The sequence below is a fragment of the Pseudomonas sp. B22(2017) genome, assembly GCF_002113105.1.
In the GTDB taxonomy this organism is placed as follows: Bacteria; Pseudomonadota; Gammaproteobacteria; order Pseudomonadales; family Pseudomonadaceae; genus Aquipseudomonas; species Aquipseudomonas asiatica.
In genome coordinates, this window is sequence record NZ_NEJN01000006.1 from 171,568 (window position 1) to 228,642 (window position 57,075).

The window sequence follows — 57,075 nt, forward strand, 5'->3', positions numbered from 1 at the left end:
ATAGAGCAGATACCCAGGTCAGCGACTCCGTCGATGATCCCCTGCACCACTCCGTCACTCGGACGCTCCTCCAAATCCACCTTTACCTGGGAATGGCTAAGTACGAAATCATGCAGATCCTCCGGCAGGAACTGGATGATTGCCGACAGGTTCGCGAGCATCCGCACATAGCCTCTGAGCCCCTGCAGGTGCTCACCTACCTCAATGCCGACTTTCTCCACTTCAGTCAGGATGCGTCGAGCGTGGTGTAAGAGTGTCTCACCAGCAGCTGTAAGATCCATACCTTTGGCTGTGCGGGAGTAAAGCGGAACACCCAATGCCTCTTCCAGTTCCATCAACCGCTTACTGGCGGCCGATACCGCAATCGCCTCCCTGGCAGACGCACGCGTCAGTGTGCCTTCCTCGTGTACAGCTACGAAGAGCTGCAAGGTGATCAAGTCCAAACGCCGGATCAGCTGCTTATGAAGCATTAGGTTCCCCACACTGGATTGCCAACACACCGTCCTTAATCTCACCAAATTGGCACATAAGGTGGCGGCCTATTTCGCTATGGTAGCGTTTCCAAACCGCCGGTGCGGACAACAAGGCGAAGTACGCTTCCTCAACCCGCCTCCTTTTCTGGAATCACGCACGCTCATAGACGTCGTCGACGACCATGACAAAACCTCTTGCTGCATCACCCGAACGTACAGCTTCAATCGTGGCAGCGGCGTGGGTCGCGCATCCACTTCAGGCCTTTTGACTTGTGGTGAAGGGCAGCTATGGGTCGTTAGCTGCCCTCGCCAAAGGCAGGTCCGGGTTGATCGTCGACGATGTCGCCGGCCACCGGCGCCTTGCCAGGCGAGGTGCAATCTCCCGGTTAGCCGGCCCGAAACGTCTTGTTTAATTGCGCACATTCCTTCAGGGCAGCCTCCCGCTGTTGATCTAAGTATTGCGCCAGATCGGCAATATGAATGCCTCGTGCGCTCTTCTGGCTTGTCTCGATCCTAGTGATAGGAAGCTTGATCTGTCCGGCAAGAACCTTCCGCTGAAACATGTCAGGGGTGAGGTGGGTGAAGTAGTCGGTGCACACCTGGTCGATTGGGATGATGGCTAGCCCGTTGTATTGCGCCATTAGCATGAATGCAGTGTTCATGGCTTGCGCCCTCGCATGATGATGAAGCCAGCTGCCTGGCGGGTCTTGGAGCACTGGTCGTGGTTGCCTTTAACGCGAGCTTTCCCGCAGATATCGCAGATGAACGACATGGCGGGACGAAACATCGGCTGTACGCCCTGCGTCGTCCGGGTGGTCGGGGTGTAGCTCTGTGTGGTACTGGCAGCGGGCGGGGCTTAATACCCTGGCTGACAAGGTGCTGCAGGCCGATGACTCGGTGTTCGAGCTGATCACCCGCCGTATCAATGGCGGCCTGAATGGACTGAAGGATCGCCAGACCCTCTACAAGCGTGCGCTTGAGGTGCTGCAGTAATGCCGCTCAATTGGCGTATCGCACTTCTCGCCGCTGCTGTTGGGCTCTATGTGGGCGGGCGAGGGGCCTGGATATGGCAGGCCAGCGAATACGGAAAGCAACTGGCTGAACAGGCTTCAGGTTATGTCCTGCAGTTGGCAGACAAGGATCGAGCTCATGGTCGTGAACGTGAGGAGGCAGCAGCTGCAGCCTTGCAGCAGTTGGCAGCGCAGAAAAGTCAGCGACAAGCCCTGGAAGATCGCCTGCAGGAGCTGGGCAAAACACATTGGAAGGAGATGAACGATGCACAACAGATTCAAGCTCGCCTGCGTGACAGGCTGGCTACTGCTGATTTGCGGCTGTCAGTCCTTGTCGACGCCGGAACCTTTGCCGCCCCGGGTAGTGACCGTGGGGTGCGAGAAGCCGCCGGCACCGGAGGCGTGGTTCATGGAGCCGTTCGCGCCCAACTTGACCCTGCGCATGCTCAACGAATTGTCGGCATCACCGACGACGGTGACCGAGGACTGATCGCACTGAAGGCCTGCCAGGCCTACGTCCGCGAAGTCATCAAATGAAAAGAGGCGAGCCGGGTAGATGCGCCAACATCCAGCCCGGCCCGCCGAACTCGCAGACCATTCCTGCAAGTCCAGCCGTGGCCTCTGCCTTGTGCACAAAGCGCGGCGAGCCTAACACCTGTTTATTCATACAGTAAAGACTTGCATATCTATGACCTCTCCAATCATTCCTTGGATGGGTGGCAAACGCCGCCTGGCCGACCGCTTGATCCCTCTATTCCCCCCTCATGAATGCTATGTCGAAGTCTTCGCCGGCGGAGCCGCGTTGTACTTCATGCGTCCCCAGCCCGCCCCGGTGGAGGTGCTGAACGATCTCAATGGTGACCTGGTCACCCTTTACCGTGTTGTGCAGAACCACCTAGAGGAGTTCGTGCGCCAGTTCAAATGGGCGCTTAGTTCCCGTCAGGTCTTCGAGTGGCAAAAGATGACGCGCCCCGAGACCCTGACCGACATCCAGCGTGCTGCCCGGTTCTTCTATCTCCAGCAGCACGCTTTCGGTGGCAAAGTCACCGGGCAGACGTTCGGTACCGCAACCACCGGGCCGGCCATCAATCTGTTGCGTATCGAGGAGAACCTATCCGCCGCGTGGCAGCGACTCGCCGGCACCTACGTCGAGAACCTGTCATGGCTCGCCTGCGCCGAGCGCTACGATCGAGCATACACGTTCTTCTACATGGACCCGCCTTATTGGCAGACCGCCGGCTACGGCGTGGATTTCCCCTTCGAGGAATACGAGCGCATGGCGGAATTCATGCGGCGCTGCAAGGGCAGGGTGATGGTCAGCATCAACGACCATCCAGACATTCGGCGTGCATTTCAAGGCTTCCACTTCGAGTGTCTGGATATCCGCTACAGCAATACGAACCAGCGTCAGGGCAAGGCCGAGGTGACGGGGGAACTGGTTATCATGAATTGGGACCCAGCCCCGCTAGGGCAACTGTTCTGATACCTGCACAGGCTCGATGAGCTCTGCTCCCTGATTGCGCACATTGCCAACGAGCTTGCTCACTGGATGCCACATGAAGTCGCCGGCTGGGCGGCAGCCCAGTTGTGCGATCTCTTCGGCGCGCGCTGCTGTTGTAGTTGGATCTATCCATTCCCTGGCCAGCTCGGGCCTTAGGACAAGTGGCTTGCGGTCATGGATATCGACCATGCCTTGGTCGGCTGCGGCGGTGATAATCACAAACCCGTCGCGGTCGTCGGGCTCGATCCCTTCATGCACTTCAGCCAGTGCTGCGAAGAACAGCGGCTCATCGTCCGCAGCCGTTATGTAATAGGGCTGTTTCCGCTTCGGATCTGCTGGGTCGGGTATCCACTCGAACCAGCCGTTAGCCGGTGCGAGAGCCCGGCCTACTGGCCATAGCGCCTTGAAGAATTTCCCCGTCATCACCGTCTCGGCCCTCGCATTAATCGGGTCGGGACGCTTCCCCTTCGCCCAGAAGGGCGCCCATCCCCATTTGACTCGATCCACTCGCAGCCCTGCAGCGCTCTGCCGGATCAGCTCGACCCGTGTTGATGGCGCGACGTTATAGCGGTTGATCCGCTCATGGTCATAGCCATTGATCACCACCAGGTCGAGTGCCAGCTGCCTGAGGTAAACATCCATTGCCTCGTAGATCGAGTACCTTCCGCACATACCTACCTCTAACGTTTATCGGGATCCTCTCGCTCAGACATTGACCGGAGCGCGATCTATCAGTTAACTGTATGTTTATACAGTTTTTCGAGTCCGTCCATCATGTCCATCACATTTTGGGGAACGCCAATTGGTGGCCCCACGCAGTTGCCGGTGTATTCGTTCCGCGTGCCTGCAGGCTTCCCGTCGCCGGCGGCGGATCACCTCGAGCGGCACATTTCTCTGGACGAGCTCTTCGATCTTCGGGCGCCGCATATGTACCTGGTGCAGGTTGAGGGCGACAGCATGCAGGGTGCCGGCATTTACTCCGGGGATTTGCTGATCGTAGATCGTAGTCGTGATGCCGAGCACGGTGACATCGTGATAGCGGCCATCAACACGGAGCCGGTCTGTAAGCGGCTATACCGGCGTAACGGTGTGGTGATCCTGCAATCTGAAAACCCAGCCTATCCACCGAGGTATGTGATGGAAGGTGATGACCTGGTGATCTGGGGTGTGGTCCGCTACAGCGTGCGTGACCATGCGCAGTGACCAGGTGTTTGCGCTGATTGACTGCAATTCGTTCTATGCGAGCTGTGAGCGTGTGTTCCGGCCGGATCTGGCCAAGACACCCATCGTGGTGCTGAGCAACAACGACGGTTGCGTGATCGCCAGGTCATATGACGCAAAGCCGTTCGTCAAAATGGGTGAGCCTTACTTTCAATGCAAGGACACGCTGCAGCGGCACGGAATTGTGGCCTTTTCATCAAACTATGCGCTCTACGGCGATATGAGCGAGCGTGTAATGTCGCTGATTGAATCAATGGTGCCGGCGGCAGAGGTGTATTCGATCGATGAGTGCTTTGCCGATTTGACCGGGGTTCAGGGCAACCTTACCGAATTCGGTCGCCAGGTGCGGGCCAAGGTGCTTAAGTGCACCGGCATCCCGGTAGGGATAGGTATCGCCCGTACCAAGACGCTTGCGAAGCTGGCCAACCACACTGCGAAGCGGCTGCAGGCGCAGACCGGAGGCGTGGTCGACATCTGCGATCCGTTCAAGCGGGACTGGGTCTTGCGCAACACCGAGGTCAAGGAAGTCTGGGGGATCGGCCGGCGGATGACGGCGCACCTTGAGTCGATGGGAATTCGCACGGCGATGGACTTGGCCAAGACGGACCCGTGGACGCTGCGCCAGAAGTTCAGCGTGGTCGTTGAGAAGACCGCCCGGGAACTCGCCGGCACACCGTGCCTTGAGCTCGAGGAAGCAGCCCCGCCCAAGCAAGAGATTTGCTGCAGCCGTATGTTCGGCAAGCGCCTGACTGAATTGGCGCCGATCAAGCAGGCGGTGGCCAGCTATGCCGGCCGAGCGGCCGAGAAACTCCGGGAGCAGGGATCTGTATGCAGGCGTATGCGAGTCAGCATCCGCACGGGCATGTTCAACCCGGACGAAGCCAAGTGCGCGAAGGGGGTGCTGGTGGCGCTGCCGTATCCCACCAACGATACGTTGCTGCTCACCAAGGCGGCCACCGAAGCGGTGGAGCAGGTCTACCGGCCAGGGTATCGTTACAGCAAAGCCGAGGTGCTGCTGATGGACTTACGGCAGCCAGGCGAGTTCACCGATGATTTGTTTACGGTGACGCAGCCGACGGCTTGCGATCGTCTTATGTCAGTGCTGGACGAGATCAATGGCAAGTACGGACGTGGGATGATGCGCACGGCAAGCATCCCCCGCACCCCCGATTGGGGGATGCGCCGGGAGTTTATGAGCCGGTCATATACGACCCGGATCGACCAGCTCTGGAGGGTGCGGTGAACGGAGACTACCCATGCAGGTATAGTCTTCACGCGTCCTGGGATCGGGTGAGGCGCCTCGGCAATTGTGGGCTCTCATAGGCGGATGACTAGGAAAGAAAACTAGGCCCTCAAGTGCCATAGCATATGCCAGGGCCTGCATCGTTACCCGCCGCAGTTCGGCCCTTTCCTCCTCGCGGCGTATCGCTGAAGGCGAAACCCGCAAGCGAAACGCTAAGGCATTAACGCTCCACCCAAGCAGCACCCGTGCAGGCTTGCAGTGGTCATGAGTGAACGGTAAGGGCTGGCTGTTAGGAATAGCTTTAGCTCTCCCGAAAGGTCGGATTTTGATTTGGGAAATGCGATCACATCTGTAGACATAGTGACGACTGCTTTTTCTGTATGGATTACAGTGCAGGCTGGATTTAAGGCCTGTAAGGTGGTGACGCAGCCATGCCTGCGTGATGCACACGGAGACGCTGATCGGAGACACTTGTTATTCGCTATGCTTCTTGCAGGTCCGCTGGGAGCCTAATGCTCATGCTGTCGAAAATGCTATTGATAACAGCGGAATATTGTGCATTGGCGGATAGTTCTTTGGTCTTAAAATCATTCAAAATAGCTTTTCTGGCGACAAGTGGTAAGTCTCGACGAAGTAGCATATCGAATATGGACATTACGCGAGATATAGTCTCATTTCTCATGATGACCAACTCAGGGCGGTTAAGGTCAAGTATCTGAATGCTTGAGATACCGTCCGGTGTGCCGGCAGGGTACGCTAATGCACCTATAAAGCAGATATGCTCTTTTGGATTTTTAACATATGGGTCGATGATCATCTCTACAAGCGGATCCAGATTAGATTTGTTTTGGTTGCAAACTTCGCATGATAACGTGAGGTTTTCCCACTCAAACTGTTTGGCTGGGTCTAGTGATTTTGGGTATATGTGCTCAACGTCTCCATGATGAATGTGCTTTAATTTGCTTTCGCAATAAGCGCATTTGCCATGGGTTTCTTGTTCGAGGGTGGATTTTATATCTTTGTGACGGAAGCGAGAATTCTCATGTGGGGTTGGCTTTTCGCCCGCTGCAAGCTTTGCCAGTAAAGTGGCTGTCCATGCTGCTCCATTGTTGACCAAAACGTCTGGGGTTGGAAGTTTCGTCAATTTAATCATGGTTGGCGATCCACGGCTATTTTCAAGGCCTCGGGGTAATACTCGCTGAGTCCGGCTATCTCGAGATCATTTCGGAGTTTTGTGAGTCCATCCGGGGTGATGCTATCTGCGGTTAACTGCGAGGTAATCCTTCGTAAGTCTTCCTCTGCCCAAAGCGGCAGTGACACCGGAACTCCTAGTACATCGCGAAGAATTTCATTGGCTGTAGCTGCCTTCGAATCCAGATTTAGTTCGACAGAGGCAACAGAAGCTTTAGAGATGTTTTGGATGAAGCTATTTGAGTCAGAAACATATTTGAGTGCGTGTACCCTGCTTTCTCTAACGGAGGAGACCATGAAAGGACTATGCGTAGCTACGATAAATTGTGCAGCTGGAAATGCTTTTGTGAGACTAAGTAACAGCGAGCGCTGCATGGACGGGTGCAGATGGTTCTCAGGCTCATCAAGCAGGACGGTAAACTCATTACGATCTATCGAGTAAAGGAAAATTTGCCAAGCCAAGTCTATGAGGGACATTAGACCGCCAGATGCCGCGTCGATCATGAATTCGCCTGTTCGCGTAACGAGTACCACGTCCGGTACCCGTACACTGATATCTTGGAATCCGATAGACGCAGGGAGTAGTTCAGTGAGCACTCTCTTGAAATCTAGGAAAATTCGTTCCAGAGATTCATTTTTCTGTACGTATTCGTTGCCAGCACCGAACATCGCCATAGATATCAGAGTTTCTTTCATTCGATATACTGGTGAAAACTGGGTGTAACCTTGGTTGTAGCGTTGAATTACTTCGCCATGATAGGTCTGATAGGCTTGTCGCGCACTTATTGCGTGTGTGGGGATGGAGCCAATTACCTGATAGCTTTGAATAGGGCGGTGTGAGTTGATACTCAAGCCGTCTAGAGGATGCTGCCCGCGGATTTGAACATTGTAAGAGGGGATGTCACTGTCGGGAACCCATAAGCTTGCGACGGAATCGTTGCTGTAAGTCAACTCACCAATCTGGGTTTGACTGTCATGGGGGATTGCAGGGGTAATCGGTGTTTTGACAGGCCTAAAAACGCCAGTACTGTATCCGAAGGATGATGATCCAGGTTTCTTAAATGGAGTGGCCAAAAGCGGGAAGGACCATCCAAAGTGTTGGCCTAGAAGTTTAAGAATTGTAGTTTTGCCAGCGCCGTTAGCACCGGTGATAATGGTCATCTTAGGATGAAATTCAAGCTCGATGCTTGCAAATTGACGCCAGTGATCGATAGTTAATTTTGAGAGTTTCATAGTGGGTTTAAGTCCATCCTATAGCGAGTGGCTAAATAGTGGCATGGACATTAGCAGTGATTATAGAAACCATCAATCGTATCTTGCGTGTTCCGCCTGGGCAGGAGAGGTGACAGGCACCCAGTGGGGCAAACGAGAAACGGCGTAGGGCAGCGCTGGTTTGAGCCCTAGCAAAACTCCTTTGCCAGATCGAGGATTATAGCCGTGCAGCCCCCTGCCTTTGAATCACGACCAGTGGCTAGCTCGGTACCCGTAGGGGGAGGAAGATCCGTGGGGCAAAAATGGGCCAAGCCGTGCGCCATTCCATGCCAAATCATGCACATTTAACTGCTGACGCGCAGATACAAAAAAGGCGCTTAAGTCCCTATTTGTTGGGGCTTGGGTGCCTTTTTTATTCCTACTTGAGCACAATCAAGATAAGTATTGCGTAGCTTGGGCAGCGTGTTGAATTAAATAGAGTTAACGAATTCGACTATGTGAGTAAAGTCTTCAGAGGATGTATGGTTGCTTAATCGTTCGCAAGCTTCATCAATAAGTCGGATAAACTCACGTGCGTCCGAGAAGTAGTTTCTGAATGCAAGGCGAACTTCTTCGCTGGAATCCGCACGGACGAGTACAATATCCTTGTCAGGCATTTGTTTTTCTAAATCAAATAATGCTCGCAGAGCGTCAGGAGCATCTCGATAGCTTTTTACCTCCAATTCTCCGGTTTCAGAAAATATCAAGATTGTATTGCGTTTATCTGATATTTGACTTTTAACTTGATTAAGGCCCCTGAGGGTTTGCAGGAGTGAGAGTTCATGATCAACTTTAAGAAACTCTTCCAGAATTTCTCTGTCGGTGAGGTCTGGAAATGGACCTTTTAGCCCTTCATGCGCGCGCGCCAGCATTTCGCTAGCGAGGGCCATGGCATGCTCGTAACGCTTATCGCCTTCTTGAAATTTGGGCTGGCTCTCTGTAATAAAACCAATTACCTCGACAGCGGTAGCCCAAGCATGCTGCACCAAGGTTCTATACTGGATTTCAATATAAAGCCCAGCAAGATTCTGGCCGGCTATTGAGTTGACATCATATTCATAAACGTCATGAATGCCTCGGTAGCCTGTTTTTTTGGGGAAGAGAAGGTAGTTATATTTTTCTTCGTTGTTTCTACGTTTGTGCTTGAATCGAGCTTTGTGAAATCCTTCTCTAAAAGAATTAAGTTCTTCGACGCTCTTGAAGATTAAACGGCAGCCCGCAACATCATCCATTCTGGCGAGATTCATGCTCGGGAAGCGTCTCAGCTTATTGAAGATGGTGTTTTTTCGCTTGTGCCTTTGCGCCACGGTTATATCCGTGTGTTTAGTTCTGGTACGCAAAATTGCCTGAAATGTGTTCAAGACACCACGATGAGCTGCTCGCCAAGTTTCGATGATATCGAGGTCTTCCTTGGTAGCACTTTTGTCCCGAACACAATTCCCAGCCTTATTGACTCGAGACTTGGAGCCTCCAGGGTAAACCGCCTCTTTTGTCATGCTGATATCCTCGTGTCCGATCAGCCTGACGTTATCAGCATGACGCCGCTTCGGCAACGAGCATGGAGTTGGGTATTTGGTGAGTTAGTCCCGCCATTTCCAAGGGGGTGGTACAAATTTGGTACGGATCGTTAGGTTATTTCTTGGATGCCCCGAAATTCAGGCCCTGAAAGTAGAGTGTGCCCAATCCATCATGGGTGCAACGCTGAAGCGACGGGAAGGCTCAGGGCGCGTGGTTGCTGGGTTAGAGCCTGGGTTTGTGGTCATATCGTTCAACGTGTCTTGTACCAAATTCAGCAATTTCGAGGGTGTTTGTAGCAAACCGAGGGCGCGACGTAGCAAAAGTCGGCGGCAGGAGATCGGTGATTGCCAGGGCAGGCGGCTAGTTTACCAAGAGAGCAGGGCATGCGTCTGGAAACAGATCGGATGGTCCTGCCGAGCGAGCGGGCATCTCAGTTGGCTGCTGGGAGCCTTGTAGGAGCGGCCTTGTGTCGCGAAAGGGCTGCGTAGCAGCCCCAGGGATTCAGCGCAGAGGCTCAAATTGCTGGGGCTGCTGCGCAGCCCTTTCGCGACACAAGGCCGCTCCTACAGGGTGCCGCGCTGGCAGCCCCGGTCAGTGGTGCGTGCTATCCACTGCGATGCTTTCGCCGGAAACCTCAAGGTATCTGGCGCTGCGGTTGGCGAGGGCATAGTGGATCAGCCCGCCCAGGCCCGCGCCGAAGAACCAGGAGAACTGCGACAGCGTATCGAACGCCGGCACCAGCGCCAGCACGATGGCGATCAGCGACGCCGGGATGAATGCCGCTACGGCACGCAGGTTGACCCCGCCACGATAGTGATAGGTCGCCTCGCTGCTTTCGCTATACAGCTCCGGCAGGTTCACCCGGCTGCGGCGAACCAGGTAATAGTCGGTGACGATGATCCCGTACAGTGGGCCGAGCAGGGCGCCCAGGCCGCCGAGGAAATACACGATCACGGACGGGCTGTTGTACAGGTGCCAGGGCAGGATCAGCACGGCGATGCCGGCACTGAGCAAGCCGGCGCGGCGGAAGTTCAGCAGGTTCGGGGCCAGGTTGGTGAGTACGTAGGCCGGGGCGACGAAGTTGGCCATGATGTTCACCGCCACGGTAACGATCAGGAAGGCCAGGCAGGCCAGCACCAGGCCGGCGGTGTTCGGGATGGCTGCAACGATCTCGGTCGGGCCCTGCACCAGCTTGCCGTCGATGCTGAACTGCGCACCGGCGAGCACCACGGCGATCAGTGCGAAACCGAGCATGTTCACCGGCAGGCCCCAGAAGTTGCCCACGCTGATGGTGCGTTTGTCCGGGCAGTTGCGGGTAAAGTCGCAGAAGTTGAGGATCATGGTGCCGTACAGCGAGACCCACAGCGCGGCGGCACCCAGCACTTTCAGCCACATCGTGGAGCCGGTCGGCGCGTTGCCGCTGGACCAGGAAATCGACAGGCCGCTGCGCCAGTACATCCAGCCCGCCAGGCCTGCGAAGGCGACCAGGATGATCGGCCCGGCGAAGGATTCGTAGCGGCGCACCATCTCCATGCCATAGGCGAAGATCGCCACCTGCACGCACCAGATGCCGAGGAAGGTGATCCAGCCCAAGGTCGACAGGCCGAGGATCGAGTTCTGGTCGTAGGGCTTGAGGTCGGGAGCGATGGCGGTAAGCAGCACGCGCAGCACTACCGAGGCGAGGTATGTCTGGATGCCGAACCAGGCGATGGCGATTACCGCGCGGATCAGTGCCGGGATCTGCGCACCATGGATGCCGAAGCTGATCCGGCACATGACGGGGTAGGGCAGGCCGGTCTTCTGCCCCATGTAGCCGGACAGGTTCATGAGGCCGTAGATCACCAGTGCGCCGAGCGCGAAGGCTGCGAGGATCTGGGCGCCGCTCATGCCCAGGGCGAAGAGGCCGATGGCGAAGGAATAGTTGGCGATGTTGTGCACATCGTTGGTCCACAGTGCAAACAGGCTGTAGCGCCCCCAGGTGCGATTTGCCGCGCGGGTCGGTGCAAGGTCGGCACTGTAAAGGCGCGGGCTCAACTCCAACTGAGTGGGCCCAGCCGTTTCGGCAGGGAGAACATCAAGCTGGCTGACACCGGAACGTGAAATTGACGCCATCGGGACTCCGTAACTCTTGTGTACTTTTATTTTTGGTTTTGTATACAAACAAGATTCGTACCAACCCGCCGAGCAGTTGGAGTTGGCGGTTCTCGGGCTTTTGTATCCTCTTTATTGGTCGCCGTTACCTCTGATGCGAGCCTGGAGATGGGAAATTTGTACACACATATTGTGCGCATGTGTTACTGGCTGCGCCAAATATGGATACTTGTTCGGCGCCGCTGCCGGGCATCGGCAGCGAGCGCCGGCTGGGTCAGAACGCGTACACCAACGTGGCCGTGGCGCTACGTGGGCTGCCGTACCAGCCACGTGAGCCGATCGCCGTGTAGTAGGTCTTGTCAAACACGTTATCGAGGTTCAGCGAGACGCTGGTTTGCGGCGTGAAGGCATATTGCGCCATCAGGTTGACCACGCTGTAGGCGCCTTGGGTGAAGGTCTCGTGGTTGGGGCCTGCGTTTTTCTTGTATTCCGTGCCTTGCCAACGCACACCGCCGCCCACTTTCAGCTGTGGCAATGACTGCAGGCGGTAGCTGGTGAACAGTTTGAGGGTGTCGCGGGGCACTTCGGTAAGCAGGCGGTCGCCATCCGAGTTCTTGCTCACGGCATAGGTGTAGCTGGCCGATACTTGCCAGTCAGGCAGGATCTCGCCCGCCATTTCCATTTCGAAACCGCGGGTCTTGGTGCCGGACTCGGCCCGGTAGGCCTGGTTGCCGTCCGGCGCCTGGACGTCGCCGTCCGCCACGGCCAGGTTGTCCTGGTGCACTTCGAACACGCTGAGTGCAGCAGTCAGGCGCTTGTCCCAGAACTCGCTCTTCAGGCCCAGCTCGTAGTTCACGCCCTCCAACGGGTCGATGTAGCTGCCCGATGCAGTCTGTTTGTCTTGCGGGTTGAAGATGGTGGTGTAGCTGGCATAGGCCGACCAGTTGTCGTTGATGTCGTAAACCAGCCCGATGTAAGGGGTGACGACCCCGGTTTCGCTGCGCGAGGTGTGTTTGGTTTCACCGCTCGCCAACTGCTCCTCGGTTTCCTCACGTCGCCAGTCGATCACCCGCGTGCCGGTAATCAGCGACAGGTCATCGGCCAGGCTCCAGCGCACCGAAGCCACCAGGCCGTCCTGGGTTTCGTCCAGCGCATTTTCGGTCGTCTTGTTGTGGATGGCGTCAGGTATTGGTAACGAGCCATCCCAGTCATGGATGTTGTCGATGTCCTGCCAGGTCCACAGATGGTAGCCGTCGTTGCGGTAGTAGGCCCGGTAGTGGCTGAGCCCGACGTACGCCTGGTGCTCGCGCGACAGCACTTCGAACGGGCCCGTAGCCGACAGGTCGAACGAGGTCTGCCGAGGTTCGCCTGCCCAACGACCAGTCCAGGTCTGGATGCCGCTGCCATCAGGGTTGACGGTGCCGCTGGCGGCGGTGGCAAATACGTCGTCATAGCTTCGGCGGCTGTGCTCAGCATTGAATTTCAGGTGCCATCCGTTGGCCAGGTCGTGATCCAGGGTGGTGAACAGGGTCTTGGTGCGACGCTTGTGGTAGCTCCAGTCCGAGGCCGAGTTGAACGAGCGGGAAGGGCTGAAGTGACTGCCATCGGAGTTGAACATCGGGAAGCCGTGGTTACCGGCGCCGTCGTTGTCCATTTCCTGATATTCCGCCCCCACGGTCAGCATCGTGCTGTCGGTGATGTCCCATTCCAGCACCCCATAGCCCACCTGCCGTTCCAGGGACTGGCGGTCGACGTAGCTCTGGCTGTCGGTGTTCGAGGCCACGAGGCGCCCGCGTACATTGCCGCTTTCCGACAGCTTGCCGGACACGTCCAGCTCGGTGCGGTAGGTGTCCCACGAGCCTGCTTTCAGGGTCAGCTTGCGTTGCGTTTCAAAGGTCGGCTTCTTGCGAATCAGGTTGACGGTCGCACCGGGGTCACCAGTGCCGGACATCAGCCCCGTGGCCCCGCGTACCACCTCGACCCGGTCATACGACACCATGTCGGCAAGGTCATCGCGAAAGCCAAAGCTGTCAGGCCGGTTGAGGCCGTCGACCTGGATGGTGCCGACCTCGAAACCACGTACGTAGATATGATTGGCGTCGCTGCCGGCCGGCCCCATGCTGTCGACGACCACGCCTGGGGTTTGTTCCAGTACCTGGGCAACATCGTTCAGGTTCTGGTCTTCGATCTGCTGGCGGGTCACCACGCTGATCGACTGTGGTGTTTCGCGTGCCGAGAGGCGCAGCCCGGTTGCCGTATTGGCCGAACCTGTGGTGTAGCTGCCGGTGCCTTCGGTGGTGGCACCCAGCCCCACGCTGGAGACCGTCGTTGCAGCGAGTTCCATCGTGCCATCCTGGCTCGGGCAGGCCAGCATGTAGTGCTTGTCTCCCGCTTGCATCACCTGCAGGCCACTGCCTTGCAGCAGTTGCGCGAGGCCTTGCTCCAGCTCGTAACTGCCCTGCAGTCCCTCACTGCGCAGGCCAGCGATTTCTTCGTTGCTGACGCTGACAGTCACCCCGCTTGCCGTCGCGAACTGATTGATCGCGGCCCCAGCGGCCCGGCCGGGATGCTGTAGCTGACAGGCACGGCCCAGGCATTGGCACTGGCCAGCAGCGAGCCCGAAAGGCTTGCTACCAGTGCGGCTTGGCGAATGCTGAAAGCGGGGGGAGAAAAGCAGGCGGACATCCATTGGCTCCTTTCGATGGACTATGCAGGCGCAATTATGAGAAGCGTATTGATAATGATAAAGCTTCGCATAAAGGCGGCCGGATAGTTGTCCTTCCTCCTGCAGTTGTCAATCGGTGTGTTGTGTTTTTGCGGGCGGGGGCAAGCGATTACCGGTGCTTGAAGCACCACTTCATGCAGAAAGCCACTCGAGTAAATCAATCTGATTTACAATTGCGTCCCTTTTGCCGAGGCTGACGTTTCGTGGATGCCCTGTCGCTTGCCTATGAGCACCTGACCGATTGGGTGATCACGCCCGTTACCGACCAGTTTCTCGGCATTTTCAATTTGAACGGCCGTTTCGGGGCCTTGTTCCTTTGCATCTCCTATGGCGCAGCCTATGGTCTGTTCCGCTTCAGGAAGCGGCGCGGCCTGAGCGACGCCCAGTCGTTCTGGCAATTCATCGGTGGCGCCCGGGTACATCTGCATCCCTCGGCGCTGCTGGACTACCGCTACTACTTCGTGCGGGCCATCCTCAAGGTTGCGCTGGTGCTGCCCGTCGTCCATCTGGTCGACCCCTACATCCTGCGCTCCGGCGATTACCTGGCCTTTTTCAGCAACCTCTGGGGCGCGCGCCCGCGCCTGGGCGAGAACCTTGCACTGGCCCTGCTCTACGGGTTGGGGGTGTTCCTGCTAAAGGACTTCATCCATTACTGGGCGCACCGGGCTTTTCACTCCCGCTGGCTCTGGGCCTTTCACAAAGTCCATCATTCGGCGCCCGTGCTGGTGCCGGCGACAGCGAGCCGGGTGCATTTCGTGGAAAAGATCGTCGAGAAACTGAGCACCGGCATTGGCATCGGCTTCTACGCCGGATGCTTCTGGTACCTTTGCGGCGGTGAAGTCAGCCGCTACACCCTGTTCGGCGTGACCTACCTGGTGTTCATCTTCAACAGCCTGGCGGCCAACCTGCGGCATAGCCATGTCTGGCTGTCGTTCGGCCCGCAGCTGGAACATGTGTTGAACAGCCCGGCCCAGCACCAGATCCATCACAGTGATGCCCCGCGCCATTTCAACCGGAACTTCGGCACCAACCTGTCCCTCTGGGACTGGATGTTCGGCACGCTCTATGTCACTACATCAACGCCCGAAAACATCCGCTTCGGCACCGGTGAGCAGGACCACCAGCGTTACCTGACGGTCTATAGCCTGATCGTCACGCCCTTTGTCGAAACCGGCCGTAAGGTCCTGATGAAATGCCAGCGCATGGCTGTGCTCGGCGCGTCTGGCAGGGCAGGCCGTTAGCTGATCCCGTGTTTGTTGCGAACGACTGACCGCTCAGGCGGGGAACTGGGCTATCCAGTGCCTGGCAATCTCTTCGCGCCGGCAGACCCACACCCCGTCGTGGCCCTGCACGTAATCGAGAAAGCGCGCCAGCGCCATCGCCCGACCAGGATGGCCGCTGATCCGTCCATGCAGGCCAACGCTCATCATCTTCGGGTGGTGCGCGCCCTCCTGCCACAACAGGCCGAAAGCATCCTTCAACAGCCGGAAGAAGTCTTCACCGCAGGCGAAACCATTGGGCAGCAGATAGCGGGCGTCGTTGTTGACCAGTGTGTACGGAACCACCAGGTGGGCGGGCGAGCCTGGGAGCGGCCATCCGCGAGGCGCGCAAGCAGCAGCTCAAGTCGATCGAGGCGCGTTTGCCGGCGGTCTATCTGGATGTGCTCGATGCGGCCATGCATGCGGTCAGTAATGAGGCGGGGGCAAATTTGCGCAAGGTGTTTCTTGCCCACTATTTCCAACAGTTGGTGCAGGCGCAGCAGTGTGGGCAGTTGCATGCGGCGCATCAAACGTTCCTTCAGGCGCTGGATGAACAGCGAGAGCAGCGCGGGCTTGCGCGTTCCAATGTTACTCGGCGGTTGTCGATGAAGGTCAATCCGTACATGGCGGAGGACATGCTTGCGCTTCAGCAGCATACAGAGATGAACCAGACCGAATTGCTGAAGGCTGTGATCGCGCGCATTCAGGCGGATGTGCTGGAGAACCGGGATCAGGAGGTGATTCGAGCTTTGCAGCGACTGGCGCGGCTGGCGTTGTAGTGAGCATTTGAAAGAAGCACAGCGTACCGCCAAGCGCTGTGTTTCACACTCGGTTCTTCGAGTCTTTTAGAGAAACTCATATCAGTTCCTACAAGAACTAATCAGATTTTTCCCCTTCCTCGTAGTCCATTTCTGAATCATCCTTTTCAAGCCGTTTCACCATTGCGATGGAAACCTGAGCCCCCTAGTCTCGCCCTGTCGTTGCAAATTCAACGACCGGGTCTGCAAGCCTGGGGAAGTATCGAAAGCGTGCTCATCATCGAGCCGTTGGTTTGTGCCAATGGTTGTGCTTAATGGTGGCTGCGTACGGGTGACCTTCGGGTCAGCCGGGTTTTTCTCGATCTTCCCCGGTCTTGCAGGCCCGTACGCAGCCGCCACCCATTCTCTGCAAGGGATGGGGTGTGGTTTTCTCTCACGAAATCGAGATGTGACCATGCTCAAAATAGTCCCGGATCCCCCCATTTCCGACTCACCCCATCACTTGGAAGACACCCTGATCCAGGCCACGGAATACGTGCTGTGCGCCTTGTCCGTAGGCCATCACGCGATAGCCTCGCTCCCCAGATCTCCCGCCACGATCATGACCCTGGCGGTCATGCATGAAATGGAGGCTGTGCGCACGCTGCTGGAGTCGGCGATTGCGCAGGTGCAGCTCCGGGGCGGGCAGCCGGTGCATACATTGCATTGATGGGCTGATTTTCAAATTTTGCCAGCCTGGGCGGTGCGGTTTTCTTGCCGGGGACTGCAACCGGGAAATCGCACTGGCCGGCAGATTCAAAAGAGGGTTTCAGATGGACAAGGAATTGGATGACGACACCGGCACACTGGGCCTGACCGTAGGCGCGGCCACGTTCCTGGACGGTGTGCTGGACGGCAAGAAACTGTTCCGCGTAGAACCGGGAAACTGCTGCGACCATGCCATCGAACAAGCGTCGGTATTGATGGACTGCTCACGGCGAGCGTCGTTCATCGGGGTGATGGACAACGAACCGGTGCTGGTCTGGGCTTCGCACTTTCTCTGCGACATGGCCAAGGCGCTGATGGATGACGCGCATATGGGCATGCGCAAGAACCGCTGACCCAGCCAGGCGTCGCGAAGCCGAGGCAGTGTGGGCTTGGCACCCTGCCAGTATTGTCTGATTGTCATGCAGGGGTTAGGTTGCTGGGCTCTTTTCAAGGAAGATGACCGATGAAACGGACCCTGCCGCTGGTATTCGCCTGCGCGCTTTTCCCCCTGCAAGCCTGTTCGGCGCTGGAAGTCGGCCAGTTCACCCTGGGCATGCCCAAGCCCCAGGCCATGGCCATTCTGCAGCAGCAGTTCGGCGAAGTTGAGCATTTCACCGGCTATCACTACCAGGTGCCCACCGAGTTCTTTCAGGGGAGCAACCCGAAGGGCGATTTCAACCTGGGCGGTATTGCCATCACGCAAGTGAAGGCATCGTTCAACGAGGCCGACCAGCTTCGCCAGGTGGAGGTGCGGCTGGCCAGCACCGACGAGGCGCGGGTCCAGCAACTGCTGCCGATGACCAGGCAGGCCAAGCCTGTGCCGAATAGCGGTGGCCGACTCGAGGCGTTTTCCGCAGACGGTGAGCTGGTGTACTGGGTGGCCAAGGACCGGGACTGGACGGTGGTGACCATCGCCGACAAGGCCAGCTCGGACCAGAACGTCAAAGCGCGGGCCAAGAGCGATGAGCGCTTTGCCCAGCTGAACCGCAAGTTCGACAAGCTGATCGAGACGGCCAAGGCGGTGGAAGGCAAGCACTGATCGACAAAGCCGTGCAGCTGTGAAGCTTGCTCATACCATGCATTCATGGGACTGCACATAACTCATTGAATTAGCAGGGACCCTGTGGGAGCGGCTTTAGCCGCGAACACCGGCGCAGCCGGTGCCATGCACCGCGTTGGATTCTTCGCGGCTAAAGCCGCTCCCACAGGGTACGCGTACCGCTTGCGAATTCAGTTCTCCAAGCGACAGCGCAGCAGACTGTATAAGGCCAGAAACAACCCGCGTCGGTTTCAGGATGCGCCTGGTCGTTCGCACGCAACCCCCTGGCGCCACAAGTGCCATGCTTGCAGGATGCCTCGGACCAGTGCGCGCAGACGTACGGCCGCAGGCAAGGAGGCCGCTGGCTCCACGCAACCGTGACGTGGCCGGCGCGCCGCAGCAGAACACGCCGGATACCTGCCCTCACAACAATTCAGGCAGGGTCCGTGATGCCGAGGTCCGCTGTATGCCTGATGAATTGCTCCACCTGCCTGTGATCCAACGCATTCTGGCCCGTGACAAGGATACCCCCGGCGCGCTGTTGCCGATCCTGCATGCCATCCAGCACGACATCGGCTACATCCCCGATGCCGCTGTCGCCGAAATTGCCCATGCCCTGAACCTCAGCCTGGCCGAGGTGCGTGGGGTTATCAGCTTCTACCACGATTTCCGCACCACGCCACCGGCGCGCCACACCCTGCGCCTGTGCCGCGCCGAGTCGTGCCAGAGCCGGGGCGCCGAGGCGCTGGCCGCGCAACTGCGCGAACAGCTGGCGCTGGACGACCACGGCACCAGCGCCGACGGCGCCATCAGCCTGCGCCCGGTGTACTGCCTGGGCGCCTGTGCCTGCTCGCCAGCGCTGGAACTGGACGGCCAGGTGCATGCGCGCCTTACCCCGGAGCGCCTGCGCGCGCTGGTCAACGCTTGCCAGGAGGACGCAGCATGCTGAAGCTGTATATCCCCTGCGATTCGGTAGCCCGTGCCGTGGGCGCCGACCAGGTTGCCGATGCATTGCAGCGTGAGGCCGAGCGCCGCCAGCTGCCGTTGGATATCCAGCGCACCAGCTCCCGCGGGCTGTATTGGCTGGAGCCGCTGCTGGAGTGCGACAGCGCGCAAGGGCGCCTGGGTTTCGGCCCGGTCACCCCGGAAGACGTGCCGTCCTTGCTCGACGCCTTTACCGGTGAGCCCGGTGAACCTGGTGGCCACTCGCTGGCCCTGGGGCCGGTCGAGGACATCCCTTACCTCAAGACCCAGCAGCGCCTGTTGTTCGCCCGCGCCGGCATCACCCGCCCGTTGTCGCTGGACGACTACCGTGCCCATGGCGGTTTCGCCGGCCTTGAAGCGGCCGTGGCCCTGGACGGTGCCGAGGTGGTCGCCGCCGTGCTCGATTCCGGCCTGCGCGGCCGCGGCGGTGCGGCGTTCCCGGCCGGCATCAAATGGCGCACCGTGCGTGACGCCGGGGCAGGGCAGAAGTACGTGGTGTGCAACGCCGACGAGGGTGACTCCGGTACCTTCGCCGACCGCATGCTGATGGAAGGCGACCCGTTCCTGCTGATCGAAGGCATGATCATTGCCGGCCTCGCCGTGGGTGCCGACAAGGGCTACATCTATGTGCGCTCGGAATACCCCGACGCCATCCGCGTGCTTGACCAGGCCTTCGCCATCGCCCGTGACGCCGGCTATCTCGGCAGCGACGTGGCCGGCAGCGGCCAGGCCTTCGACCTGGAAGTGCGGGTCGGCGCCGGCGCCTATATCTGCGGCGAAGAAACCGCGCTGCTCGAATCCATCGAAGGCAAGCGCGGCATCGTTCGCGCCAAGCCTCCGCTACCCGCGCTGCAGGGCCTGTTCGGCCTGCCGACGCTGGTGCACAACGTACTCACCCTGGCCTCGGTACCCGTCATCATGGCCAAGGGCGCGGCGTTCTATCGCGACTTCGGCATGGGCCGCTCGCTGGGCACCATGCCGTTCCAGCTGGCCGGCAACATCCGTCAGGGCGGCCTGGTGGAACGCGCCTTTGGCCTGACCTTGCGCGAGCTGGTGGAAGGCTATGGCGGCGGCACGGCCAGCGGCCGGCCGTTGAAGGCCGCGCAGGTTGGTGGCCCGCTCGGTGCCTGGGTACCGCCCAGCCACTTCGATACGCCGCTGGACTACGAAGCCTTTGCCGCCATGGGCGCGATGCTCGGCCATGGTGGTGTGGTAGTGGCCGACGACACCCTGAACATGGCCAGCATGGCGCGCTTCGCCTTGCAGTTCTGCGCCGAGGAGTCCTGTGGCAAATGCACCCCGTGCCGCATCGGCTCGACCCGGGGCATGGAAGTGGTCGACCGGCTGATCGCCACCAGCGACATGACCGAACGGCATGACCAGGCCCTGTTGCTGCGCGACCTGTGCGACACCATGCAATACGGCTCGCTGTGCGCCATGGGCGGCATGACCGCCTATCCGGTGGCCAGCGCGCTGAAGTACTTCCCCGCCGATTTCGGGCTGACCCACACGGAGGCCGCGCAGTGATCAATTTCTTCGACCCCGCTTCTGATAAAAGCAGCGACCTCGGCACCCCGGCCCGTGACAGCGAGGTACAGGTCAGCCTGAGCATCGATGGCCGCGCCATCACTGTGCCCGCCGGTACTTCGGTGATGCGTGCCGCGGCCATGCTCGGCACCAGCATCCCCAAACTGTGTGCCACCGACAGCCTCGAAGCCTTTGGCTCGTGCCGCATGTGCATGGTGGAAATCGAAGGCATGCGCGGTTACCCGGCCTCCTGCACCACCCCGGTCAGCGAAGGCATGGTGGTGCACACCGAAACCCCGCGCCTGGCCGGCCTGCGCCGCAATGTGATGGAGCTGTACATCTCCGACCACCCGCTGGACTGCCTGACCTGTTCGGCCAACGGCAACTGCGAGCTGCAGACCGTGGCCGGCCAGGTGGGCCTGCGCGAGGTGCGCTATGGCTACGACGGCGCCAACCACCTGGCCGAGAAAAAGGATGTATCCAACCCGTATTTCGACTACGAGCCGAGCAAGTGCATCGTCTGCAGCCGCTGCGTGCGTGCCTGCGAGGACATCCAGGGCACCTTCGCCCTGACCATCACCGGGCGCGGTTTCGAATCGCGGGTGGCGGCGGCGGGTGGTGAAAACTTCCTCGCCTCCGAGTGCGTGTCTTGCGGCGCCTGCGTGCAGGCCTGCCCGACCGCGACCCTGACCGAAAAGAGCCTGGTACAGTTGGGCCAGCCCGAGCGTGCGGTCATCACCACCTGCGCCTATTGCGGCGTCGGCTGCTCGTTCCGCGCCGAAATGAAGGGCGACCAGCTGGTGCGCATGGTCCCGGACAAGAACGGCGGCGCCAACCACGGCCACGCCTGCGTCAAGGGCCGCTTCGCCTGGGGTTACGCCACCCACCCGGACCGCATCACCAAGCCAATGATCCGCAAGCGCCTGGAAGACCCATGGCAGGAAGTCAGCTGGGACGAGGCGGTGACCTACGCCGCCAGCGAGTTCCGCCGCATCCAGCTGAAGTACGGTCGCGATTCCATCGGCGGTATCACCTCCAGCCGCTGCACCAACGAAGAAGCCTATCTGGTGCAGAAACTGGTGCGCACGGCGTTCGGCAACAACAACGTCGACACCTGCGCGCGGGTATGCCATTCGCCCACCGGCTATGGCCTGAAGCAGACCCTGGGTGAGTCGGCCGGTACACAAAGCTTCGACTCGGTGATGCAGGCCGACGTGGTGCTGGTGATCGGCGCCAACCCCACCGACGCCCACCCGGTATTCGGCTCGCAGCTCAAGCGCCGCCTGCGCCAGGGCGCGCGGCTGATCGTGATCGACCCACGGCGCATCGACCTGGTCGACTCGCCGCACGCCCGCGCCGAGCTGCACCTGCAACTGCGCCCCGGTACCAACGTGGCCATGCTCAACGCCCTGGCCCACGTGATCGTCACCGAAGGCCTGCTGGCCCAGCGCTTCATCGATGCCCGCTGCGAAACCGAAGATTTCGCCCGCTGGCGCGACTTCGTCAGCCTGGCGGAAAACGCCCCCGAAGTGCTTGGCCCGGTCTGCGGCGTGCCTGCCGAGCAGATCCGCGCCGCCGCCCGGCTGTACGCCACCGGCGGCAACGCGGCGATCTACTACGGCCTGGGTGTGACCGAGCACAGCCAGGGCAGCACCGCGGTGATGGGCATCGCCAACCTGGCCATGGCCACCGGCAACATCGGCCGTGAAGGGGTAGGGGTGAACCCGCTGCGCGGGCAGAACAACGTGCAAGGCTCGTGCGACATGGGCTCGTTCCCCCACGAACTGCCCGGCTACCGGCACATTTCCAACGAAGTTGTGCGCGCCGAGTTCGAGCAGGCCTGGGGCGTGACCCTGCAGCCTGACCCGGGCCTGCGCATCCCCAACATGTTCGAGGCTGCGCTGGACGGCAGTTTCAAGGCCCTTTACTGCCAGGGCGAGGACATTGCCCAGAGCGACCCCAACACCCAGCACGTCACTGCGGCCCTGCTGGCCATGGAGTGCGTGGTGGTGCAGGACATCTTCCTCAACGAAACAGCCAAGTTCGCCCATGTGTTCCTGCCGGGCAGCTCGTTCCTGGAGAAGGACGGTACCTTCACCAATGCCGAGCGGCGTATTTCGCGGGTGCGCAAGGTCATGGAGCCGCTGGCCGGGAAGGCCGACTGGGAGGCGACCATAGCCCTGGCCAATGCCTTGGGCTACCCGATGAGCTACCGTCACCCGTCCGAGATCATGGACGAGATCGCCCGCCTTACGCCTACCTTCCACCGCGTCAGCTACGCCGAGATCGACCGCCACGGCAGCCTGCAGTGGCCGTGCAACGACGCAGCGCCGGATGGCACGCCGACCATGCACATCGACCAGTTCGTACGTGGTAAGGGGCGCTTCATGCTCACCGGCTACGTGCCCACCGAGGAGAAGGTCAACAACCGCTACCCGCTGCTGCTGACCACCGGGCGCATTCTCAGCCAGTACAACGTCGGCGCCCAGACCCGGCGTACCGGCAACGTCGCCTGGCATGACGCCGACCGCCTGGAAATCCACCCGACCGACGCCGAAAGCCGTGGCATCCAGGATGGCGACTGGGTCGGCATCGGCAGCCGCGCCGGGCAGACGGTGCTGCGGGCCAAGGTCAGCACGCGGGTGGCGCCGGGTGTGGTGTACACCACCTTCCACTTCCCAGAGTCGGGGGCCAACGTGATTACCACCGACAACTCCGACTGGGCCACCAACTGCCCTGAGTACAAGGTGACGGCGGTGGAGGTGGTGAAAGTGTTCCAGCCGTCGCAGTGGCAGAAGCGCTACCAGGACTTCAGTGACGAGCAGCGGCGGTTGTTGAAGGAGCGTCGTATTGCCGAGAAAACCGAGGTGCGCCGATGAGCAGTGAGAATCTGGTCAAGATGGCCAACCAGATTGCCCATTACTTCGACAGCGAGCCAGACCGGGCGCTGGCGGTGCAAGGGATACGGCAGCATCTGCAGAGCTTCTGGACGCCTGCGATGCGCCGGCAACTGGCGGAATGGGCCGAGGCCAATGCAGGGGAGGGGCTGGACCCGAAGGTGCAGGAAGCGTTGGCCTAGCGTTTGGTGTCGAATGGGGCTGCTGCGCAGCCCATCGCCGGCAAGCCAGCTCCCACAGGTACTGCACATGACTCATTGGTTCAGCGAGGCTCTGTAGGAGCAGCCTTGTGCTGCGAAGAGGCCGGTACAAGCCATAGACAGGCTTTGTCAGTACCGGCCTCTTCGCAGCACAAGGCTGCTCCTACAAAGGACGCTTCAAACGAGCGATATTTGTTTTCTGCCCTACAGCGCAGATCAAAAGGGCTGGGCAATCTCCCACAGGTACTGTCGATGTGGGAGCTGGCTTGCCGGCGATGGGGCCCTGACAGATTAACCTCAGCCGCGGGCCAGTTCCGCCAGATGGGCAATTGCCTCCTCGCTCTTGAGCACCAGCACATCCCCCTCCAGCGAATCCAGCACCACCTCCGCGGTATTACCAATCAACGCCCCGGAAATCCCCGTGCGGCACACCGTGCCGATCACCGTTACCACGGCATCGAGCTTCTTCTCGGTATGCGGAATCAGCACATCCGCCGGCCCTTCGGCCACATGCAAGCGGTCTTCGCTGATGTCGTACTCTGCCTGGAACGCCTTGCACGCCTCGCGGTAGCGCTTTTCGATGGTATCGCTCAGCTGGTACACCGGGTCCGACGCTGACAGCATCGGCGAGGGATGGGCGCTGATGACGTGAAGCTCGCCTTTGGCCAGCCCGGCAATGGCATAGCCATGGTCGATGATGCTGGCGTGCAGGCGGCGGTGGTCCTCGTCCTGGTTGCCCACGTCCACCGCGGCCAGGATCTTGCCGCCGGTCCACGGCCGCTCGCTCTTGACCATCAGCACGGCACACGGGCATTGGCGCAGCAGCTTCCAGTCGCTGGGGGTGAGCAGGGCCTTTTTCAGCGGGTTGTCCGGGCGGTGTTCCTTGATCACCAGCTCGCAGCCCTCGGCCTGCTGCACGTAGATGATGGTGTCGTGCAGGTTGTCGCGCCAGGCCTCCTCATGGGTGACGCTGTCGTACCCGTCATCATGCAGCTGGCTGCTCAGCAGGCTCAGCAGCGCGCTGTGGTCATGCCTTTTGTCGCACATCAGCAGGTGCAGGCGGGCGCCGGTGACGCCGGCGATCAGCTTGGCCCGGGTCAGTGCCCGGCTGTGGGCGTGCTCGGGGTCGAGGACGACGAGGATGCTGCGGACGGCTTGCATGGGCGTTAACTCCCTTCAAAGGTGGCGACCAATGCCTGACTATAGTCGGCGCTTCCCCCGCTGGCGCTTGATGTACATCAAGCATAGTCACTGGCGCCGCCCGCCGCCGCCGGTATAATCGCCGGCCCTGCCAGTTCTTTGTGGTTGCACGCTCATGTCCCTGATCCCCGAAATCGACGCCTTTCTTGGTTGCCCGACACCAGACGCCTGGATCGAAGCGGCGCTCGCCGACCAGGAAACCCTGCTGATCGACCACAAGAACTGCGAATTCAAGGCTGCCAGCACCGCCCTGAGCCTGATCGCCAAGTACAACACCCACCTCGACCTGATCAACATGATGTCGCGCCTGGCCCGCGAGGAGCTGGTGCACCACGAGCAGGTGCTGCGCCTGATGAAGCGTCGTGGCGTGCCGCTGCGCCCTGTGTCGGCGGGGCGATATGCGTCGGGGCTGCGGCGGCTGGTGCGCGCCCACGAGCCGGTCAAGCTGGTGGATACGCTGGTGGTGGGGGCGTTCATCGAGGCGCGCAGCTGCGAGCGCTTTGCCGCGCTGGTACCGCATCTGGACGAGGAACTGGGCCGCTTCTACCACGGCCTGCTGAAGAGCGAAGCGCGCCATTACCAGGGTTATCTGAAACTGGCGCACAACTATGGCGAAGAGGCAGACATTGCCCGCCGGGTGGAACTGGTGCGCGCAGCAGAGGTGGAGCTGATCCAGTCACCGGACCAGGAGCTGCGCTTCCACAGCGGTATACCGATGGCGCAGGCCGCCTGATTCGCACCAGGCGGCCCAGGCGTCAGTGACGGCGGCCCAGCAGCAGGCCGACTACCAGCCCGAGGCCAGCGGAAATGGCCACGGTCTGCCACGGGTGGCCACCGATATAGTCCTGGGTAGCGTCCATCACCGGTTGCGCCTTGCTGCGTACCTTGTCGGCGGCATTGCGCGCCTGGCGTAGCTTGAGGCTTACCTGCGCGCGCAGGGTTTCCGCCTCGTCACCCACCAGGGCGGCGCTGTCGTTCAGCAGTTTTTCCGACTCTTCAATCAGCGCCTGCAGTTCGCTGAATACCTGGTCCTTGATCTGATCGCTGTCGGTCAGCGGGGCGTTTTTCCTGGCCATGAACTCGTCCTCGTCGATGGTGTGGCTTGAACAATGGATGCCGGCGCGTCGGGAAAGTTGCGGCGGCTTTGGGCTGTTGCAGTACCTGGGTGTAAGATAGCGGCCATTTTCAAACCTGCAGGTACCTTCATGAGTTTCAATCTGGCCAACATGAGCTTCGAGGAACGGGCGCAGATCGAGGCAGAGAAGGCCCGGCTGTTCGAGCTGTGGCAGAACAACCTGGGCAAGGCCAAGGGCGAAGCGGCACGGTTGATCGCCGAGAAACCACGGCGCAAAGGCAAATGGGCCGAGTGGGTGCGCGCCGAGCTGGATGGCATGTCGCCGCCCGAATACGCCAACATGGTGCGCAGCGAAGTCAACAAGCTGATGGCCGCAGCCAGCGCCAGCCGCTGATCATACCCCGCCAGGCGCCTACCAGTAGGCGCCCTTGGGCAGGTCCAGCTTGCCCTCGTCGGTAAAGCGCACGGTCCCCAGCAGCCCGCCGGCCAGCTTGCCGCGCAGCACATAGGGCAGGCCCTGCAACGAGTCCACCCGGCCCAGCCCATAGGCCTGGCGCAGGAAGGAAAACGCCGTGATGCTCACCGGTACCACTATCACCGCTTCGCCATAACGGCCGATGTGCCCCTGCTGGTCGCTGACCCCGGCAGCCAGCGGCTGGCCGTTCACTTCCAGGTTCAGGGCGATGCCGTTGTAGTCGATCGGCGCCTCGTTGGGGTTCTGTACCCGCATCTTCACCGCCATGCGCAGTTCCAGCTCCTGCCCGGGCAGCGGCTCGATACCGATCACGCTGATATTGACCGGGTCGCGTGCCTGGAACAGCGCACAGGCCCCCAGGCCGCAGGCCAGCAGCAGGACCAGGAACAGGCGGGCGTAGCGGTGCAGACGGGCAGCCATAGGGTGCGACCTTGCCAGAGTGGGCGAATGGGCAGTGTGGCAAATACGCGTCGGCGTTGAAAGTCTCCGCCCAGATGAAAGATACTGTTTCTCATTAACGCCCGATAACTTCTCCTACTGGCCGTTCCCGAACCCATGCTGACTTCTCCCGCGCCGGGCCTGCTGGCAAGCTTCCAGGAGCACTACGACGACCTGCTTCAGTTCCTGACACGGCGCATGAGCGACCGTCAGCGCGCTGCCGATGTCGCGCAGGAAACCTACCTTAAGCTGGTGAACATCGACCAGCAGGCGGTGCCGGTGCTGCACGCGCGCAGTTTCATCTTCCGCGTGGCCGGCAACCTGGCGATCGATGCCTTGCGCCGCGAGCAGCGCATTGCCGCCAGCCACGACGACAGCGAGCGGGCAGGTGAGGTCGCCTGCCCGGCGCCGGCCCCGGAAGCGGCCTTGCTGGCCCGGGAGCGCTTGCAGATCCTCGACCAGGCGCTGCTGCAGCTGTCCGACAATGCCCGCCAGGCGCTGTTGCTCAACCGCGTGGACGGCCTGACCCAGGCACAGATCGCGCAGCGCCTGGGGGTTTCCGAAAGCATGGTGGCGAAATACATCGGCCAGGCCCTGCGCCATTGCCGCAACTGGCTCAAACAGGCGGGGGTGGCTGCTGCACTGGTGTTGGCCGTTGGTGTGGCGGGTTGGCAGAAGGCGCCAATGCTGCTGGCGGATTACCACACCGGGGTAGGTGAGCGACAGGTGATTACTTTGGCAGATGGCACGCGGGTGACGCTGAACAGTGCCACAGCCGTGAGCGTGGTGTTCAGCGACCGTGAGCGGCGGGTGGTGCTGGAATCTGGTGAGGCCTTGTTCGAGACCACCGATGATTCACGGCCCTTTGTGGTCGATGCGGCCGGTGAGCGGGTGCAGGGGAGTGCGGCCACCTTCAGCGTGCGTCGCGATGGCCGCGTGGTATTGGCCCATGGCGAAGCCAAGGTTGGCGAACATGAACTGGCAGTAGCGGCCGATGCCGGCACGCAGATGGCCTGGCAGCGCGGCAAGCTGATCTTCAACGGCAAGCCGCTGGGGCAGGTGCTGGCGGAGCTTGAGCGTTATCGGCATGGGCGGATCGTGTTGTCCGATAGCAAGCTGGCGGCGATGCAGGTCAGCGGGGTGTTCGACCTCGATGAGCCGGAGGCCCTGTTGCGGACCCTTGAGCAGCGTTATGGGCTGAAGGTGACCTACCTGCCGTGGTTGGCCGTGGTTCATTGATTCGCCTGTGCCGGCCTCTTCGCAGCACAAGGCTGCTCCTACAGCGAACTGCGATCCCTGTAGGAGCAGCCTTGTGCTGCGAAGAGGCCGGCACAGAAATAAAAATATTTTCCATTTGGCACTGCAAGTTCCTGCAAGCCAGATCGTCGTAGTGGGACTGATCAGCAACCAATTCTCATTTACGACTTGTCAGGAAGCTCATTCGTGCCTCTGATGCTCAAGCCCTTGCACCGCCGCCGCGGTCCGCTTCACCATGCCCTGATGTCCTGCAGTGCCCTGGCCATGCTGGTCGGCCCGCTGCAGGCGTTTGCCTCGACCGCCACCGAACAGGCCCAGACTCAGGCCCGCCAGGTCCAGCTCGACCTGCCGGCCCAGCCGCTGGACCACGCCCTGACGACGTTCGCCGACCAGGCCGGCCTGCACCTGCTGTACACCACCGGCGACGTCGCCGGCCAGGCCAGCCCGGCCTTGCAGGGCAGCTACAGCATCGAGCAGGCGCTGCAGCAGTTGCTGGCCGGAAGTGGTATGGATTGGCACTTCAGCGATGCCCGCACGGTGACCCTGCGCAAGGCCGACGCTGCGCCGCAGACGGTCAATCTCAAGCCGATCGAGGTCAGCGTGGCCTCGCGCACCAGCACCGCGATCAGTGAAATCCCCGGCACCGTGTGGGTGGTCGACCAGCAGCAGTTGCGCGAGCAGATCGACAGCGGCGTCAGCCTGAAGGAAGCCATCGGCAAGCTGGTGCCAGGCCTCGACCTGGCGCCGGAAGGCCGTACCAACTACGGCCAGAACATGCGCGGGCGCAATGTGCTGGTGATGATCGACGGGGTCAGCCAGAACAGCTCGCGCGGCCTGTCACGCCAGTTCGACAGCATTTCGCCGTTCAACGTCGAGCGCGTCGAAGTGCTGTCTGGCGCCAGTGCCATCTACGGTGGTGGCGCCACCGGCGGCATCATCAACATCGTGACCAAGAAGGGCGAACCCGGCCCGGCGCGTTTCGAGACCCAGCTCGGTGCCAGCAGCGGCTTCAACAACAGCGACGACCTGGCCACCCGCTTCGCCCAGTCGATCAGTGGCGGCAACGAACGGTTCAACGCCCGCCTGGGGGTTTCCGGAGAGCAGAACGAAGCCTTTTACGACGGCGCCGGCGACCAGATCTTCATCGACAACACCCAGACCGACCTGCAATACAACCGCACCATCGACGTGCTCGGCACCTTGGGGATGCAACTGAACGACCAGCAGAGCCTCGACCTGCTGGCCCAGTACTATGACTCGGGCAACCACGGCAGCACCGGCATCTACTTCCCTAACCTGAACTACAACGCCCCATCCGACCTGGAAGACGCCGAGCTGCGCAGTGGCTACTCGTCGGACCTGGAGCCGCGCACCCGGCGCCTGCTGCTGAACGCCAACTACCACCACACCGACGTGCTGGGGCAGGACTTCTACCTGCAGGCCTCGTACCGCAAGGAAGACGACAACTTCTACCCGTTCCCGTACTACAACCGCGCCACGCCCACCGGCTCGCGCGGGGTGTACTTCGCCGCCTCGCAGCAAAACTTCGAAGTCACCAGCCTCAAGGGCCTGTTCGCCAAGCAGTGGGACGCGCTGAAGCTGACCTACGGCGTGGACCTGGACCGCGAGCGCTTCAACGCCGAGCAGACCACCTTCAACGCCCAGACGTCGTCCGAGTCGGGTGGCCTGGAGCTGGAAAAGGAAAGCAAGGCCGCACGCTACCCCAGCTACCGGGTCGATGGCGTGTCGGTGTATGCGCAGCTGGACTGGCATGCCACCGAGAACCTGACCTTGTCCGGCGGCGCCCGGCGCCAGCAGATGGATGTGGACGTCAGCGACTTCAAGGGTGTGCCGGGTGGCAGCAACGATTACCAGGTCAACCTGTTCAACGTCGGTGCCATCTACGACTTCAAGAATGGCCACCAGGTATGGACCAACTACGGCGAAGGCTTCGACCTGCCCGACCCGGCCAAGTACTACGGCAAGCCCGGGTTGAGCGTGGCCGACAACCCGCTGGCCGGCATCAAGAGCCGCCAGGTGGAGCTGGGCTGGCGCTATGCCGACCTGGACTGGGATGCCCAGGCGGCGCTGTACTACATCTGGTCGGACAAGATCATCAACGTCGATTCGCAGACGCTGACCATCAATGTGGAAGACCAGAAAAGCCGTGACTTCGGTTTTGAGGGCGCTCTGACCCGACACTTCCAGACAGGCTGGGAAGCCGGTGGCACCCTGCACCTGACCCGCTCCGAGGAGGAGGATGTCGATGGCGGCTGGATCAAGCGCGATGCCCGCTATGCCTCGTTGTCCAAGGCTACCGCGTTCGTCGGCTGGAAGGGCGATGGCCGCAGTGCGCGGCTACAGGCCAACCATGCCTTCAGCCTGAAGGACGATGCCGACCACGAGATCGACGGCTACACCACCTTCGACCTGCTGGGCAGCCAGGATACCGGCTTCGGCACCTTCAGCGCCGGCATCCAGAACCTGCTGGACAAGCAATACAGCACGGTCTGGGGGCAGCGTGCGACGCTGTTCTACTCGCCGACCTACGGGCCGGCGTACCTGTATGACTACCAGGGGCGCGGACGTACCTACACCCTGACCTGGAGCATGGCTTACTGATGGGTGTTGTCTGTCCCGGCCTCTTCGCGGGTAAACCCGCTCCCACAGGCACGGCGCCGCCCTCAGGCATTGTGAGGCCCCTGTGGGAGCGGGCAAGCCCGCGAAGAGGCCAGGTCAGGCAAACGCCGCCAGCAAATCCTGCGCAAACGCCTGCTGTGCCTCGCCAACCGCCTGCGCCCGGTGCCTGGCCAGGGTAAACGGCACCACAAAGTCCAGCCCAGGGTCCAGCGCCCACAACATCCCCTGAGTCTCCCACCCCTGCGCGCAATGGCACGGCAGATAGCCAATATGCCGCCCCGACAGAATGAACGTCAGCACGCTCTCGATCTGCTCCGCCACCGCCATGCTGCGCTGGCTCTGGAACGGCTCACCGCCCTTGAGAAACCGGTACGGATGGCGCACCTGGTCCATCGCCAGCAACCGCTCCCGGCCAACACCAGCCTCACCGAACAGCACATGGCCCTTGCCGCAATACAGCCGTTGCCGCTCCTGGAACAGCGGCTGGTAGTCGAAGGCTGCCTGGTTGCCGGAAAAGTAGCTGATGGCGTAATCCAGCCGCTGCTCCAGCAACAAGCGCTCCAGCTCTGCCGGTGGCGCACTGATCAGTTCCAGCTGCACCGCCTCCTCGCGCCTGCGAAACGCCGCAATGGCCGCCGCCAGCTTCAGGCTCACCGCCTTGTCCTGGTTCTCCGCCATGCCTATGCGCACGGTCCCCAGCAGCCGCCCGGCAACGCCATTGGCCTGCTGGCGAAACTGTTCGATGTTCAGCAATAGCCCACGGGCGGCGTCCAGCAACAACGCGCCCTTTTCCGTCAGGTGAAAGCCACCTTTGCCGCGGCTGCACAGGCGGTAGCCCAGCCGCGCTTCCAGCTGCGCCATGCGCTGGCTGATGGTGGGCTGGCTCAGGCCCAGCACGCCTTGCGCGGCGCTGAAGCCACCGGCCTCGACTACAGTGACGAACAGCCGCAGTAGATGCAGGTCGGGGTCGTGCACTTGTCCGAGCATTACATTGCTCCTGATGAATGTCAGCTTTGCAAACTTGCCATTCCTGCAATGTAACCCGGCTGGCATGCTCGCGGCATCCACCCATTTGCCGAGGTGTTCGCCATGCGTCGATCGTTGTGCCTGCTGTCCCTGGTCCTGGCCTTGCCGCTGCAGGCCGAAGAAAAGGTCGTCAACCTCTACAGCTGGGCCGACTATGTCGCCCCGCAAACCCTCCAGCGCTTCGAGCGGGAAACCGGCTACAAGGTGCGCTATGACACCTTCGACACCACCGAAGTGCTGGAAACCAAGCTGCTGACCGGTGGTAGCGGCTACGACGTGGTGGTGCCGTCGTCAACCGTACTGGCCCGGGCGCTCAAGGCAAATGCCCTGCAGCCGTTCGATCCCCAGGCCATGCCCGGCTATGCCAACCTCGACAAGGACCTGCTGGCCAAGCTCGCAGAGGCCGACCCCGGCAACCGCCATGCCGTGCCCTACACCTGGGGCACCCTGGGCCTGGGGGTGAATGTGGAAGCGGTGCGCCAGCGCCTGGGTGATGTACCGCTGGACAGCCTCGACCTGCTGTTCAAGCCCGAGTACGCCAGCCGGCTGAAGGACTGCGGCATCGCCATGCCCGACTCGCCCCAGGAGGTGATCGGCGTGGCCCTGAACTACCTGGGCAAGGACCCTTACAGCCAGGACAAGGACGACCTGGCCGCCGCGCAGAACCTGCTGAGCCAGCTGCAGCCGTCGATCAGCTACGTCGCCAATGGCCGGCAGATCAGCGACCTGGCCAACGGTAGCGTGTGCCTGGCGCTGACCTACAACGGCGATGCGGCGATGGCCGCCGACCAGGCGCGTCGCGCAGGCAAACCGTTCGAGCTGATCTACCGCATCCCCCGCGAAGGCACGCTGGTGTGGCAGGACAACCTGGTCATTCCCAAGGACGCCCCGCACCCCGAGGCCGCGCGGGCGTTCATCGCCTTCATGCTCAAGCCCGAGTCGGTCGCCGCGCTGACCAACACGCTGTTCTTCGCCAACGCCAACCAGGCGGCCACGCCGCTGGTGGACGAAGCAGTGCGCAACGACCCGGACATCTACCCGTCGGCCGCGGTGCGCCAGCGCCTGTATGCCGACCGCAGCATGGCCCTGGCCGACCTGCGCCAGCGCAACCGCCTGTGGACCGCGTTCCGCAGCCGCCAGTAACCGATAACGACAAAGGAGCTCGACCGTGGAGCAAGCCGTAAACAACGACCAGGCCATGACCCGCGACAGCCTGTATGGCACCGCTGCGGAAAGTACCTACGCCGGTATTACCAGTTTCTCTCGCCGCCGCTACAGCCGCGACCTGCGTGGTGTCGATGTGGTGGTCAGTGGTGTGCCGTTCGATACTGCCACCAGCAACCGCCCCGGTGCGCGCTTCGGCCCGCGGGCGATCCGCGCCGCCTCGGTGCAGCAGGCCTGGGCCCGGCACTGGCCATGGGCGTTCGACCCGTTCGACCACCTGGCGGTGATCGACTATGGCGATTGCGCCTTCGACAGCGGCACCCCGCAGTCGGTACCGGACAGCATCGAGGCCCATGCCACGCATATTCTGGAAGCAGGCTGCGCCATGCTCACCCTGGGTGGCGACCACTTCATCAGCTACCCGCTGCTCAAGGCCCATGCCCGTCGCCATGGCCCGCTGGCGCTGATCCACTTCGATGCGCACAGCGACACCTGGCCGGACGAGGAAGGCAAGCGCATCGACCACGGCACCATGTTCTGGCATGCCGCCCGCGAAGGCCTGGTGGACCCGGCCAGCTCGGTGCAGATCGGCCTGCGCACCACCAATGACGACAGCCAGGGCTTTGCCATCCTCGACGCCCGCCAGGTGCACCGGCAGGGCACCGGGGCGGTGATCGCGGCGATTCGCCAGCGGGTGGGCGAGCGGCCGGTTTACCTTACTTTCGATATCGACTGCCTCGACCCGGCGTATGCGCCCGGTACCGGCACGCCGGTGTGCGGTGGGCTGAGCACGGTGCAGGCGCTGGAGATCCTTGGCGGGCTGCGCGGCATCAACCTGGTGGGCATGGACCTGGTGGAGGTGGCGCCAGCCTATGACCATGCCGACATCACCGCGCTGGCCGGGGCGACCCTGGCGATGGAAATGCTGTGCCTGTATGCGGCGCGGCACAAGGTGGACAAGGGCCAGTAATTCGGCGTCCGTAGGGGCGGTGTGGGAGCGGCCTTGTGTCGCGAAAGGGCTGCGCAGCAGCCCCCAAGGCCCATACTGAAACATCAGGAATCATCTCCACCCGCATTCACACTTTTGCCGCGAACCCTTCGCGCCTTAGGCTATCAAACCCACCAGGCGCGGCATTTTCGTACAGGAGGTGAAGCATGACCCCGACCTTGCCCATCCTGGCCCTCGGCCTGGTGCTGTGCCTGCCCGCGCAAGCGGCCCCCGAGCCGCCCTTGCAACTCGCCGCCGGCAACAACCCCTACAACAGCCCGATCCAGCGCGCCAACCCCAACAGCCGACAGGGCAGCATGCCGGCCACGCCTCCCGTGCGCGGCCCGTCCACCGACCCGTACCAGCGCACGCCCACCCTGGACAACCGCGGCATCGGCAATGGCGACAACCTGCGCCGCCAGCAACAAACCCCGAACCTGGAGCCCAGCCGACCACCCCGCGACAACCCGCGCGCGCCATGAGCGCCCTACGAAAGGAATCCTGCATGCTTCGAGCACCCTGGCTTGTAACCCTGACCGCCGCCGCAGTCCTGCCCCTTTTGGCGCAGGCGGCGGCCGAACAGCAGTTTCGCAGTGAAGAAGGCACCTTGACCGTCAGCACCCTGGCCGACGGCCTGCGCAATCCCTGGGCCCTGGCGTTCCTGCCGGGCGGCAAGGACATGCTGGTCACCGAGCGTGCCGGCAACTTGCGGGTGGTCAATGCCGAAGGCAAGGTCGGCCCGCCGATCAGCGGTGTGCCCAAGGTCTGGGCCGAGGGCCAGGGCGGCTTGCTGGATGTGGTGCTGTCGCCGGAGTTCGCCAAGGACCGCACCGTCTACCTGTCCTACGCCGAAGAGGGCAGTGACGGCAAGGCCGGTACGGCGGTCGGCCGTGGCCAGTTGTCCCAGGACCGCGCCCGGCTGGAAAACTTCAACGTCATCTTCCGCCAGCAGCCCAAACTGTCGGAGGGCAACCACTTTGGCTCGCGTCTGGTGTTCGACCGCGACGGCTACCTGTTCATCGCCCTCGGTGAAAACAACCAGCGCCCGACTGCCCAGGACCTGGACAAGCTGCAAGGCAAGATCGTGCGTATCTTGCCGGACGGCGAAGTGCCCAGGGACAACCCCTTCGTCGGCAAGGACAATGTGCGGCCGGAGATCTGGTCGTTCGGCCACCGCAATCAGCAAGGCGCCGCACTCAACCCCTGGACCGGCAAGCTGTGGACCCACGAGCATGGCCCGCGCGGCGGCGACGAGATCAACATTCCCGAACCCGGCAAGAACTATGGCTGGCCGATTGCGACCCACGGCATCAACTACTCGCTGCTGCCGATCCCCGAGGCCAAGGGCAAGCATGTACAGGGTATGGTCGACCCGCACCATGTATGGGAGAAGTCGCCGGGTATCAGCGGCATGGCGTTCTACGACAGCCCTAGGTTCAAGGCCTGGGACCACAATCTGTTCATTGGCGCGCTGGCCACCCAGGAGCTGATCCGCCTGCAACTGGATGGCGACAAGGTGGTGCATGAAGAGCGTTTGCTGGGTGAGCTGAAGGCGCGTATCCGCGATGTGCGGGTGGGGCCGGATGGCTACCTGTATGTGCTGACCGATGACAAGGACGGCGCGCTGCTGAAAGTTGGATTGGGAGATAGCTGAGCCAAAGTCATTTGCACCGGCCTCATCGCCGGCAAGCCAGCTCCCACCTCGACCGCATTGGCCCCAAGCCATGCGCTATCCCTGTGGGAGCTGGCTTGCCGGCGATGAGGCCGGTGCAGATAATGCCGCATGGCTATCGATCCCCATTCCCTCTACCAGCAGGCCCTGACCACCCAGGGCTATGTCGCCGACCCCGCCCAGGCCCGCGCCGTCGAAGCCTTGCAGGCCTGTTTCCAGGCCGTCGAACAGGGCCGCCCCACCCAGGGTATCTACCTCTGGGGCCCGGTCGGCCGGGGCAAGACCTGGCTGATGGACCAGTTCCACCGCTGCCTGCGGGTACCCAGCCGGCGCCAGCACTTCCATCACTTCATGGCCTGGGTCCACCAGCGCCTGTTCCAGCTAAACGGCACCGCCGACCCGCTGCTGGCGCTGGCCGGGGAACTGGCCGGGCAGATTCGCGTGCTGTGCTTCGACGAGCTGTTCGTCAACGACATCGGTGACGCGATCATCCTCGGCCGCCTGTTCCAGGTACTGTTCGACCAAGGCGTGGTGATTGTCGCCACCTCTAACCAGCCACCCGAGCAGCTGTACCGCGACGGCTTCAACCGCGAGCGGTTCCTGCCGGCCATCGCCGCCATCCAGCGGCACATGCAGGTGCTGCCGGTAGCCGGCGAGCAGGACCACCGCCTGCACCCCGGCACCGAGCGCCAGCGTTACTGGGTGGCGCAAGCGGGGCAGGCCAGCCAGCTGGGCGAGGTGTTCCGCCAGCTCAGCCCCGGCGACGAAGGCCACGATCAGCCCTTGGCGATCGGCTCCCGGCAGGTGCAGGTGGTGCGGCGCAGCGCGCAGGCCATCTGGTGCCGTTTCACCGACCTGTGCGAACAGCCGCTGGCGGCCATGGAGTTCATGGCCCTGTGCGACCGGTTCCCGGCCATCCTGGTGTCGGGCATTCCGGCGCTGGGGGGTGAACAGCGGGCCGGGCGTATTGCCCGGGGCACCGAGGATGCTGCGGCGCGGGTGGCAGCGGGCGACCGCGAGCTGCCGGCGCTGTCGCCCAAGGACGACGCGGTGCGCCGCTTCATAGCCCTGGTCGACGAATGCTACGACCGCCGGGTGGCGTTGTACCTGGAGGCACAGGTGCCGCTGGATGCCCTCTACACTCAAGGGTATCTGGCGTTCCCGTACCAACGGACCCTGAGCCGGCTACGGGAGATGCAACTGCAACGCTTCGCCTGAAAAGGAGCCGAACCATGGAGCCGCTGTCGCATCATCTGCTGACCCAGGCCTACAACAATGGCTGGGCCAACCACCGTCTGTACAAGGCCTGCCTGCAACTGACCCAGGACGAATTCGTCGCCCCCCGCTGCAGTTTTTTCCCGTCGATCAAGGCCACCCTCAACCACCTGCTGACGGTGGACTGGTTCTACCTGCACATGCTCGAGTGCGAGCAGCGTGGCGAGCAGCCCGACGCCGACGGCGAGCGCTTCTTCGACCCCGAACAGCCGTTTGCCACCTGCACCGACCTGCACGCCGAACAGGCCCAGGCCGATCACCGGCTGATCGCCTATTGCCGGGGCCTGCGCGATGGTGAGCTGGCGCGCTATGTGAGCATCGTGCGCCCCGAGCGGGTACAGCGCGAGCAACGGCTGCGGTTGTTGGCGCACCTGTTCGAGCACCAGATACATCATCGTGGGCAGGTGCATGCGATGCTCAGTGATACGGCAGTGAGGCCGCCGCAGCTGGATGAGTTTTTCTGCGAGGAGGAGGCGGTGTTGCGGGCGGCGGATTTTGCCGAGCTGGGCTGGACCGAGGAGCAGGTCTGGAAGATGTGACGGGCCAAAGGGGCTGCTGCGCAGCCCATCGCCGGCAAGCCAGCTCCCACCTCGACCGCGCTACGCTCAAGAGCTGGGCAGCTTCTACAGGTGTTGAACAAAGCTTGAGGTTGATGCGGTCAAGGTGGGAGCTGGCTTGCCGGCGATGGGCCGCAAAGCGGCCCCCAAATTAGATCTAGCGCCCTAACCACTCGACCAGCGTACGGTTGAACCGCACCGGCTCCTCGATCTGCGGCGCATGCCCCATGCCTTCAAAGGTAATCAGCTCACCCTTGGGGATCAGCTTGGCCACCTGCGGCCCCAGCACTGCATACTTGCCCAGCTTCGCTTTCACCTCCGGCGGCGCGATATCACTGCCGATGGCCGTGGTGTCCTGGTCACCGATCAGTAGCAGGGTGGGCATCTGCAGGTCCTTGAACTCGTGGTACACCGGCTGGGTGAAGATCATGTCGTAGATCAGCGCCGAGTTCCACGCCACTGCTTCATGCCCCGGCCCCTTGTTCAGGCCCACCAGCATCTGCACCCAGCGCTCGTACTCCGGCTTCCAGCGCCCGGCGTAGTAGGTCTTGCGCTCATACTCGCGCACGCCTTCGGCATCCAGCTTGAGCTCGCGCGCATACCACTGGTCCACCGTGCGGTAGGGCACGCCCAGGGCTTTCCAGTCTTCCAGCCCGATGGGGTTGACCATCGCCAGGCGCTCCACCTGCTGCGGGTACATCAGCGCATAGCGGGTGGCGAGCATGCCGCCGGTGGAGTGGCCGAGCACGGTGCTTTGCTTCACGCCCAGCTGTTCGAGCAAGGCATGGGTATTGCTCGCCAGTTGCTGGAAGCTGTACTGGTAGTAGGCTGGCTTGCTGGAGCTGCAGAAGCCGACCTGGTCGGGGGCGATGACCCGGTAGCCAGCCTTGCTCAGGGCGTCGATGGTGGTTTCCCAAGTGGCGGCGCAGAAGTTCTTGCCATGCATCAGCACCACGCTGTGACCGTTGGCCTGGCCCTGGGCGGGCACGTCCATGTAGCCCATCTGCAGGACCTGACCCTGGGACTTGAAGTCGAAATGCTTGAGCGGATGCGGGTAGCTGAAGCCTTCCAACTGAGGACCGTAGGTGGGCGATTCGGCGGCGATGGCCGAACTGCTGGCGAGGCAGGCCAGGGCCAGGGCGGTTGCGCGCAGCATGGAAGCACTCCGTGTAGGGCCATGTAGGAAGGGGCGACTGTAGCAGTCAGTGGACCACGCGGAACGTGAAAGGTGTTACCAGGCGTGAAACCAGCCCAGGGTAATCATCGCCAGCACCCCATAGCGGCCGGCCTTGGCCAGGGTCACCAGCAGCAGGAAGCGCCAGAACGGCTCACGCATGATGCCGGCGATCAGTGTAAGCGGGTCGCCGATCACAGGCATCCAGCTGAGCAGCAGCGACCATTGCCCCCAGCGCTGGTAGCGCTGTTGCGCACGCTCCAGTTGAGCAGGGTTGAACGGGAACCAGTGCTTGTCACGCAGGTGCTCGATGGCCCGCCCCAGCACCCAGTTGACCACCGAGCCCAGCACATTGCCCAGGGTCGCCACCAGCAGCAGGGTGGCCCAGGCCTCGGGCTGGCGCAGCAAAAGGCCGACCAGCACGGCCTCCGATTGCAGCGGTAGCAGGGTGGCGGCGCCGAAGGCGCTGAGGAACAGCGCCCACAGGCTGAGCATCAGTAGTTGGCGACCACGGTGTCCTTGCCGTCCTGGGTCACGCCGATGACCTGGTAGGCATCCTTGTGGTCACCCATTTCCATGCCGGGCGAGCCCATGGGCATGCCCGGCACGGCCAGGCCCTTGAGGTCGTTGCGCTTGGCCAGCAGGCGCACCTGCTCGGCCGGAACATGGCCTTCGACGAACTTGCCGTCGATCACCCCGGTATGGCACGACGCCAGGCGTGGCGCCACGCCCAGGCGTTGCTTCACCTCGCTCATGTTCGGCTCGACATGGTCGTTGACGGTGAAGCCGTTGTCGCGCAGGTGGCTGATCCAGGCCTTGCAGCAGCCACAGTTGGGGTCGCGGTAGACGTCGATGGTCTCGGCAGCCTGGGCCAGGCCGGTGATGGCCAGCAGGCCCAGGGGCAGCAGGTGTTTACGCAGCATCATGAAACACTCCTTCAAAAACGTGGGCGGATACCGGCGACCAGGCCTGTGGCTTGCTCGCGCCCGGTGTCGTTGCGGCCCCAGGGGCGGTCCGGTATCCAGCGGTTGGCCAGCAGCATAGCGCAAGCGGCCTTCAGGCGCAGCGCGGCCTGTTGCCCTTCACCAGCGTTGCCAGGCAGCCAGTCTACCTGCCAGGTACTGGTTCCGGATGCCGGCCTGTCATCACGCTGGCTAACGTGCGGCACACCTATCTGAGAGCCTGCTTGATCATGACCCTACCACTGGACTGCCTGTTGTACTCCAAGACCAATCTGATCGGCATCGGACCAAACCTGTCCGAAGAGGAACGCCTGGACGTGCAAACGTTGCTGGACCATGCCGATGAGTTCGCAAGCCGCTTTCTCGACCGGGACGAACTATGGAAAAGCTGGTTCGACCGCTTCCGCAATCGCCTGGAGAAACATGGCTGCGTAAGGACGGCCGCCCTGGAGTTACCGCCCCAGGTCATCAGGGACCATGACGATTTCGATATCAGGCTCGAGCCCATCGGCACAGGCAGCACACCGACGCTGTTGGCCCAACTGGCGCGCGCATCCATGCAGGAACTGCGAATCAGTGCACACGCCAGCAAGTTCCTGCAGTCGGGTTGGCAGAACGACGTCGCCTCATCCTTTCTGATCACACCCTGCCAGAAGGACGAGGAGGGCCAGATCCATCTGGCGGTCTACTCGTTTCGCTTCAATGGCACCGTGGAGATGCGCGACTTCGGATTCTGGAGCGAGACCCAGCGTGACATCGTCGTGTGGAACACCGGCACTGTTTATCGTTTTGACGTGGAACGTTTTGCCGGTTTCCGTCAGCAGATTCGTAAAGAGTTGGGCGACCGACGGCTTGGTGCCGTTACCAGGATCGAGCTCTAGCCACCTTGCTCAAGCTGGCAGGTCACGCATCAGCAGGCCATATGCCAACGGCACCTGCTCGGGAACAGGAAGGTAGATGGTGTGGCCATCGCCTGGGGCGACCTGAAGCGGTTGCTGCTGGCCGTTGCTCATGTGCTCGAGATCGAAGTGGTAGTTGCCGCGCGGGGTCATCAGTTCCAGGTGGTCGCCCACGGCGAAGCGATTCTTCACCTTGACCTCGGCCAGGCCGTCGACGCGTGCCCCGGTCAGCTCGCCAACGAACTGCTGGCGCTCGGACACCGAGTTACCGCGCTGGTAGTTCTGGTATTCGTCGTGCACATGGCGGCGCAAGAAGCCTTCGGTGTAACCGCGTTGGGCCAAGGATTCGAGGTTGTCCATCAGCGAGCGGTCGAATGGTCGCCCGGCCACCGCGTCGTCGATCGCCTGGCGGTACGACTGCACGGCGCGGGCGCAGTAGAAGTGCGATTTGGTACGGCCTTCGATCTTCAGCGAGTGCACGCCCATGGCGGCCAGGCGCCCGACGTGCTGGATGGCGCGCAGGTCCTTGGCATTCATGATGTAGGTGCCGTGCTCGTCTTCGAACGCCGGCATTTCGGTGCCGGGGCGGTTGCTTTCCTGCAGCAGGAATACCTGCTCGGTCGGTGCACCCAGGCCCAGGGTCGGCTGCACTTCGCGCACGATGTCGCCGGTGGCGTTCTCGGTGGCAGGTGTGGCGTCGTACTTCCAGCGGCAGGCGTTGGTGCAGGTGCCCTGGTTGGCATCGCGCTTGTTGAGGTAGCCCGACAGCAGGCAACGGCCGGAGTAGGCCATGCACAGGGCACCGTGGACAAACACCTCCAGCTCCATGCCCGGCACCTGCTGGCGGATTTCCTCGATCTCTTCGAGCGACAGTTCGCGCGACAGGATTACCCGGCTCAGGCCCAGTTGCTGCCAGAATTGCACGCTGGCCCAGTTGACCGTGTTGGCCTGCACCGACAGGTGCACCGGCATTTGCGGAAAGTGCTGGCGTACCAGCATGATCAGGCCTGGGTCGGACATGATCAGCGCGTCCGGTGCCATCTCGATCACCGGCGCCAGGTCCTTGAGGAAGGTCTTGAGCTTGGCATTGTGCGGGGCAATGTTGACCACCACGTAGAAGCGTTTGCCCAAGGCATGCGCCTCCTGGATGCCCAGGGCCAGGTTGGCATGGTCGAACTCGTTGTTGCGCACCCGCAAGCTGTAGCGTGGCTGGCCGGCGTAGACCGCGTCGGCGCCATAGGCGAAGGCGTAGCGCATGGTCTTGAGGGTGCCGGCGGGGGCCAGCAGTTCGGGCTTGGCGATAGGGGTCATGTGCGCACCGGAGCAAAAGGCGCGGATGCTAGGGCTGGCAGATACGGCGCGTATTGATTTGCATCAAGGAAATGGCGGCACTTTTGCCAAGGCGCGGTGCACTAATAACGCATAAGCCATGCGAGGACCCGCGATGAACCAGACCGCCCTGCAGAACAAAGCCCTGGCAGTACTGCTGGCGCTGGTGACCATTGCCTTCATCTGGATCCTGCTGCCGTACTACGGTGCGATCTTCTGGGCGGTGATACTCGGCATCCTGTTCGCCCCGCTGCAGCGCCACCTGCTGCTGCGTTTCGGCCGAAGGCGCAACCTGGCTGCGGCGGCCACCTTGCTGGTGTGCCTGCTGGTGGCGATCCTGCCGGTGATCATCACCAGCGCGCTGCTGGTGCAGGAGGGAGCCGCCCTGTACCAGCGCATCGAGCATGGGGAGCTGGATATTGCCGGCTATGTCGAGCGCGGCAAGGACATGCTTCCGGCGTTTGCCCAGCAGGGCCTGGACAGCATGGGCATGGGCAACCTCGACGGGCTACGTGACAAGATCACCAAATGGGCCACCCAGGGCAGCCAGGTGCTGGCCAGCCAGGCGTTCAACTTTGGGCAGGGCACGTTCGAGTTCGTGATCAGCTTCGGCATCATGATGTACCTGTTGTTCTTCTTCCTGCGCGAAGGCGCGGAGGTCGCCCGCCAGGTGCGTCTGGCAGTGCCGTTGCCCGAACACCAGAAGCGCCGTTTGCAACTGAAGTTCAACCGTGTGGTGCGGGCGACGGTAAAAGGCAACGTGCTGGTGGCCATTACCCAGGGGGCGCTGGGCGGTTTCATTTTCTGGGTGCTGGATATCCCGAGTGCGCTGGTATGGGCGGTGCTGATGGCGTTTCTGTCGCTGTTGCCGGCGGTGGGGGCGGGGATCGTGTGGGCACCGGTGGCGGCGTATTTCCTGCTGACCGGTGCGATTTTGTCGGGGGTGATACTGACCGCGTTCGGTGTGCTGGTGATCGGTCTGGTGGACAACTTGTTGCGGCCGATCCTGGTGGGCAAGGACACGCGCATGCCGGACTACCTGATTTTGGTGTCGACGCTGGGCGGGCTGGCGGTGTTCGGGCTCAACGGCTTCGTGATCGGGCCGTTGATCGCGGCGCTGTTCGTGTCGAGCTGGGCGATCTTCGCGGCAACCAAACCCCGGGTGCAGTTGCCGGAGTAGGGGCGGGCCTTGCTGGGGCTGCTTTGCAGCCCATCGCCGGCAAGCCAGCTCCCACAGGTACAGCGTTGTTCTCAAGATTGTCGCTGGACCTGTGGGAGCTGGCTTGCCGGCGATGGGCCGCAACGCGGCCCCCATGGCCGGGTCAGGATGTTTGCGGCATCTCACCCTTGGCCAGGCGCCGGTTGATGTCGGCGATCACTTCGGGCAGTTCGTTGATGGTGTCGATCAGGTAGTGCGGGCGGGAGCCAGCGAACAGGGCGTGGATGCGCTGGCGCTCGCTTTCCAGCTTCTCGGCGCTCAGCGCGCGGTAGCCTTCCCAGGTCAGCCCCAGGGCATTGCCCGAGCACACCAGGGCCACGGTCCACATGCCGGCACGGCGGCCTTCGAGAATGCCCGGCACGGTATCGTCGACCTTCACGCACGCCGCCACGTCGTCGATACCCAGCGCGATCACGTTGGCCAGGGCCTGGGCCGGCCATGGGCGGCCGTTCGGGGTTTCGTCGGTGGCCACCACATGGTCGGCCACGTAGCCGTTCTGCGCAGCCAGCTCCACCACCTTGTCCATCACCACCTTCGGGTAGCCCGAACAAGAGCCGATCTTCAGGCCGTCCTGGCGCAGCCCGGTGAGAGTGTCCAGGGCGCCGGGGATCAGCGCCGAGTGCACGGCGATCTTCTCGATCTGCAGCGGCATGAAGCGGTTGTAGATGGCGGTGACATCATCGTCGGTCGGGGTACGGCCGAACACCTTGCGGTAGCGCTCGGCAATTTCCGGCACATCGCACAGGGTGCGGATGTGGTCCCACTTGCCCATGCCCATCGGGCCACGGGCTTCTTCGATGGACACCTGCACATCGAATTCGGCAAAGGCTTCGACAAAGATCTGGGTCGGGGCGAAGGAGCCGAAGTCGACCACGGTGCCGGCCCAGTCGAGGATGGCGGCTTGCAGCTGGGTAGGGTTGCTGTAGTTCATGTGCGCTTGTTCCTGAAATTGGGTGGGCAAAGGGTCAGATGTCCAGCACTTCCATTTCCCGCAGCACCTCGGCCACGGCATTCACGGCGGCCTGCATGCCATCCGCTCCGACAACGCCGATGCAGCCGACACGGAAGGTTTCCACCTGGGTCAGCTTGCCCGGGTAGAGGATGAAGCCCTTGGCCTTGACCCGCTCGTAGAAGTCCTTGAACTGGTAGCGGGGATCGTTCGGTGCGTGGAAGGTGACGATGATCGGCGCCTGGATCTCGGCGGGCAGGAAGCTGCGCAGGCCGATGGCGGCCATGCCGTCGAGCAGGGTCTTGCAGTTGTCGGCATAGCGCCGGTGGCGTGCCGGCAGGCCTCCCTCCTCGTTGTATTGCTGCAGCGCTTCGTGCAGGGCAGCGACCACGTGGGTCGGCGGGGTGAAGCGCCATTGGCCGGTCTTGGCCATGTAGGTGTGCTGGTCGTGCAGGTCCATGGCCAGCGAGTGGGCGTTGCCTTCGGCAGCGGCCAGGGCGGTTTTCTCGGCAAACACGAAGCCCATGCCAGGTACCCCTTCCAGGCATTTGCCGGAGGCGGCGATCAGCGCCTCGAAGGGGATGGCGCGGGCATCGATCGGCAGTGCGCCGAACGAGCTCATGGCGTCGATGATCAGGCGCTTGCCGTGGCCTTTGACCACTTGGGCGATCTCGGGCAGCGGGTTGAGGATACCGGTGCTGGTTTCGCAGTGGATCAGCGCGACATGGGTGATGGCCGGGTCGGCGGCCAGCAGGCGGTCGACGTCGGCGGCGGTGGTCGGCTGGTCTTCGGCGGTTTCGAAGGTGCTGTAGGCACGGCCCAGCACTTTGCAGATCTTCGCCAGGCGCTGGCCATAGGCGCCATTGATCAGCACCAGGACCTTGCCGTCACGCGGCACCAGGGTGCCGATGGCCGCTTCCACGGCGAAGGTGCCGCTGCCTTGCAGGGGCACGCAGTGGTGGCTGGCGCTGCCGTCGATGATGGCCAGCAGTTGCTCGCAGACACTGGCAGTCAGTTGGTTGAAGTCGCGGTCCCAGGAGCCCCAGTCCACCAGCATGGCTTGGCGGGTGCGGATTGATGTGGTCAGGGGACCGGGGGTCAGCAGAATCGGGGCGTTGCTCATTCCGTTATTCCTCACAAGCGGTGGGCTGAAACTACGGGGCCTAGGTTGCAATTGGCGCTGTCATCAATCAAATTGTTTGTTGTTATCCGAGCTATAAGTAAGGCCGATAAATATGAACCTGTTCCAGTTGCGTGCCTTCGATGCCGTGGCCCGTGAGGGCAGCTTCACCCGTGCCGCCGCACGCCTGTTCATCAGCCAGCCGGCAGTGACCGGGCACGTGAAGGCGCTGGAGGAGCACTACCAGATCACCTTGCTGCGGCGTACCGCGCGGCGGGTTGAGTTGACCGAAGAGGGCACCCGCCTGGCAGCCATCACCCGCGCCATGTTCGGGCTGGCCGAAGAGGCGCAGGCCATGCTCGAGGCTAATCGCCAATTGCTGACCGGGCGCCTGGAGGTGGCGGCCGATGGCCCGCACCGGGTCATGCCGATGCTGGCGCTGCTGCGCGAGCGCTACCCGGGCATTACCGTCAACCTGCGCTTGGGCAATGCCCAGGAAACTTTGGCGGCATTGCTCAGCGAGCATGCCGACGTGGCCGTGCTGACCGAGATCGAGCCGCGCAAAGGCCTGCATCTGCAGAACCTGTGCGAGTCGCGGTTGTGCGCCTTGCTGCCGGCGGGGCATGCCTGGGCCAGCGGCGAAGGTGATTTGCCGCTGGCCGAGCTGCACCAGCAGATCATGGTGTTGCGCGAGCCCAGCTCCACCACCCGGCGCACCTTCGACAAGGCCTGCAGCAAGGCCGCCGTGCAACCTCGGGTGCTGCTGGAGCTGGATAGCCGCGAGGCGGTGACCGAAGCGGTGGCCTCGGAGCTGGGCATTGGCGTGGTGTCGTCCACCGAAGTGGCCAATGACCCGCGGGTAGTGGCACGGCCGCTGGCCGGTGACGGCCTGGTCAACCAGCACCTGATCGGCTGCCTGGAGCGCCGCCGTGAGCTGCGCCTGATCCAGGCGTTCCTCGGCCTGGCGGCAGGGCTGTGATGGCTGTTTTCAACGGGGCGGCCTAAGATGGCCGGCATTGAGCCGACAGGACCGTCGATGAGCGAGAAAGACACCATTTCCATGCAGCTGGTGCGCGAAGCGCTGTTGCAGACCTGCCCCGCTGGCGAGCCCGATATCGGCTTGCTGGCCCGGGCGGGTATCGCCGTCGAACAGCTGCACCTGCCAGCGGCACGAGTCAGTGCCGAGTCCTATGCCCGGCTCTGGCGCCTGCTGGCGCGGCGCTGCAACGATGAGTTCTTCGCCATGGACCCGCGCGGTCTGCGCAGCGGCAGCCTGGCGTTCATGTGTCGTGCCAGCATGGGCCAGCCGACCCTGGGCGCTGGCCTGGAAACCGCGCTGGCGTTCCTGTCACTGATGCTTGAAGACCTGCAGCCAAGCCTGGTGCGCCAGCAGGGCCTGGCCGAAATCGTCATCAATGAACCGCGTGACACCCCGCGCCGCGCTTTCACCTATTTCACCTTCTGGATGATCGTGCACGGTGTGACCTGCTGGCTGGCCGGGCGACGTATCCCGATCCTGGCCATCGATCTGCGCTGTGCCGAACCGCCGTTCTGCGATGACTACCGGGTGATGTTTTCGGAAAACCTGCAGTTCGAGCGCCCGCGCACGCGCATGATCATCTCTGCTGAATGCCTCGAGCTGCCGCTGCGGCGCAGTGAGGAGGAACTGCAGCGCTTTCTGGCCGAGGCACCGGGCAATATCCTGGTCAAGTACCGTGACCCGGCCAGCCTGGGGCGGCGCATTCGCACCGACTTGCTGAGCCTGGACCCGGGGCAGTGGCCCGATGGCGACAGCCTGGCACGGCAGTTGTGCCTGTCGCCCTCTACCCTGCGCCGGCGGCTGGCTGAAGAGGGGCAGAATTACCAGGGGTTGAAGGACAGTGTGCGGCGTGAGCTGGCGATTGCCTGGCTGAGCCAGGAAGACGCAGCCATGAGCGAAATCGCCGAACGCCTGGGTTTTGCCGACAGCAGTTCGTTCTACAAGGCGTTTCGCAAGTGGTTCGGCTGCAACCCCGGGCATTACCGTGCGCTGATCCTCAAGCGCGGCAGTGGCGGCTAGGGAACCACGCCTTCCCGCTGCCGGCCGCCGCCGCTGGCAAGCATCGTGACGAGTCGATCACTGACCAGGAAATCGACGATGTCTCAACCTGCCTTGCATCCCAAGTTGCTTCACCCCGCCGAAGACTTCATCGCTCAAAGCTTGCCCGCCTGGTTGAAGGCGGCCAAGCCCAAGCAGCTTGCCAGGCTGCAACTGCGTTTCAATGCCTATCTTGCGAGTCAGCGGCAGATGGCAGGGTTCGCCGACCGCCTGCAGCCTCTGGACCGGTTTGCCAAGCAACTGTTCGAGCCTGCCTTGCGTCAGGACAGCCAGCTGAAGCTGCAGGTTGACCTGGACAAGCTGGTGTGGCGCGAAACACGCGCACGGCTGGATGTGAGAACCGGCTTGATCCCTGATTATCAACCGTACTTCGTGCGCATGCCGGCCTTGCAAAAGCTGTTGCAGAACTTCAAGGCCAACGAGTCCTTCTTCCTCGGCACCGCCTTGACCCTCCCGGGAGCCCACCAGGACGAGCAGGTGGTAAGCGAAGACATCGACCGGATTGTCAGCCTGTGCCGCCAGGTGGATGTCGGCAGCGCCTACCAGCGGCACCTGGCGCAGGTATTGACCCCTGACTATGAAAAAGCCCTGACCACCGACCGGCGCCTGGAACTGGCCGTGGCGGTCGAGATCGCGGCCATCAAGCAGCAGCTGGATCCGCAAGACCTGCTGCTGCTGCGTGTCGCGTGCAAGGATGAACACGCCGTGATCAAGGGGCCGCTGCAGCTGGAGATCGGTGCGCTTCAGGTCCTTGGCTGCCGGGTGGATGGCGCGCTGGCGGTTGAATTGATCGAGCAGTCCCGCCACCAGTCCACGTTTCCCTTCGGGGTACCTGGGCGCTTGAAAAGAGTGATCCTGTACACCCCTGACGATCAGGCGCAACCCCTGCGCGCGTTCACCAACTGGGATGAGGCGAACCGCGTCCTGGCCACGGCGATGGGCAACCAGGACTATCGGCAGGCATTCGTGCGGCGCATTGCCTTGGGTGATCGCGCCACTTGTGAGCAGGCCCTGGCCACCCGCTTGCAGGATGCACAACCTGACCTGGAACCCCGCAGGGTGTTGGAAGCGGGGGACGGTTTTGCGTCGATGGCCGCCTGGCACATTCAGCGAATCAAGGCCGATGCACGTTTCCTTGCGGTGCCCACCGCCCAGGCCGATGACGCGGCTTCGGAGCAGCGCCTGGACGAGCTCAAAGGCGCCGGCCTGGTATTGCTCAACCTGGCGGGCCTGTTCGTGCCGGTCATCGGGGCTTTGCTGCTGGCGGACCTTGCCAGGCAACTGTTGACCGAAACTTTCGAGGGCGTGCGTGACTGGCAGTTGGGCCATCAGCATGAGGCCTTGACGCATATGCTTCAGGTGGCCTTCAGCGTGGCAACCACCGGTGCGGTGGTTGTCGGTGTCCATCTGGCCCGCAGCGCATTCGTCGAAACCTTGGAGCCGATTATCACCGAGGATGGCCGGCAACGGCTTTGGCGCAATGAGCTGGCGCCTTACCAGGACATTACACCACCAGTACAGCTGACGGAGCTCGACAACGGCTTGCTAGCCGAGGGTGAGCGCCATTGGTGGCGGTTGAATGGAGCCTTGTATCGGGTAAGGCAAACCGCCAATGGCGTCTGGCGCTTGCTGCATGCCGATGGTGAGGCAGCGTTCGGGCCGGTGCTGGAACGCTGCTCTGCGCGTGGCTGGCGGCTGGCTTATGAGCGGCCACTGGAATGGCAGGGCGCCGCGCTGTTGCTCGGGCGGCTCTGGCCGGCTGCGGCCGCGATGGACGCTGTGCGGGTGGAGCAGGTGCTGAAAGTCGCGGATGTCGACGAGGCCTACCTGCGTGGCCTGCTGGTGGAGCGGCGAGCGATGCCAGTGCAGCTGCGCGATACCTTGCAGCGCTTTGCCGTGGACGCGCGCGCGCAAGCCTTTTTCAGCCGGCTGGAAGCGGGGGAGGCCGATACCGATTCCGACTTGTGGCAATGGTGCATCGAAAGGCTGCAGCTGCAGGATGAAACCGTCGAAGAACAGGCGCTGTCGATCGGTGACGCGGCAATCGAGTTGCGTGAGGCGATGCTCGAGCATTTCTCCAGGCTTTACCTGGCTGACGACCCGCTGCTGGGCTTGATCCAGCGCGACTTCCCGACGCTGCCAGAAGCCTATGCCCTCGATGTGCTGGAGCAGGCCACCGAGGCTGTGCGCTTACGCATGCAGGCAGAGTCCCGTCTGCCGCTGGCATTGGCTGAGCAGGCGCGGGTGGCCCTGCAACTGGCGCGCCTGACCCGCATGCGCGAAGCGTTGTACCTGCAAGGCAGTTACCGGCCGGAAGTGGTGGCGCTGGCCTTTGCCCTGCTGCGTCGGCATGGCCCCGGCGCTGCCGGGTTCAACCTGGTGTTGCGTCGTGACCCGTATGCTGGGGCGGCGATGGAACGGCTGTTCGCCGAGACCGACCTTGAGCAGGACGTGGTGCTGGTCAGGCGGGAAGGGCGCTTCCAGCTCTACAACGACAGAGGCTTGCCGGATGAGCGCGAGGTCGCTGCCCCCGAGGGGCTGTTCGAGGTGCTGGCCGCTTGCCTGCCCGTGGAATACCGGGTGCGACAGGGTTGGAATGGCACCGATGCGCCGACCAGAATCCGTGAGCAGATGCAGGCCTGGCTACCCGGTGACCGGCAGGCCCTGCTGCGCCTGCTCGGCTGGCGGGAGGCAAGGCCCATGGCATCGCCCATGCAGCGTTTGGCCGATGGCCGAGCGGGCTATCCACTGGGTGGCTGCCAGTCGTGCATCGGCTCGCCGGAGCGTGTGGTGCGGCAGCGGGTGCGCGCCTTGTACCCCGGTATCGGGGATGTCGGCGTCGATCGCTATGTCCAGAGCCTGTTGGACATGCGCGGGGGCCTGTTCGAGAACCTGCTGCGTGTCGAGCAGGAATACCGCCGCCTGGATGACAGCTTGCTGGCCTGGGTTGCAGAGGTGGCGGGCAGCGCCAGCCGCGCACGCCGACGCGTCGCAGATTCGTTGCGGCGTGCCTGGCAGATGCGCAGCGACCGCGCCGTCGGGGCTATCGGCAACGATGCGGTGCTCAGCCTGAGCATCGTCGCCGTACCGGTGGGCAGCCTGCCTGTATTGCCGATCGGGACGGACTTCTCGCACGTGTCGGAATTGACCCTGTCGGCGCTCGGTCTGGATGCCATCCCGTCGGGGTTCCTCGCCTGCTTCCCCGATCTGCTGTGCCTGGACATGAGCGACAACGCCTTGCGTGCGCTACCTGCGGGGCTGGAGCGGTTGACCGCCTTGCGCCAGTTGCTGATGCCGCGCAACCGTATTCGTATCTCGGAGCCGCAGGCCAATGTGCTGACTGGCCTGGCGCTCTTGCGTTCGCTGGACCTGAGTGACAACCCGCTCGGCGATATCAGGCTACAGTTCGAGCGGTTGCCCAGCCTGCGGATCCTGCGTTTGAACCGCGTGCAGATGACGGCGCTGCCCCGGGGCCTGGAGTGGTGTGGCCTGTTGGTGTTCGCCGACCTTCGCAACAACCAGATAGCCGAGTTGCCGGCAGCCTTGTTTCAGGCCCCGTTGCAGTTGCGCCGTGCCATGCACCTGGAGGGCAATGCACTGCCAGTGCAGGATCTCGATCGCCTTTATGCCGCCGAACGCCTGCTGGCCACGCCCCGCCCGCAACGGCACGCCCCGGCCCGGGAACAATGGCTGCAGACCCTGGACCCAGCGGCGCGGCAGGAGCAGCAAGGGAAATGGGATGCGCTGAATGCCGAGCCCGGCAGCCTGGCTTTCTTCGAGCTGCTCAGGCAACTGACGAGCACGGCCGAATTCAGCAAGGCGCCGGCCGAACTCGGGTTCAGGGTATGAGCAATGCTGGATGCCGCCCATGCCGATACCGCCACGCGCATGGCGCTGTTTGACCTGGCAGCGGAGCCCACCACCTGTGTGGACAGCGTTTCCACCGTGTTCAGCCGCCTTGAGGTGCGCATGCATGTCGAGCAGGCCACCCGCGGCGGCGACCCGATCTCGACCCGCTCGGCACGCCTGCAGCTGGCCAAGCGGCTGTTTCGCGTGCACTGGGTGGAGAAAATCGCCCGGCGAGAAATCGACGCCCGCTACCAGGATGGACGCTGGAGCCGCGGGAACCATGATGAAGAGGAGGTGGAGGTCAATCTTGCCTACCTCAGCGGCTTGGCCCAGCGCCTGGACCTGTTGGGCCAACCTCGCCACATGCAGTTTGGCAGGCTGGCCAACGTGTCGCCGCTGCAACTGGAGGAGGCCTTCAAGGAAGTGCTTGAGGTTGAGGCGGGCGAGCAACGGATCGTGTTCATAAGCGAGCGTGATTTCTGGTTGCCGGTACTGCGGGCAGAGCATGCGGACGACTTCGAAAGCCTGGAAACGCAATTCTCCCTGCGGCTGGAAACACTGGACGAGCAAAGGGAGGCCTTGACCAGTGACGAGTACTGGAACCTGAGCAACGCTCTGCGCGACGAGCGCGAGCAGGCCCTGGCCAGCCTTGCCCAGCGCCTTACGCGCGAAGCGTTCATGGTGCCAGAGGCAAAGTGACGGCGCTTCACGGGCGGCACGCAGTGTGCCGCCCAGCTTCTACCGCAGGGCTTCCCTCTGCGCAAGCGCCGGCAGGTTGCACACCATGCGTGGCTTTCGACAGCCATCCAGGGACCTGCCATGACCCGCGAACCACACGCACCACAGCCCGCCTCTGCGTTTTCCAGCCACTTGCACGACGGTTTTATCGGTGATCGGTTGCCTGCCTGGCTCAAACAGGCCACGCAAAGCCAGATACGCACCTTGCGCGAAAGCCTGGAAGCCCATCATGCCACCCAGGCCCGGTTGCGCGGGATCACCCTGGCACTGCCGTCGCCGCAGCAGTTCGCCGAACGGCAATTCGCCAGTTTGTTGCGCGAGCCGCTGCCGGGCGACGTAGCGTTCTGGCAGTTGGAGTGGCTGGAGGTTTCCCATCGTTTCTCGTCCGCGCCCGGCGCTGAGCCGCCATTTCCCACCTACGGGCAACGGCGTGAAAACGGCTTGCTCCGCCTGATGCGCAACTTTGCCGCCAGCAACGATTTCTACCTGGGAACCGGGTTGGTCGCGCCGGGGCAGGAACGGGTACTTTCGCGAGGCACCGATGAACTGGTCGAGGCGTGCCGCAAGCTCGATGCCGGGCGCCTGTACCAGCAGGAACTGGACCGCACATTCGATGCCACGGCACAACGCGTCCTCTGTGAAGACAAGCGCTCCGGGCTGCGCCTGGCCGTGCAGGTTGCCGCGCTCAAAGGCGAGATTACCGAGCCGGTCAAGGAGGCATTGCACGCCTTGGTGGATGAACCCGCGGATCGGCGATCCGCCAGCCTCACGGGCCACCCGGGCCTGCTCGAAGCCCTCGGTTGCCCAGTGGCGGATGGTGTGTGGATTCAACTTCGCGACACACATGGGCAAACGCAGGGCGGCGTGCTCTACCTGCCCAGCGACCCGGTACAGGCGTTGCGACACTTCGACAGCCATGCCTCGATCAATAGCGCGCTGGTGGCCGAGCTGCGCCATGAACCCTATCGCCAGGCGTTCAGCCAGTTGATCGGCCTGGATCAGCGTGCCGGGTTCATGCACAAGCTGCGGGCCCGACTGGAGGATGACCAGCCGGACCTGGAACTCGATGGCAGCGTGCCGCAGCATGACATTTTCCAGGCGCTGGCTGCACAGCAGACAAACCGGGTGAAGCAGGATGGCCGCCTGTTGCTGGTGCCGACCGCCGATGCCGATGAAGCCGCGTCGCGTGAACGGCATGAGGCGTGGAAGGCCGCCGGCCTCGATGTGCTCAACCTCGCTGGCCTGTTCATTCCGGTGGTGGGCGGCTTGCTGCTCGGGCAACTGGTGGCCCACACCCTCTCGGAGGTTTTCGAGGGCACGCAGGACTGGTTGCGAGGCCATCAGCACGAGGCGCTGGAGCACATGCTGGGCGTTGCCGAGATACTGGCGGGCACCGCCGCGACGGTGGCGGGCGTCACCTTCGTGCGCAGCGCGTTCGTCGCGGCGCTGGAGCCGGTAAGGCTCGCCAATGGGGCGGGGCGCTTGTGGGCCGGTGACTTGGCGGTCTTTGCCTCGACACCTGGAACGGTCACCTTGGGCGCGGACGGTGCCTATGCCGATGGAGGGCGCCGCTGGATAAAGGCCGACGGAGTCTTCTACGAGGTTCACCGGCCTGACCCCGATGGTCCCTGGCGTCTGCGCCATCCCGGTCGCGAAGAGGCGTATGGTCCGGTCGTGCTGCACAATGGCGAACGTGGCTGGCGCCTGATGCACGATGAGCCGCAGCGCTGGCGCGACCCTGCGAAAATGCTCGATACCCTTTGGCCGCGCAATCAACCTTTCGATAGCCAGCAGGCGCAGCAGATCTTGCGCATGGCCGGCATCGATGAGGACGAGCTGCGCGGCCTGCTGGTGGAAAACCGGCGAACGCCCGCCAGCTTGCGGGAAACCCTCAGGGCATTCGATGCCGACGCTCGGATCGACACATTCTTTCGCGATCTGGAGCGCGACACTGTCTCCGATCAGGACTTGCAGCTGCTGGCCTGGTGCGAGGCCCGACCGGGCAGTAAAAAAGGGCGTGCCGCAGTGCTTGCGGACCGACCAAGGTCAAGCGACCTGCTGTTCGCTCGGCTGACACGCCTGCAAGAATCGTCGGAACCTTTGCTCAAGCCGCTGATGGCGCTGGGGTTGCCTGAACCCTATGCGCGCGATCTGGCCGATGGGGCAAGTCACGATGCCCGTCAGCAGTTCGTCAACAGTGGGCAGCTGTCGCACAGGTTGGCCATCCAGGCCAGGTCATTGTGCTCGGTGGCGAAGGTGAGCAGGGCGATGACAGGGCTTTATCTGCCGAGCGCGTATAGCGATGAAACGGGAATGCTTGTGTTGGCATTGCTGAATGTCGAGGCCATGGATGCGTTCAGCCTGGCATTGAGAAAAGCTGTTTCCGATGCCGTGGAGCTGAAGCGCATCGGTTCGGTTGCTGACGTGGTCGACCAGCGGGTGCTGGTGCGTGAGCAAGGGGTTTTTGCCCTGTACGACGGGCGAGGCCGAAAACTCGCGATGCAGCCACCTGCGTCCTCGGATGTTTTCCAGGCCGTGCTGGCCGCGCTCAAGTCGCGCAACCTGCTGGGGCGGTTGGGCCTGGCCGAGAACGCCAATGCCGAGCGCCTGCGCGAGAAGCTCATGGCGTACCTGGGTACCCATGAGGAAATAGCCCGCATGCTGGGCTGGGCGTCGACGGAGCGCTGGTTCAACCCTGGGCAGCGCCTTGCCGATGGCCGCGTCGGTTACCTGCTCAGCGGGCGCGCGGCACTGCCCACCACACCCAGGGAACAACTGCGGGCCGGCCTGAGGCGATTCTTCCCGGGGCTGGGCGATTCGCTGGAAACGCAAGTTGACCGCTGGCTGCTGCAGAATGTGTCGGTCGCCGATGCGCTCCTGGCGCTGCAGGACGATTTTGAGCAGTTGAACCGCGTGCTCAATGGTTGGGTGTCGGCTGCGCTGAGTGACACTTTGCGGGCGCGACGCCAGCTGTTCGCCGAACGATTGCTGCGTGCCTGGCAGGCGCTTGGCGACCATGTGGTGGTCGACAGTGACGGCAAGCGCCAGGGGCTGCGCCTGGTGTTGAATGATCTGCCCACCGATTCGTTGCCGGTCATGCCTGCACCTATCGATTTCTATCACGTAACCACCCTGGTACTGAGCGAGACGACCATCGGGGTGGTGAACGAGGAGTTTCTGCGGGCATTCACCTACCTGCAGGAGCTGGACCTGAGCCACAACCAGCTGCTGCGCTGCCCGCGCGGGCTTGGCTACCTGACCAACCTACGCCGGTTGCGCCTGGGGCATAACCGCATTCGCCTGGATGCCCATGCCATCGAAGCACTGAACGGGTTGCCGCTGCTCAGTCACCTCGACCTGAGCTACAACAGCCCGCTGGGGGTGTACGAAATGCGCTTCCATCACCTGCCTCATCTGATCGAGCTGAATTTGCGTCGCTGCGGGCTCAGCGAGTGGCCCAGAGGGCTCGAGTTGTGTGGCTTCCTGCAACGAGCCGACCTGCGTGACAACTTCTTGCGGGGTGTGCCTGACGGCGTGCTGGCCATGCCGCTGGAGTTTCGCCAGCGCATCCTGGTCGATGGCAACCGCCTGAGCATGGCTGATTACGGCAAGCTATATGCCTTGGAGCCGCTCCTGGAAGAGCCGCAGGAAGAGATAGGCCGAGCCTGGTGGGTCGGTTCCGACTCCGCCAGCCATGGGCGCGGCGAGCTTTGGGACCGGCTGAGCACCCGGGACGAAAACGCCCGCCTGTTCGATCTGCTGGAGCTTTTGCAAGGCTTGGCGGACTTCAGCTGGCCCAAGACTTATCTGCTGCGCATGGGCTGGCAATGCCTGTCGATGCTGGAGACAGACGTCGAGTTCGCTCGCCAGGCGCAACTGGCGGCCGACGATGTGGTAATGGATGACAACGGTGCCATCGACCTGTTCAGCCGACTGCTGCGTCTGCATGCCGAGCGCGACGCGGCAGGCGATGGTGCGCAATCCCGAGGCCCGAAGTTGCTGGCGTTGGGGCGCGCCTTGCACCGCCTGGACCGCCTTGACGAGTATGTCGAGACCGAGCGGCAAAACCTTGAAGGCTTCGCCGAGCCCGCGGTACTGGCGACGTTGGCAATGCGCTACAGGGTACGCTTGCGCACCAGGCTCAGGTTGCCGTTCCAGCCTGTCAGAATGCGCCTTAAAGCCGCTGCCGTAGGGTTGAGCGAGCATCGGCTGCAGTCGGCCGAGGCGGCTGTGGAAAGGGCGAACGTTCTCGTTGCTCTAGCGGCCGATCTGTGCACGCGTGCGTTCTGGCAGCGCTTTTTGCAACAGCACTTTGCCCAGCCGTTCAATGACCTGGAGCAACTCGCCGCTGAGCAGCGGGCGGCCCTGGCGGTAAGGCGCGATGAACTGGGTGAAGCACAGTATCTGAACCAGGTACAGGCGCTGGATGCGCAACTGCAGGCCGATCGGCTGGCGTTGCAACAGCAACTGACCCGGCACTACGTGATCAGTCTGGAGCGCGCACCGGGCTGATGGCCACCGGCCAAACCGGTCATCCAGTTTGACAACTTAGGCCATTGCCGCGACGCCAGCGCGGCGCGAACATCATCGGACCGATGGTTCAACTCCAAAAACAAGAAACCAGGAGTCCGACGATGCGCGATTACACCGAGGCCGCTCGTGCGTTCGACCATGGCCAGGCTGCTGCGGCGGCGCTACATGGCAACCTCGAAGCCCTCAATGCCTGTGTCGAATGTTGCGACCGCCATGCCGGTGAGGGCAAGACCGCACTGGTCTGGGAAGACCGCGAGGGCAACAGCGTGCGCTTGAGCTTCGACCAGTTGCAGGCACTGGCTGCCCGTTTCGCCAATGTGCTCGAAGCGCAAGGCGTGGGTGCGGGTGACCGGGTTGCCGGCCTGATGCCGCGTACCCCCGAGCTGCTGGTCACCATCCTCGCCACCTGGCGTCTCGGCGCGGTGTACCAGCCACTGTTCACCGCGTTCGGCCCCAAGGCCATCGAACATCGCCTGGAGCAGTCCCACGCCCGGGTGGTCGTTACCGACAGCCACAACCGCGCCAAGCTGGACGATGTGCACGCCTGCCCGACCATCATCACCGTCAATGCCCGCAATGGCGAGCTGGACTTCCAGCAGTGCCTGGACAAAGCCGCAGACAAATGCGAGCCGGTCATGCGCTCGGGCAACGACCCGTTCCTGCTGATGTTCACCTCCGGCACCACCGGCCCGGCCAAGCCACTGGAAGTGCCGCTGCGTGCCATCGTCGCGTTCCAGGGCTACATGCGCGACGCCATCGACCTGCGCCCCGAGGACAACTTCTGGAACCTGGCCGACCCGGGC

General features: G+C 62.5%; 48 protein-coding genes and 4 pseudogenes (2 of these 52 cut by a window edge). 31 read left to right on the top strand and 21 right to left on the bottom strand.

Features of this window, described 5'->3' with window-relative positions:
* The 3 genes from CAG18_RS15305 to CAG18_RS27305 all read right to left on the bottom strand — a co-directional run.
* A protein-coding gene (locus CAG18_RS15305) for a LysR family transcriptional regulator (RefSeq protein WP_054572222.1) crosses the window boundary here: on the bottom strand, positions 1-470 show its 5' portion. It extends 439 nt beyond the left edge of the window; only the first 470 of its 909 coding nucleotides appear in the window; the start codon lies at positions 468-470; its stop codon lies off the left edge, out of view.
* A gap of 389 nt (positions 471-859) precedes the next feature.
* The gene (locus CAG18_RS15310) at positions 860-1,135 is read right to left on the bottom strand and encodes a pyocin activator PrtN family protein (protein WP_054572223.1); all 276 of its coding nucleotides are present in this window, start codon (positions 1,133-1,135) and stop codon (positions 860-862) included.
* Positions 1,132-1,260: a hypothetical protein gene (locus tag CAG18_RS27305; RefSeq protein WP_256573362.1), complete on the bottom strand. Its 129-nt coding sequence runs from the start codon at positions 1,258-1,260 to the stop codon at positions 1,132-1,134. Before CAG18_RS27305 ends, CAG18_RS15310 begins: the two co-directional genes overlap by 4 nt.
* 38 nt (positions 1,261-1,298) lie before the next feature.
* On the opposite strand from CAG18_RS27305, the pseudogene CAG18_RS15315 reads away from it, so the two are divergent.
* The 3 genes and pseudogenes from CAG18_RS15315 to CAG18_RS15325 all read left to right on the top strand — a co-directional run.
* A pseudogene (locus CAG18_RS15315) lies at positions 1,299-1,466 on the top strand (glycoside hydrolase family 19 protein); the annotation flags it as partial.
* Complete coding sequence (locus tag CAG18_RS15320) at positions 1,466-2,020, top strand: lysis system i-spanin subunit Rz (RefSeq protein ID WP_054572224.1); 555 nt, start codon at positions 1,466-1,468, stop codon at positions 2,018-2,020. The pseudogene CAG18_RS15315 and the gene CAG18_RS15320, both read left to right, overlap by 1 nt.
* 151 nt (positions 2,021-2,171) lie before the next feature.
* Positions 2,172-2,966: a DNA adenine methylase gene (locus tag CAG18_RS15325; RefSeq protein WP_085721138.1), complete on the top strand. Its 795-nt coding sequence runs from the start codon at positions 2,172-2,174 to the stop codon at positions 2,964-2,966.
* Here the strand turns inward: CAG18_RS15325 and CAG18_RS15330 are convergent.
* A complete protein-coding gene (locus CAG18_RS15330) occupies positions 2,949-3,656 on the bottom strand; it encodes an SOS response-associated peptidase family protein (RefSeq protein WP_085721139.1) in 708 nt (235 codons plus the stop codon). The genes CAG18_RS15325 and CAG18_RS15330 overlap by 18 nt on opposite strands.
* 102 nt (positions 3,657-3,758) lie before the next feature.
* Between CAG18_RS15330 and CAG18_RS15335 the strand changes: the two genes are divergently transcribed.
* A complete protein-coding gene (locus CAG18_RS15335) occupies positions 3,759-4,187 on the top strand; it encodes a LexA family transcriptional regulator (protein ID WP_054572226.1) in 429 nt (142 codons plus the stop codon).
* Positions 4,177-5,448, top strand: a complete 1,272-nt coding sequence (gene umuC / locus CAG18_RS15340; RefSeq protein ID WP_085721140.1) for a translesion error-prone DNA polymerase V subunit UmuC — start codon at positions 4,177-4,179, stop codon at positions 5,446-5,448. The genes CAG18_RS15335 and umuC overlap by 11 nt, the downstream gene beginning before the upstream one ends.
* 481 nt (positions 5,449-5,929) lie before the next feature.
* On the opposite strand, the gene CAG18_RS15350 is transcribed toward umuC, so the two are convergent.
* From CAG18_RS15350 to CAG18_RS15370, 5 genes and pseudogenes are all read right to left on the bottom strand, one after another.
* Positions 5,930-6,601 (bottom strand): HNH endonuclease, encoded by a 672-nt coding sequence (locus CAG18_RS15350; protein WP_085721141.1) that lies wholly within the window; start codon positions 6,599-6,601, stop codon positions 5,930-5,932.
* The gene (locus tag CAG18_RS15355; protein ID WP_085721142.1) at positions 6,598-7,872 is read right to left on the bottom strand and encodes an AAA family ATPase; all 1,275 of its coding nucleotides are present in this window, start codon (positions 7,870-7,872) and stop codon (positions 6,598-6,600) included. Before CAG18_RS15355 ends, CAG18_RS15350 begins: the two co-directional genes overlap by 4 nt.
* A gap of 449 nt (positions 7,873-8,321) precedes the next feature.
* On the bottom strand, positions 8,322-9,386 hold the full coding sequence (locus tag CAG18_RS15360; RefSeq protein WP_085721143.1) for a (p)ppGpp synthetase: 1,065 nt from the start codon (positions 9,384-9,386) through the stop codon (positions 8,322-8,324).
* 613 nt (positions 9,387-9,999) lie between these two features.
* Entirely contained in the window at positions 10,000-11,520 is a 1,521-nt protein-coding gene (locus tag CAG18_RS15365; protein ID WP_085721144.1) for an NCS1 family nucleobase:cation symporter-1, read from the bottom strand.
* Between the two features lie 253 nt (positions 11,521-11,773).
* Positions 11,774-14,184: pseudogene (locus tag CAG18_RS15370) on the bottom strand (TonB-dependent siderophore receptor).
* A 243-nt stretch (positions 14,185-14,427) separates the two neighbouring features.
* Here CAG18_RS15370 and CAG18_RS15375 point away from each other — a divergent pair.
* Complete coding sequence (locus tag CAG18_RS15375; RefSeq protein WP_085721145.1) at positions 14,428-15,465, top strand: sterol desaturase family protein; 1,038 nt, start codon at positions 14,428-14,430, stop codon at positions 15,463-15,465.
* A gap of 33 nt (positions 15,466-15,498) precedes the next feature.
* On the opposite strand, the pseudogene CAG18_RS15380 reads toward CAG18_RS15375, so the two are convergent.
* Positions 15,499-15,813, bottom strand: a pseudogene (locus tag CAG18_RS15380) (chitin deacetylase); the annotation flags it as partial.
* Between the two features lie 50 nt (positions 15,814-15,863).
* On the opposite strand from CAG18_RS15380, the gene CAG18_RS15385 reads away from it, so the two are divergent.
* The 8 genes from CAG18_RS15385 (at position 15,864) to CAG18_RS15425 (ending at position 23,617) form a co-directional block, all read left to right on the top strand.
* Positions 15,864-16,262, top strand: a complete 399-nt coding sequence (locus CAG18_RS15385; RefSeq protein WP_223998079.1) for a hypothetical protein — start codon at positions 15,864-15,866, stop codon at positions 16,260-16,262.
* Positions 16,263-16,695: 433 nt separating this feature from the next.
* A complete protein-coding gene (locus CAG18_RS15390; protein ID WP_015269621.1) occupies positions 16,696-16,950 on the top strand; it encodes a hypothetical protein in 255 nt (84 codons plus the stop codon).
* A 103-nt stretch (positions 16,951-17,053) separates the two neighbouring features.
* Positions 17,054-17,341, top strand: a complete 288-nt coding sequence (locus CAG18_RS15395; RefSeq protein WP_015269622.1) for a DUF3077 domain-containing protein — start codon at positions 17,054-17,056, stop codon at positions 17,339-17,341.
* A gap of 110 nt (positions 17,342-17,451) precedes the next feature.
* Positions 17,452-18,027, top strand: coding sequence for a hypothetical protein (locus tag CAG18_RS15400; RefSeq protein WP_023660676.1), 576 nt, complete (start codon positions 17,452-17,454; stop codon positions 18,025-18,027).
* Positions 18,028-18,493: 466 nt separating this feature from the next.
* Entirely contained in the window at positions 18,494-18,976 is a 483-nt protein-coding gene (locus tag CAG18_RS15410) for a formate dehydrogenase subunit gamma (protein WP_024086596.1), read from the top strand.
* Complete coding sequence (locus CAG18_RS15415; protein ID WP_054572331.1) at positions 18,970-20,538, top strand: NADH-quinone oxidoreductase subunit NuoF; 1,569 nt, start codon at positions 18,970-18,972, stop codon at positions 20,536-20,538. The genes CAG18_RS15410 and CAG18_RS15415 overlap by 7 nt, the downstream gene beginning before the upstream one ends.
* On the top strand, positions 20,535-23,417 hold the full coding sequence (gene fdhF / locus CAG18_RS15420) for a formate dehydrogenase subunit alpha (protein WP_054572332.1): 2,883 nt from the start codon (positions 20,535-20,537) through the stop codon (positions 23,415-23,417). The genes CAG18_RS15415 and fdhF overlap by 4 nt, the downstream gene beginning before the upstream one ends.
* Positions 23,414-23,617 carry a formate dehydrogenase subunit delta gene (locus CAG18_RS15425; protein ID WP_013971803.1) on the top strand — a complete coding sequence of 68 codons (204 nt, stop codon included), beginning with the start codon at positions 23,414-23,416 and terminating at the stop codon, positions 23,615-23,617. Before fdhF ends, CAG18_RS15425 begins: the two co-directional genes overlap by 4 nt.
* 315 nt (positions 23,618-23,932) lie before the next feature.
* Here the strand turns inward: CAG18_RS15425 and CAG18_RS15430 are convergent, their stop codons facing one another.
* Positions 23,933-24,796, bottom strand: a complete 864-nt coding sequence (locus CAG18_RS15430; protein WP_085721146.1) for a universal stress protein — start codon at positions 24,794-24,796, stop codon at positions 23,933-23,935.
* 154 nt (positions 24,797-24,950) lie between these two features.
* Here CAG18_RS15430 and CAG18_RS15435 point away from each other — a divergent pair, with 154 nt between their 5' ends.
* On the top strand, positions 24,951-25,568 hold the full coding sequence (locus tag CAG18_RS15435; RefSeq protein ID WP_015269630.1) for a tRNA-(ms[2]io[6]A)-hydroxylase: 618 nt from the start codon (positions 24,951-24,953) through the stop codon (positions 25,566-25,568).
* Between the two features lie 22 nt (positions 25,569-25,590).
* Here CAG18_RS15435 and CAG18_RS15440 read toward each other — a convergent pair whose 3' ends face one another.
* A complete protein-coding gene (locus CAG18_RS15440) occupies positions 25,591-25,911 on the bottom strand; it encodes a YqjD family protein (protein ID WP_003256286.1) in 321 nt (106 codons plus the stop codon).
* A gap of 129 nt (positions 25,912-26,040) precedes the next feature.
* Between CAG18_RS15440 and CAG18_RS15445 the strand changes: the two genes are divergently transcribed.
* Positions 26,041-26,304 carry a hypothetical protein gene (locus tag CAG18_RS15445; protein WP_003256287.1) on the top strand — a complete coding sequence of 88 codons (264 nt, stop codon included), beginning with the start codon at positions 26,041-26,043 and terminating at the stop codon, positions 26,302-26,304.
* A gap of 18 nt (positions 26,305-26,322) precedes the next feature.
* On the opposite strand, the gene CAG18_RS15450 is transcribed toward CAG18_RS15445, so the two are convergent.
* Entirely contained in the window at positions 26,323-26,805 is a 483-nt protein-coding gene (locus CAG18_RS15450; protein ID WP_015269631.1) for an LEA type 2 family protein, read from the bottom strand.
* A gap of 135 nt (positions 26,806-26,940) precedes the next feature.
* Between CAG18_RS15450 and CAG18_RS15455 the strand changes: the two genes are divergently transcribed.
* Together CAG18_RS15455 and CAG18_RS15460 are read left to right on the top strand one after the other, a co-directional pair.
* Positions 26,941-28,062: a sigma-70 family RNA polymerase sigma factor gene (locus CAG18_RS15455; protein WP_085721147.1), complete on the top strand. Its 1,122-nt coding sequence runs from the start codon at positions 26,941-26,943 to the stop codon at positions 28,060-28,062.
* A gap of 213 nt (positions 28,063-28,275) precedes the next feature.
* Positions 28,276-30,702, top strand: a complete 2,427-nt coding sequence (locus CAG18_RS15460) for a TonB-dependent receptor (RefSeq protein WP_085721148.1) — start codon at positions 28,276-28,278, stop codon at positions 30,700-30,702.
* Positions 30,703-30,816: 114 nt separating this feature from the next.
* Here the strand turns inward: CAG18_RS15460 and CAG18_RS15465 are convergent, their stop codons facing one another.
* Positions 30,817-31,707: a LysR family transcriptional regulator gene (locus tag CAG18_RS15465; protein ID WP_085721149.1), complete on the bottom strand. Its 891-nt coding sequence runs from the start codon at positions 31,705-31,707 to the stop codon at positions 30,817-30,819.
* Between the two features lie 102 nt (positions 31,708-31,809).
* Here CAG18_RS15465 and CAG18_RS15470 point away from each other — a divergent pair, with 102 nt between their 5' ends.
* The 6 genes from CAG18_RS15470 (at position 31,810) to CAG18_RS15495 (ending at position 37,384) form a co-directional block, all read left to right on the top strand.
* On the top strand, positions 31,810-32,889 hold the full coding sequence (locus CAG18_RS15470; protein ID WP_015269635.1) for an extracellular solute-binding protein: 1,080 nt from the start codon (positions 31,810-31,812) through the stop codon (positions 32,887-32,889).
* A 25-nt stretch (positions 32,890-32,914) separates the two neighbouring features.
* Entirely contained in the window at positions 32,915-33,880 is a 966-nt protein-coding gene (gene speB, locus CAG18_RS15475) for an agmatinase (protein WP_085721150.1), read from the top strand.
* 185 nt (positions 33,881-34,065) lie between these two features.
* Complete coding sequence (locus CAG18_RS15480; protein WP_061302794.1) at positions 34,066-34,380, top strand: hypothetical protein; 315 nt, start codon at positions 34,066-34,068, stop codon at positions 34,378-34,380.
* Positions 34,381-34,403: 23 nt separating this feature from the next.
* Positions 34,404-35,552, top strand: coding sequence for a PQQ-dependent sugar dehydrogenase (locus CAG18_RS15485; RefSeq protein WP_054573655.1), 1,149 nt, complete (start codon positions 34,404-34,406; stop codon positions 35,550-35,552).
* A gap of 129 nt (positions 35,553-35,681) precedes the next feature.
* On the top strand, positions 35,682-36,788 hold the full coding sequence (gene zapE / locus CAG18_RS15490; RefSeq protein ID WP_085721151.1) for a cell division protein ZapE: 1,107 nt from the start codon (positions 35,682-35,684) through the stop codon (positions 36,786-36,788).
* Between the two features lie 14 nt (positions 36,789-36,802).
* Entirely contained in the window at positions 36,803-37,384 is a 582-nt protein-coding gene (locus CAG18_RS15495) for a DinB family protein (RefSeq protein WP_015269639.1), read from the top strand.
* A gap of 175 nt (positions 37,385-37,559) precedes the next feature.
* On the opposite strand, the gene CAG18_RS15500 is transcribed toward CAG18_RS15495, so the two are convergent.
* From CAG18_RS15500 to CAG18_RS15515, 4 genes are all read right to left on the bottom strand, one after another.
* A complete protein-coding gene (locus CAG18_RS15500; RefSeq protein WP_085721152.1) occupies positions 37,560-38,558 on the bottom strand; it encodes an alpha/beta fold hydrolase in 999 nt (332 codons plus the stop codon).
* Between the two features lie 75 nt (positions 38,559-38,633).
* Complete coding sequence (locus CAG18_RS15505) at positions 38,634-39,071, bottom strand: YqaA family protein (RefSeq protein ID WP_054573657.1); 438 nt, start codon at positions 39,069-39,071, stop codon at positions 38,634-38,636.
* On the bottom strand, positions 39,071-39,499 hold the full coding sequence (locus CAG18_RS15510) for a DUF411 domain-containing protein (RefSeq protein WP_015269641.1): 429 nt from the start codon (positions 39,497-39,499) through the stop codon (positions 39,071-39,073). Before CAG18_RS15510 ends, CAG18_RS15505 begins: the two co-directional genes overlap by 1 nt.
* A 14-nt stretch (positions 39,500-39,513) precedes the next feature.
* Positions 39,514-39,744 carry a hypothetical protein gene (locus CAG18_RS15515; RefSeq protein WP_054573658.1) on the bottom strand — a complete coding sequence of 77 codons (231 nt, stop codon included), beginning with the start codon at positions 39,742-39,744 and terminating at the stop codon, positions 39,514-39,516.
* 24 nt (positions 39,745-39,768) lie between these two features.
* Between CAG18_RS15515 and CAG18_RS15520 the strand changes: the two genes are divergently transcribed.
* Positions 39,769-40,419: a hypothetical protein gene (locus CAG18_RS15520; RefSeq protein WP_054573661.1), complete on the top strand. Its 651-nt coding sequence runs from the start codon at positions 39,769-39,771 to the stop codon at positions 40,417-40,419.
* A gap of 9 nt (positions 40,420-40,428) precedes the next feature.
* On the opposite strand, the gene yegQ is transcribed toward CAG18_RS15520, so the two are convergent.
* On the bottom strand, positions 40,429-41,748 hold the full coding sequence (gene yegQ, locus CAG18_RS15525; protein ID WP_039614166.1) for a tRNA 5-hydroxyuridine modification protein YegQ: 1,320 nt from the start codon (positions 41,746-41,748) through the stop codon (positions 40,429-40,431).
* A 133-nt stretch (positions 41,749-41,881) separates the two neighbouring features.
* On the opposite strand from yegQ, the gene CAG18_RS15530 reads away from it, so the two are divergent.
* Entirely contained in the window at positions 41,882-42,946 is a 1,065-nt protein-coding gene (locus CAG18_RS15530; RefSeq protein WP_085721153.1) for an AI-2E family transporter, read from the top strand.
* 142 nt (positions 42,947-43,088) lie between these two features.
* Here CAG18_RS15530 and phnX read toward each other — a convergent pair whose 3' ends face one another.
* Both phnX and CAG18_RS15540 read right to left on the bottom strand, forming a co-directional pair.
* Positions 43,089-43,916: a phosphonoacetaldehyde hydrolase gene (gene phnX, locus CAG18_RS15535; RefSeq protein WP_015269646.1), complete on the bottom strand. Its 828-nt coding sequence runs from the start codon at positions 43,914-43,916 to the stop codon at positions 43,089-43,091.
* Between the two features lie 34 nt (positions 43,917-43,950).
* Positions 43,951-45,057: a 2-aminoethylphosphonate--pyruvate transaminase gene (locus CAG18_RS15540; RefSeq protein WP_015269647.1), complete on the bottom strand. Its 1,107-nt coding sequence runs from the start codon at positions 45,055-45,057 to the stop codon at positions 43,951-43,953.
* Positions 45,058-45,169: 112 nt separating this feature from the next.
* Here CAG18_RS15540 and CAG18_RS15545 point away from each other — a divergent pair, with 112 nt between their 5' ends.
* The 5 genes and pseudogenes from CAG18_RS15545 to CAG18_RS15565 form a co-directional block, all read left to right on the top strand.
* A complete protein-coding gene (locus CAG18_RS15545; RefSeq protein WP_015269648.1) occupies positions 45,170-46,033 on the top strand; it encodes a LysR substrate-binding domain-containing protein in 864 nt (287 codons plus the stop codon).
* Between the two features lie 57 nt (positions 46,034-46,090).
* On the top strand, positions 46,091-47,113 hold the full coding sequence (locus CAG18_RS15550) for an AraC family transcriptional regulator (RefSeq protein WP_085721154.1): 1,023 nt from the start codon (positions 46,091-46,093) through the stop codon (positions 47,111-47,113).
* Between the two features lie 228 nt (positions 47,114-47,341).
* Positions 47,342-51,700, top strand: a pseudogene (locus CAG18_RS27515) (NEL-type E3 ubiquitin ligase domain-containing protein).
* 120 nt (positions 51,701-51,820) lie between these two features.
* A complete protein-coding gene (locus tag CAG18_RS15560) occupies positions 51,821-56,251 on the top strand; it encodes a dermonecrotic toxin domain-containing protein (RefSeq protein WP_085721155.1) in 4,431 nt (1,476 codons plus the stop codon).
* A 122-nt stretch (positions 56,252-56,373) separates the two neighbouring features.
* Positions 56,374-57,075 carry the beginning of an acyl-CoA synthetase gene (locus CAG18_RS15565; protein ID WP_085721156.1) on the top strand. 945 nt of this gene lie beyond the right edge of the window, so only the first 702 of its 1,647 coding nucleotides appear in the window; it begins with the start codon at positions 56,374-56,376; the stop codon falls past the right edge of the window.

Excerpts from the sequence above, each read along its gene's own strand:
- CAG18_RS15440 (WP_003256286.1), bottom strand. The coding sequence starts at position 25,911 with ATGGCCAGGAAAAACGCCCCGCTGACCGACAGCGATCAGATCAAGGAC.
- CAG18_RS15495 (WP_015269639.1), top strand. The coding sequence starts at position 36,803 with ATGGAGCCGCTGTCGCATCATCTGCTGACCCAGGCCTACAACAATGGC.
- CAG18_RS15390 (WP_015269621.1), top strand. The coding sequence starts at position 16,696 with ATGCTCAAAATAGTCCCGGATCCCCCCATTTCCGACTCACCCCATCAC.
- CAG18_RS15505 (WP_054573657.1), bottom strand. The coding sequence starts at position 39,071 with ATGCTCAGCCTGTGGGCGCTGTTCCTCAGCGCCTTCGGCGCCGCCACC.
- zapE (WP_085721151.1), top strand. The coding sequence starts at position 35,682 with ATGGCTATCGATCCCCATTCCCTCTACCAGCAGGCCCTGACCACCCAG.
- CAG18_RS15430 (WP_085721146.1), bottom strand. The coding sequence starts at position 24,796 with ATGCAAGCCGTCCGCAGCATCCTCGTCGTCCTCGACCCCGAGCACGCC.
- CAG18_RS15450 (WP_015269631.1), bottom strand. The coding sequence starts at position 26,805 with ATGGCTGCCCGTCTGCACCGCTACGCCCGCCTGTTCCTGGTCCTGCTG.
- CAG18_RS15460 (WP_085721148.1), top strand. The coding sequence starts at position 28,276 with ATGCTCAAGCCCTTGCACCGCCGCCGCGGTCCGCTTCACCATGCCCTG.
- CAG18_RS15445 (WP_003256287.1), top strand. The coding sequence starts at position 26,041 with ATGAGTTTCAATCTGGCCAACATGAGCTTCGAGGAACGGGCGCAGATC.
- CAG18_RS15360 (WP_085721143.1), bottom strand. The coding sequence starts at position 9,386 with ATGACAAAAGAGGCGGTTTACCCTGGAGGCTCCAAGTCTCGAGTCAAT.
- CAG18_RS15435 (WP_015269630.1), top strand. The coding sequence starts at position 24,951 with ATGTCCCTGATCCCCGAAATCGACGCCTTTCTTGGTTGCCCGACACCA.
- CAG18_RS15410 (WP_024086596.1), top strand. The coding sequence starts at position 18,494 with ATGCCTGATGAATTGCTCCACCTGCCTGTGATCCAACGCATTCTGGCC.
- umuC (WP_085721140.1), top strand. The coding sequence starts at position 4,177 with ATGCGCAGTGACCAGGTGTTTGCGCTGATTGACTGCAATTCGTTCTAT.
- CAG18_RS15325 (WP_085721138.1), top strand. The coding sequence starts at position 2,172 with ATGACCTCTCCAATCATTCCTTGGATGGGTGGCAAACGCCGCCTGGCC.
- CAG18_RS15395 (WP_015269622.1), top strand. The coding sequence starts at position 17,054 with ATGGACAAGGAATTGGATGACGACACCGGCACACTGGGCCTGACCGTA.
- CAG18_RS15365 (WP_085721144.1), bottom strand. The coding sequence starts at position 11,520 with ATGGCGTCAATTTCACGTTCCGGTGTCAGCCAGCTTGATGTTCTCCCT.
- CAG18_RS15320 (WP_054572224.1), top strand. The coding sequence starts at position 1,466 with ATGCCGCTCAATTGGCGTATCGCACTTCTCGCCGCTGCTGTTGGGCTC.
- CAG18_RS15415 (WP_054572331.1), top strand. The coding sequence starts at position 18,970 with ATGCTGAAGCTGTATATCCCCTGCGATTCGGTAGCCCGTGCCGTGGGC.
- CAG18_RS15425 (WP_013971803.1), top strand. The coding sequence starts at position 23,414 with ATGAGCAGTGAGAATCTGGTCAAGATGGCCAACCAGATTGCCCATTAC.
- yegQ (WP_039614166.1), bottom strand. The coding sequence starts at position 41,748 with ATGACCCCTATCGCCAAGCCCGAACTGCTGGCCCCCGCCGGCACCCTC.
- CAG18_RS15500 (WP_085721152.1), bottom strand. The coding sequence starts at position 38,558 with ATGCTGCGCGCAACCGCCCTGGCCCTGGCCTGCCTCGCCAGCAGTTCG.
- CAG18_RS27305 (WP_256573362.1), bottom strand. The coding sequence starts at position 1,260 with ATGTTTCGTCCCGCCATGTCGTTCATCTGCGATATCTGCGGGAAAGCT.
- CAG18_RS15310 (WP_054572223.1), bottom strand. The coding sequence starts at position 1,135 with ATGAACACTGCATTCATGCTAATGGCGCAATACAACGGGCTAGCCATC.
- CAG18_RS15470 (WP_015269635.1), top strand. The coding sequence starts at position 31,810 with ATGCGTCGATCGTTGTGCCTGCTGTCCCTGGTCCTGGCCTTGCCGCTG.
- CAG18_RS15520 (WP_054573661.1), top strand. The coding sequence starts at position 39,769 with ATGACCCTACCACTGGACTGCCTGTTGTACTCCAAGACCAATCTGATC.
- CAG18_RS15465 (WP_085721149.1), bottom strand. The coding sequence starts at position 31,707 with ATGCTCGGACAAGTGCACGACCCCGACCTGCATCTACTGCGGCTGTTC.
- CAG18_RS15350 (WP_085721141.1), bottom strand. The coding sequence starts at position 6,601 with ATGATTAAATTGACGAAACTTCCAACCCCAGACGTTTTGGTCAACAAT.
- CAG18_RS15560 (WP_085721155.1), top strand. The coding sequence starts at position 51,821 with ATGACCCGCGAACCACACGCACCACAGCCCGCCTCTGCGTTTTCCAGC.
- CAG18_RS15485 (WP_054573655.1), top strand. The coding sequence starts at position 34,404 with ATGCTTCGAGCACCCTGGCTTGTAACCCTGACCGCCGCCGCAGTCCTG.
- CAG18_RS15550 (WP_085721154.1), top strand. The coding sequence starts at position 46,091 with ATGAGCGAGAAAGACACCATTTCCATGCAGCTGGTGCGCGAAGCGCTG.
- phnX (WP_015269646.1), bottom strand. The coding sequence starts at position 43,916 with ATGAACTACAGCAACCCTACCCAGCTGCAAGCCGCCATCCTCGACTGG.
- CAG18_RS15330 (WP_085721139.1), bottom strand. The coding sequence starts at position 3,656 with ATGTGCGGAAGGTACTCGATCTACGAGGCAATGGATGTTTACCTCAGG.
- CAG18_RS15455 (WP_085721147.1), top strand. The coding sequence starts at position 26,941 with ATGCTGACTTCTCCCGCGCCGGGCCTGCTGGCAAGCTTCCAGGAGCAC.
- CAG18_RS15540 (WP_015269647.1), bottom strand. The coding sequence starts at position 45,057 with ATGAGCAACGCCCCGATTCTGCTGACCCCCGGTCCCCTGACCACATCA.
- CAG18_RS15530 (WP_085721153.1), top strand. The coding sequence starts at position 41,882 with ATGAACCAGACCGCCCTGCAGAACAAAGCCCTGGCAGTACTGCTGGCG.
- CAG18_RS15545 (WP_015269648.1), top strand. The coding sequence starts at position 45,170 with ATGAACCTGTTCCAGTTGCGTGCCTTCGATGCCGTGGCCCGTGAGGGC.
- CAG18_RS15400 (WP_023660676.1), top strand. The coding sequence starts at position 17,452 with ATGAAACGGACCCTGCCGCTGGTATTCGCCTGCGCGCTTTTCCCCCTG.
- CAG18_RS15355 (WP_085721142.1), bottom strand. The coding sequence starts at position 7,872 with ATGAAACTCTCAAAATTAACTATCGATCACTGGCGTCAATTTGCAAGC.
- CAG18_RS15480 (WP_061302794.1), top strand. The coding sequence starts at position 34,066 with ATGACCCCGACCTTGCCCATCCTGGCCCTCGGCCTGGTGCTGTGCCTG.
- CAG18_RS15510 (WP_015269641.1), bottom strand. The coding sequence starts at position 39,499 with ATGCTGCGTAAACACCTGCTGCCCCTGGGCCTGCTGGCCATCACCGGC.
- CAG18_RS15335 (WP_054572226.1), top strand. The coding sequence starts at position 3,759 with ATGTCCATCACATTTTGGGGAACGCCAATTGGTGGCCCCACGCAGTTG.